The 54,609-nt window shown below is 61.7% G+C and carries 63 protein-coding genes and 3 tRNA genes (1 of these 66 only partly in view); 35 read left to right on the forward strand and 31 right to left on the reverse strand.

Annotated elements, in window-relative coordinates; genetic code table 11:
• Positions 1-333: cupin domain-containing protein (locus tag DXY03_RS05385; protein WP_136987651.1), on the forward strand; the 333-nt coding region annotated here is incomplete at its 5' end.
• A 39-nt stretch (positions 334-372) separates the two neighbouring features.
• Positions 373-1,467, forward strand: coding sequence for a chorismate synthase (gene aroC, locus DXY03_RS05390; RefSeq protein ID WP_115009954.1), 1,095 nt, complete (start codon positions 373-375; stop codon positions 1,465-1,467).
• Positions 1,468-1,486: 19 nt separating this feature from the next.
• On the opposite strand, the gene DXY03_RS05395 is transcribed toward aroC, so the two are convergent.
• The 5 genes from DXY03_RS05395 to DXY03_RS05415 all read right to left on the reverse strand — a co-directional run bounded on the left by DXY03_RS05395 (position 1,487) and on the right by DXY03_RS05415 (position 6,681).
• Complete coding sequence (locus DXY03_RS05395; RefSeq protein WP_115009526.1) at positions 1,487-1,948, reverse strand: hypothetical protein; 462 nt, start codon at positions 1,946-1,948, stop codon at positions 1,487-1,489.
• 62 nt (positions 1,949-2,010) lie between these two features.
• Positions 2,011-2,649: a bifunctional 4-hydroxy-2-oxoglutarate aldolase/2-dehydro-3-deoxy-phosphogluconate aldolase gene (locus DXY03_RS05400; RefSeq protein WP_244272333.1), complete on the reverse strand. Its 639-nt coding sequence runs from the start codon at positions 2,647-2,649 to the stop codon at positions 2,011-2,013.
• 28 nt (positions 2,650-2,677) lie between these two features.
• Positions 2,678-4,528 (reverse strand): ATP-dependent zinc metalloprotease FtsH, encoded by a 1,851-nt coding sequence (ftsH, locus tag DXY03_RS05405; RefSeq protein WP_006851961.1) that lies wholly within the window; start codon positions 4,526-4,528, stop codon positions 2,678-2,680.
• Positions 4,529-4,572: 44 nt separating this feature from the next.
• Positions 4,573-5,745 (reverse strand): sulfate adenylyltransferase, encoded by a 1,173-nt coding sequence (gene sat, locus DXY03_RS05410; RefSeq protein ID WP_115009528.1) that lies wholly within the window; start codon positions 5,743-5,745, stop codon positions 4,573-4,575.
• A gap of 105 nt (positions 5,746-5,850) precedes the next feature.
• Entirely contained in the window at positions 5,851-6,681 is an 831-nt protein-coding gene (locus DXY03_RS05415) for a photosystem II manganese-stabilizing polypeptide (RefSeq protein ID WP_115009529.1), read from the reverse strand.
• A 120-nt stretch (positions 6,682-6,801) separates the two neighbouring features.
• On the opposite strand from DXY03_RS05415, the gene DXY03_RS05420 reads away from it, so the two are divergent.
• A complete protein-coding gene (locus DXY03_RS05420) occupies positions 6,802-7,107 on the forward strand; it encodes a hypothetical protein (RefSeq protein ID WP_006850908.1) in 306 nt (101 codons plus the stop codon).
• Here the strand turns inward: DXY03_RS05420 and coaBC are convergent.
• Both coaBC and DXY03_RS05430 read right to left on the reverse strand, forming a co-directional pair.
• Entirely contained in the window at positions 7,080-8,378 is a 1,299-nt protein-coding gene (coaBC, locus tag DXY03_RS05425; RefSeq protein WP_115009530.1) for a bifunctional phosphopantothenoylcysteine decarboxylase/phosphopantothenate--cysteine ligase CoaBC, read from the reverse strand. The genes DXY03_RS05420 and coaBC overlap by 28 nt on opposite strands.
• Positions 8,368-8,589 carry a DUF2555 domain-containing protein gene (locus tag DXY03_RS05430; RefSeq protein ID WP_115009531.1) on the reverse strand — a complete coding sequence of 74 codons (222 nt, stop codon included), beginning with the start codon at positions 8,587-8,589 and terminating at the stop codon, positions 8,368-8,370. The genes coaBC and DXY03_RS05430 overlap by 11 nt, the downstream gene beginning before the upstream one ends.
• Before the next feature lie 45 nt (positions 8,590-8,634).
• Between DXY03_RS05430 and DXY03_RS05435 the strand changes: the two genes are divergently transcribed.
• The 5 genes from DXY03_RS05435 to DXY03_RS05450 all read left to right on the forward strand — a co-directional run bounded on the left by DXY03_RS05435 (position 8,635) and on the right by DXY03_RS05450 (position 10,207).
• Positions 8,635-8,707: transfer RNA gene (locus tag DXY03_RS05435), tRNA-Ala, on the forward strand.
• Positions 8,708-8,715: 8 nt separating this feature from the next.
• Positions 8,716-8,853: a hypothetical protein gene (locus tag DXY03_RS12480; protein WP_206749726.1), complete on the forward strand. Its 138-nt coding sequence runs from the start codon at positions 8,716-8,718 to the stop codon at positions 8,851-8,853.
• 42 nt (positions 8,854-8,895) lie between these two features.
• Positions 8,896-9,096: a hypothetical protein gene (locus DXY03_RS05440; RefSeq protein WP_011363323.1), complete on the forward strand. Its 201-nt coding sequence runs from the start codon at positions 8,896-8,898 to the stop codon at positions 9,094-9,096.
• A 224-nt stretch (positions 9,097-9,320) separates the two neighbouring features.
• Positions 9,321-9,653 carry a DUF565 domain-containing protein gene (locus DXY03_RS05445; protein WP_244272334.1) on the forward strand — a complete coding sequence of 111 codons (333 nt, stop codon included), beginning with the start codon at positions 9,321-9,323 and terminating at the stop codon, positions 9,651-9,653.
• 71 nt (positions 9,654-9,724) lie between these two features.
• Positions 9,725-10,207 (forward strand): hypothetical protein, encoded by a 483-nt coding sequence (locus DXY03_RS05450; RefSeq protein ID WP_179948701.1) that lies wholly within the window; start codon positions 9,725-9,727, stop codon positions 10,205-10,207.
• Here the strand turns inward: DXY03_RS05450 and DXY03_RS05455 are convergent.
• Together DXY03_RS05455 and DXY03_RS05460 are read right to left on the reverse strand one after the other, a co-directional pair.
• Entirely contained in the window at positions 10,147-11,196 is a 1,050-nt protein-coding gene (locus tag DXY03_RS05455) for an aspartate carbamoyltransferase catalytic subunit (protein WP_115009533.1), read from the reverse strand. The genes DXY03_RS05450 and DXY03_RS05455 overlap by 61 nt on opposite strands.
• Positions 11,193-11,834: a DNA-3-methyladenine glycosylase gene (locus DXY03_RS05460; RefSeq protein WP_115009534.1), complete on the reverse strand. Its 642-nt coding sequence runs from the start codon at positions 11,832-11,834 to the stop codon at positions 11,193-11,195. Before DXY03_RS05460 ends, DXY03_RS05455 begins: the two co-directional genes overlap by 4 nt.
• 28 nt (positions 11,835-11,862) lie before the next feature.
• Between DXY03_RS05460 and DXY03_RS05465 the strand changes: the two genes are divergently transcribed.
• The 4 genes from DXY03_RS05465 to gatC are packed head-to-tail and all read left to right on the forward strand — an operon-like array spanning position 11,863 to position 13,901.
• Complete coding sequence (locus DXY03_RS05465; RefSeq protein WP_170951995.1) at positions 11,863-12,594, forward strand: queuosine precursor transporter; 732 nt, start codon at positions 11,863-11,865, stop codon at positions 12,592-12,594.
• A gap of 41 nt (positions 12,595-12,635) precedes the next feature.
• Positions 12,636-12,779, forward strand: coding sequence for a hypothetical protein (locus tag DXY03_RS12240; protein ID WP_170950905.1), 144 nt, complete (start codon positions 12,636-12,638; stop codon positions 12,777-12,779).
• 43 nt (positions 12,780-12,822) lie between these two features.
• Positions 12,823-13,611 (forward strand): creatininase family protein, encoded by a 789-nt coding sequence (locus DXY03_RS05470; RefSeq protein ID WP_115009535.1) that lies wholly within the window; start codon positions 12,823-12,825, stop codon positions 13,609-13,611.
• Positions 13,608-13,901, forward strand: a complete 294-nt coding sequence (gene gatC, locus DXY03_RS05475) for an Asp-tRNA(Asn)/Glu-tRNA(Gln) amidotransferase subunit GatC (RefSeq protein WP_115009536.1) — start codon at positions 13,608-13,610, stop codon at positions 13,899-13,901. The genes DXY03_RS05470 and gatC overlap by 4 nt, the downstream gene beginning before the upstream one ends.
• 7 nt (positions 13,902-13,908) lie before the next feature.
• Here gatC and crtR read toward each other — a convergent pair whose 3' ends face one another.
• Both crtR and DXY03_RS05485 read right to left on the reverse strand, forming a co-directional pair.
• The gene (gene crtR / locus DXY03_RS05480) at positions 13,909-14,940 is read right to left on the reverse strand and encodes a beta-carotene hydroxylase (RefSeq protein ID WP_115009537.1); all 1,032 of its coding nucleotides are present in this window, start codon (positions 14,938-14,940) and stop codon (positions 13,909-13,911) included.
• Positions 14,941-14,994: 54 nt separating this feature from the next.
• Positions 14,995-15,076, reverse strand: a tRNA-Leu gene (locus tag DXY03_RS05485).
• A gap of 54 nt (positions 15,077-15,130) precedes the next feature.
• Here DXY03_RS05485 and DXY03_RS05490 point away from each other — a divergent pair.
• Together DXY03_RS05490 and ileS are read left to right on the forward strand one after the other, a co-directional pair.
• A complete protein-coding gene (locus DXY03_RS05490; protein ID WP_115009538.1) occupies positions 15,131-15,625 on the forward strand; it encodes a Ycf66 family protein in 495 nt (164 codons plus the stop codon).
• 27 nt (positions 15,626-15,652) lie between these two features.
• Positions 15,653-18,577, forward strand: a complete 2,925-nt coding sequence (gene ileS, locus DXY03_RS05495) for an isoleucine--tRNA ligase (protein WP_115009539.1) — start codon at positions 15,653-15,655, stop codon at positions 18,575-18,577.
• Here the strand turns inward: ileS and DXY03_RS05500 are convergent.
• A complete protein-coding gene (locus DXY03_RS05500) occupies positions 18,562-18,855 on the reverse strand; it encodes a hypothetical protein (protein WP_115009540.1) in 294 nt (97 codons plus the stop codon). The genes ileS and DXY03_RS05500 overlap by 16 nt on opposite strands.
• On the reverse strand, positions 18,855-19,466 hold the full coding sequence (locus DXY03_RS05505) for a DUF3177 family protein (RefSeq protein ID WP_115009541.1): 612 nt from the start codon (positions 19,464-19,466) through the stop codon (positions 18,855-18,857). Before DXY03_RS05505 ends, DXY03_RS05500 begins: the two co-directional genes overlap by 1 nt.
• Positions 19,467-19,535: 69 nt before the next feature.
• On the opposite strand from DXY03_RS05505, the gene DXY03_RS05510 reads away from it, so the two are divergent.
• From DXY03_RS05510 to DXY03_RS05525, 4 genes are read left to right on the forward strand one after another with little or no spacing between them, the layout of a single operon-like run.
• A complete protein-coding gene (locus tag DXY03_RS05510) occupies positions 19,536-20,831 on the forward strand; it encodes an FIST N-terminal domain-containing protein (RefSeq protein WP_115009542.1) in 1,296 nt (431 codons plus the stop codon).
• Positions 20,832-20,855: 24 nt separating this feature from the next.
• Positions 20,856-21,560, forward strand: coding sequence for a tRNA (guanosine(46)-N7)-methyltransferase TrmB (gene trmB / locus DXY03_RS05515; protein ID WP_115009543.1), 705 nt, complete (start codon positions 20,856-20,858; stop codon positions 21,558-21,560).
• Positions 21,561-21,569: 9 nt separating this feature from the next.
• Positions 21,570-22,886, forward strand: a complete 1,317-nt coding sequence (locus DXY03_RS05520; protein WP_115009544.1) for an IctB family putative bicarbonate transporter — start codon at positions 21,570-21,572, stop codon at positions 22,884-22,886.
• Positions 22,883-23,836: a BadF/BadG/BcrA/BcrD ATPase family protein gene (locus DXY03_RS05525; protein WP_115009545.1), complete on the forward strand. Its 954-nt coding sequence runs from the start codon at positions 22,883-22,885 to the stop codon at positions 23,834-23,836. The genes DXY03_RS05520 and DXY03_RS05525 overlap by 4 nt, the downstream gene beginning before the upstream one ends.
• On the opposite strand, the gene glmM is transcribed toward DXY03_RS05525, so the two are convergent.
• Entirely contained in the window at positions 23,823-25,217 is a 1,395-nt protein-coding gene (gene glmM / locus DXY03_RS05530; protein WP_115009546.1) for a phosphoglucosamine mutase, read from the reverse strand. The genes DXY03_RS05525 and glmM overlap by 14 nt on opposite strands.
• Before the next feature lie 153 nt (positions 25,218-25,370).
• On the opposite strand from glmM, the gene DXY03_RS05535 reads away from it, so the two are divergent.
• A complete protein-coding gene (locus DXY03_RS05535) occupies positions 25,371-27,428 on the forward strand; it encodes a lytic transglycosylase domain-containing protein (RefSeq protein WP_115009956.1) in 2,058 nt (685 codons plus the stop codon).
• On the opposite strand, the gene DXY03_RS05540 is transcribed toward DXY03_RS05535, so the two are convergent.
• On the reverse strand, positions 27,333-27,836 hold the full coding sequence (locus tag DXY03_RS05540) for a hypothetical protein (RefSeq protein ID WP_115009547.1): 504 nt from the start codon (positions 27,834-27,836) through the stop codon (positions 27,333-27,335). The genes DXY03_RS05535 and DXY03_RS05540 overlap by 96 nt on opposite strands.
• Before the next feature lie 63 nt (positions 27,837-27,899).
• Here DXY03_RS05540 and DXY03_RS05545 point away from each other — a divergent pair, with 63 nt between their 5' ends.
• Complete coding sequence (locus tag DXY03_RS05545) at positions 27,900-28,475, forward strand: thioredoxin domain-containing protein (RefSeq protein WP_115009548.1); 576 nt, start codon at positions 27,900-27,902, stop codon at positions 28,473-28,475.
• A gap of 44 nt (positions 28,476-28,519) precedes the next feature.
• Positions 28,520-29,242: an FAD-dependent thymidylate synthase gene (thyX, locus tag DXY03_RS05550; protein WP_115009549.1), complete on the forward strand. Its 723-nt coding sequence runs from the start codon at positions 28,520-28,522 to the stop codon at positions 29,240-29,242.
• Between the two features lie 10 nt (positions 29,243-29,252).
• Here the strand turns inward: thyX and dcd are convergent, their stop codons facing one another.
• Positions 29,253-29,846, reverse strand: coding sequence for a dCTP deaminase (gene dcd, locus DXY03_RS05555; protein ID WP_006849961.1), 594 nt, complete (start codon positions 29,844-29,846; stop codon positions 29,253-29,255).
• Positions 29,846-30,445 (reverse strand): cob(I)yrinic acid a,c-diamide adenosyltransferase, encoded by a 600-nt coding sequence (locus DXY03_RS05560; protein WP_114988180.1) that lies wholly within the window; start codon positions 30,443-30,445, stop codon positions 29,846-29,848. The genes dcd and DXY03_RS05560 overlap by 1 nt, the downstream gene beginning before the upstream one ends.
• 145 nt (positions 30,446-30,590) lie before the next feature.
• Between DXY03_RS05560 and rph the strand changes: the two genes are divergently transcribed.
• The 4 genes from rph to DXY03_RS05580 are packed head-to-tail and all read left to right on the forward strand — an operon-like array spanning position 30,591 to position 33,731.
• Positions 30,591-31,334 (forward strand): ribonuclease PH, encoded by a 744-nt coding sequence (rph, locus tag DXY03_RS05565; protein ID WP_115009550.1) that lies wholly within the window; start codon positions 30,591-30,593, stop codon positions 31,332-31,334.
• Between the two features lie 58 nt (positions 31,335-31,392).
• Complete coding sequence (gene ntcA, locus DXY03_RS05570) at positions 31,393-32,109, forward strand: global nitrogen regulator NtcA (protein ID WP_006850810.1); 717 nt, start codon at positions 31,393-31,395, stop codon at positions 32,107-32,109.
• A gap of 27 nt (positions 32,110-32,136) precedes the next feature.
• Entirely contained in the window at positions 32,137-33,288 is a 1,152-nt protein-coding gene (locus DXY03_RS05575; RefSeq protein WP_115009551.1) for a DUF3084 domain-containing protein, read from the forward strand.
• Complete coding sequence (locus tag DXY03_RS05580) at positions 33,285-33,731, forward strand: resolvase (protein WP_115009552.1); 447 nt, start codon at positions 33,285-33,287, stop codon at positions 33,729-33,731. The genes DXY03_RS05575 and DXY03_RS05580 overlap by 4 nt, the downstream gene beginning before the upstream one ends.
• On the opposite strand, the gene DXY03_RS05585 is transcribed toward DXY03_RS05580, so the two are convergent.
• Genes DXY03_RS05585 through psbH form a run of 4 tightly spaced genes read right to left on the reverse strand, consistent with a single transcriptional unit; the run spans position 33,709 to position 35,038 of the window.
• Positions 33,709-33,966 (reverse strand): DUF3146 family protein, encoded by a 258-nt coding sequence (locus tag DXY03_RS05585; RefSeq protein WP_011363294.1) that lies wholly within the window; start codon positions 33,964-33,966, stop codon positions 33,709-33,711. The two genes, DXY03_RS05580 and DXY03_RS05585, sit on opposite strands and share 23 nt — an antisense overlap.
• Entirely contained in the window at positions 33,966-34,583 is a 618-nt protein-coding gene (pth, locus tag DXY03_RS05590; protein ID WP_115009553.1) for an aminoacyl-tRNA hydrolase, read from the reverse strand. The genes DXY03_RS05585 and pth overlap by 1 nt, the downstream gene beginning before the upstream one ends.
• A gap of 14 nt (positions 34,584-34,597) precedes the next feature.
• Positions 34,598-34,828, reverse strand: a complete 231-nt coding sequence (locus tag DXY03_RS05595; protein ID WP_115009554.1) for a TatA/E family twin arginine-targeting protein translocase — start codon at positions 34,826-34,828, stop codon at positions 34,598-34,600.
• 9 nt (positions 34,829-34,837) lie between these two features.
• Positions 34,838-35,038 (reverse strand): photosystem II reaction center phosphoprotein PsbH, encoded by a 201-nt coding sequence (gene psbH / locus DXY03_RS05600; RefSeq protein WP_006849996.1) that lies wholly within the window; start codon positions 35,036-35,038, stop codon positions 34,838-34,840.
• 84 nt (positions 35,039-35,122) lie between these two features.
• Here psbH and psbN point away from each other — a divergent pair, with 84 nt between their 5' ends.
• Complete coding sequence (gene psbN / locus DXY03_RS05605) at positions 35,123-35,263, forward strand: photosystem II reaction center protein PsbN (protein ID WP_011363291.1); 141 nt, start codon at positions 35,123-35,125, stop codon at positions 35,261-35,263.
• Here the strand turns inward: psbN and DXY03_RS05610 are convergent.
• Positions 35,251-38,190, reverse strand: coding sequence for a glycoside hydrolase family 38 C-terminal domain-containing protein (locus DXY03_RS05610; RefSeq protein WP_115009555.1), 2,940 nt, complete (start codon positions 38,188-38,190; stop codon positions 35,251-35,253). The two genes, psbN and DXY03_RS05610, sit on opposite strands and share 13 nt — an antisense overlap.
• Before the next feature lie 64 nt (positions 38,191-38,254).
• Here DXY03_RS05610 and DXY03_RS05615 point away from each other — a divergent pair, with 64 nt between their 5' ends.
• On the forward strand, positions 38,255-38,374 hold the full coding sequence (locus DXY03_RS05615; RefSeq protein ID WP_006042333.1) for a photosystem II reaction center protein I: 120 nt from the start codon (positions 38,255-38,257) through the stop codon (positions 38,372-38,374).
• A 95-nt stretch (positions 38,375-38,469) separates the two neighbouring features.
• Entirely contained in the window at positions 38,470-40,773 is a 2,304-nt protein-coding gene (locus DXY03_RS05620) for a DUF3769 domain-containing protein (RefSeq protein WP_115009957.1), read from the forward strand.
• Here the strand turns inward: DXY03_RS05620 and DXY03_RS05625 are convergent, their stop codons facing one another.
• From DXY03_RS05625 to DXY03_RS05655, 7 genes are all read right to left on the reverse strand, one after another.
• On the reverse strand, positions 40,774-41,205 hold the full coding sequence (locus tag DXY03_RS05625) for a pentapeptide repeat-containing protein (RefSeq protein WP_115009556.1): 432 nt from the start codon (positions 41,203-41,205) through the stop codon (positions 40,774-40,776).
• Positions 41,206-41,269: 64 nt separating this feature from the next.
• A complete protein-coding gene (locus DXY03_RS05630; RefSeq protein ID WP_115009557.1) occupies positions 41,270-41,884 on the reverse strand; it encodes a 3-isopropylmalate dehydratase small subunit in 615 nt (204 codons plus the stop codon).
• A complete protein-coding gene (leuC, locus tag DXY03_RS05635) occupies positions 41,884-43,302 on the reverse strand; it encodes a 3-isopropylmalate dehydratase large subunit (RefSeq protein WP_115009558.1) in 1,419 nt (472 codons plus the stop codon). Before leuC ends, DXY03_RS05630 begins: the two co-directional genes overlap by 1 nt.
• Before the next feature lie 26 nt (positions 43,303-43,328).
• A complete protein-coding gene (locus DXY03_RS05640; protein ID WP_115009958.1) occupies positions 43,329-44,588 on the reverse strand; it encodes a competence/damage-inducible protein A in 1,260 nt (419 codons plus the stop codon).
• Positions 44,581-45,723, reverse strand: a complete 1,143-nt coding sequence (locus DXY03_RS05645) for a glycosyltransferase family 4 protein (RefSeq protein ID WP_115009559.1) — start codon at positions 45,721-45,723, stop codon at positions 44,581-44,583. The genes DXY03_RS05640 and DXY03_RS05645 overlap by 8 nt, the downstream gene beginning before the upstream one ends.
• Positions 45,724-45,838: 115 nt before the next feature.
• On the reverse strand, positions 45,839-47,128 hold the full coding sequence (gene glyA, locus DXY03_RS05650; protein WP_115009560.1) for a serine hydroxymethyltransferase: 1,290 nt from the start codon (positions 47,126-47,128) through the stop codon (positions 45,839-45,841).
• A gap of 96 nt (positions 47,129-47,224) precedes the next feature.
• Positions 47,225-47,298: transfer RNA gene (locus DXY03_RS05655), tRNA-Arg, on the reverse strand.
• 88 nt (positions 47,299-47,386) lie between these two features.
• Between DXY03_RS05655 and DXY03_RS05660 the strand changes: the two genes are divergently transcribed.
• Genes DXY03_RS05660 through DXY03_RS05670 form a run of 3 tightly spaced genes read left to right on the forward strand, consistent with a single transcriptional unit; the run spans position 47,387 to position 48,256 of the window.
• On the forward strand, positions 47,387-47,632 hold the full coding sequence (locus DXY03_RS05660; RefSeq protein WP_115009561.1) for a hypothetical protein: 246 nt from the start codon (positions 47,387-47,389) through the stop codon (positions 47,630-47,632).
• Between the two features lie 42 nt (positions 47,633-47,674).
• On the forward strand, positions 47,675-47,965 hold the full coding sequence (locus DXY03_RS05665) for a DUF3181 family protein (RefSeq protein WP_114988124.1): 291 nt from the start codon (positions 47,675-47,677) through the stop codon (positions 47,963-47,965).
• 27 nt (positions 47,966-47,992) lie between these two features.
• A complete protein-coding gene (locus tag DXY03_RS05670) occupies positions 47,993-48,256 on the forward strand; it encodes a cytochrome-c oxidase (protein WP_114988123.1) in 264 nt (87 codons plus the stop codon).
• Here DXY03_RS05670 and murJ read toward each other — a convergent pair.
• On the reverse strand, positions 48,243-49,850 hold the full coding sequence (murJ, locus tag DXY03_RS05675) for a murein biosynthesis integral membrane protein MurJ (protein ID WP_115009562.1): 1,608 nt from the start codon (positions 49,848-49,850) through the stop codon (positions 48,243-48,245). The two genes, DXY03_RS05670 and murJ, sit on opposite strands and share 14 nt — an antisense overlap.
• Positions 49,851-49,918: 68 nt before the next feature.
• On the opposite strand from murJ, the gene sfsA reads away from it, so the two are divergent.
• The 4 genes from sfsA (at position 49,919) to DXY03_RS05695 (ending at position 54,230) form a co-directional block, all read left to right on the forward strand.
• On the forward strand, positions 49,919-50,683 hold the full coding sequence (sfsA, locus tag DXY03_RS05680) for a DNA/RNA nuclease SfsA (protein ID WP_115009563.1): 765 nt from the start codon (positions 49,919-49,921) through the stop codon (positions 50,681-50,683).
• Positions 50,684-50,787: 104 nt separating this feature from the next.
• The gene (locus DXY03_RS05685) at positions 50,788-52,251 is read left to right on the forward strand and encodes an ammonium transporter (RefSeq protein ID WP_115009564.1); all 1,464 of its coding nucleotides are present in this window, start codon (positions 50,788-50,790) and stop codon (positions 52,249-52,251) included.
• 110 nt (positions 52,252-52,361) lie between these two features.
• The gene (locus DXY03_RS05690; protein WP_115009565.1) at positions 52,362-53,561 is read left to right on the forward strand and encodes a 4-hydroxy-3-methylbut-2-enyl diphosphate reductase; all 1,200 of its coding nucleotides are present in this window, start codon (positions 52,362-52,364) and stop codon (positions 53,559-53,561) included.
• Between the two features lie 60 nt (positions 53,562-53,621).
• On the forward strand, positions 53,622-54,230 hold the full coding sequence (locus DXY03_RS05695) for a DUF1997 domain-containing protein (protein WP_115009566.1): 609 nt from the start codon (positions 53,622-53,624) through the stop codon (positions 54,228-54,230).
• Between the two features lie 7 nt (positions 54,231-54,237).
• Here DXY03_RS05695 and DXY03_RS05700 read toward each other — a convergent pair whose 3' ends face one another.
• Positions 54,238-54,609, reverse strand: the 3' portion of a protein-coding gene (locus DXY03_RS05700) for a DUF4079 domain-containing protein (RefSeq protein WP_114988117.1). 87 nt of this gene lie beyond the right edge of the window; the window shows 372 of its 459 coding nt (coding positions 88-459); the start codon falls outside the window, past its right edge; it ends in the stop codon at positions 54,238-54,240.

Here is a 54,609-nt window from a genome sequence, read left to right on the forward strand (position 1 = left end):
TTGACGGCCATTCTGTTTTTGCTGCCCACCGGTGCCGTCAGTTGCTGGCATCGGGTGATCGGTGGAGACGAAGTCTGGACGCACATTGATGGGGCCACGCTGGAGCTCTTTCAATGCCAGGGCGATGGCACAGGGCTGAAACGTGATGCTTTGCATGCGTCCAACCCCATCCAGGTGGTTCCCGCCAACACCTGGCAGGCGGCGCGGAGTCTTGGTGACTACTCGTTGATGAGCTGTTGTGTCGGGCCGGGATTTGAGTTCTGTGATTTCGAAATGGCCCGGCAGCATCCCACGACAGAACGTCCGAAATTGCCCCATCCGGAGTTGATCTGAACCGATGGCTTCGTAGCCTCACTGCATCGATCAATGGCCATGGGCAGCAGCTTCGGCGACCTCTTCCGGATCAGCACCTTCGGTGAATCCCACGGGGGAGGGGTGGGTGTCATCGTTGAGGGCTGTCCACCACGGCTCAACCTCAGCGTCGAGTCGATTCAGGCCGAACTGGACCGACGCAAGCCAGGCCAAAGCCACATCACCACACCGCGCAAGGAAGCGGACCAGGTGGAAATTCTCAGTGGCCTGCTGGATGGCGAAACCACGCTTGGCACCCCGATTGCCATGGTCGTGCGGAACAAGGACCAACGGCCCGGGGATTACAAGGACATGGCGGTCGCCTTTCGGCCCTCCCATGCCGATGCCACCTACCAGGCGAAGTATGGAATCCAGGCCCGCAGCGGTGGTGGACGTGCATCAGCGCGGGAAACCATCGGCCGTGTCGCTGCAGGTGCGATCGCCAAACAACTGCTGAAACAAGCAGCAGGTACTGAAATCCTCGCCTGGGTGAAGCGGATCCACACCATCGAAGCCTCCGGCATCGACCCACAGCAGGTTCAGCTGAGTGATGTGGAGGCCAACATCGTTCGGTGTCCCGAGCCAACGATCGCCGAGCGGATGATTGAGCGCATCGAAGCCATTGGCCGCGAAGGTGATTCCTGCGGCGGGGTGATCGAATGCGTGGTGCGCCATCCCGCCATTGGTCTGGGCATGCCGGTGTTCGACAAACTCGAAGCCGACCTCGCCAAAGCTGTGATGTCGTTGCCGGCCACCAAAGGATTTGAAATTGGGTCCGGTTTCGATGGAACGCTGTTGAAAGGCAGCGAGCACAACGACGCCTTTGTGCCGAGCGACGATGGTCGACTGAAGACCTCCACCAACAACTCCGGGGGCATCCAGGGAGGGATCAGCAATGGTGAGCCGATTGTGATCCGAGTGGCCTTCAAGCCAACGGCCACGATCCGCAAAGAGCAGCAGACCATCGATTCCGATGGCAAGGCCACCACACTCGCTGGGAAAGGACGGCACGACCCCTGCGTTCTACCGCGGGCCGTACCGATGGTGGAAGCGATGGTGGCACTCGTTCTGGCTGATCACCTACTGAGGCAGCAGGGGCAATGCAGCCTTTGGTGAGCACCACCCTTTCATCAGTTCAGACGGAACTCACCGCTGAGCTGGAGCTCACCGCCGCTGCGGCCGTTTTCGTCTTTGCCGCGCTGCGGGTCCGGGTGCGGCGGGCGGGCTTTTTGCTGGCCTGAGCCTTGGCTGAGGCTGGTTTCTTGGCAGCCAACGTTTTCTTCACCGTCCGGCGTGCACGACCGGCGCTCCCACGGCTGCGATGACTCAACACCAGGGCCCACTCCTCATCACTGAGGGTGGATGGCTTGCTGCCATGGGCGTAGGAAAGCTTGGCCGCCTTTTCAATGTCCTTGATCAGGTTCGTCCAGGACGTGGCAAAACGCTTGTCAGACTGCGATTTTGCTCCGCTCTCCACCAGGGTCTCCACGACTCCAGCAGCCGACACCTTCTTGCGCCGACGATTGAAAATCTCCTTCTGAAGCTGAGCGATCAGGGCATCGGCCTTGTCGCTGAGCTTGATCGTGAGCTGCGACATGACGCAGTTGGATAGCTATCTCATCTGTAGCATTTTGGACGCATGTCGACCAGCCGTTGGCGTCAACGCTGGCTTGTCGATTGACGCAACCAGTCGAGAAGTGCCTGGAAGGCAGGCGCCGATCCGACCACCCTGCGGCCCAGAGCCACGGCGCCATGACCAGCCTCCAGCCATACGGGGAGGTCGCTTACCTCGAGACCACCAGCGGCAATCACGAAGGGCAGGGGGCCAAGGGGCGCCTGCAAGCGGCTCCAGTAACCAGGCCCCAGATTGGCAGCGGGAAACAGCTTGACGACACGACAGCCGAACTGCATGGCCTGCTGAACCTCCGTGGGGCTGAAGACCCCAGGCACCAGCAAAACACCAAGCTCTCTGGCCTGCTCCACGAGCTCAGGGCACCAGCACGGTGCCATGGCGTAGCTGAGATCAAGCCGCGATAGATCGTTGAGCGACTTGGAGACCGTCACCGAAGCCGCCCCCAGATTCAGACCAGGGCAATGGTCTTGCACCCGTTGCATGAACCTCATCCAGCCTGGCTGGTCAACCCAGGCCACTTCGAGATGTCGAAGTCCTGCAGCGTGAAGCTGCTTCACCTGGTCCAACAAACCAGAGCCTGAAGCCGCGAGGTCGTCGGGCTCAGGCCGAATCACCAACAAAAGAGGCTGATGCTGCAGGGATGCCACCAAGAGCTCCTGCCGCACCAGCCAAAGGTTGGAAAACGAATCGAAATCAGACGTATTCGGCGACCCGGACGTCACGTTTAATCAGCAGCTCCTGAAGCTCTTCAGCATCAACAGTCTCCTGCTCAACGAGCATCTCAGCCAATTCATCCAGAACGGCTCGGTTGTCGACCAGAACCTTGGTGGCGCGCTTGTAGGCCACATCGACCAGCTCAGATACCTCTTTATCGATCATGGCGGCGGTTTCCTCGGAGAAGTCACGCTCCGCAGCGATGTCGCGGCCAAGGAACATGCCACCCTGCGCGCGCCCCAAGGCAACAGGACCCAGCTCATCGCTCATGCCGAAGCGGGTGATCATTTGACGCGCAGTGGACGCAACCTGCTGGAGGTCGTTGGATGCACCAGTGGTGACCTCATCTTCACCGTAGACAATCTCTTCAGCCACCCGACCGCCAAGGGCAACAGCCATCTGGTTCTGGAGGTAGGCCCGGGAGTAGAGACCTGATTCCATTCGCTCTTCACTGGGGGTGAAGAAGGTCAGACCGCCAGCATTACCGCGGGGAATGATCGAGATCTTCTGAACCGGGTCATAGTCCGGCATCAGAGCACCCACAAGGGCATGACCAGCCTCGTGATAGGCCACCAGGCGAGCGCGGCGCTCGCTCATCACACGGTCCTTCTTCTCCGGGCCCGCCATCACCCGTTCGATGGCATCGCTGATCTCGTCGTTGCTCACTTCGGTGAGCTCGCGACGGGCCGCAAGGATGGCGGCTTCGTTGAGAAGGTTGGCGAGATCGGCACCGGTGTAACCAGGCGTCCGGCGGGCAACCTTGTCGAGATCGACGTCCTTGGCGAGGGTCTTGCCGCGAGCGTGAACGCCAAGAATTTGTAGACGTCCGGAATAGTCAGGCCGATCAACGGTGACCTGACGATCGAAACGTCCGGGGCGCATCAGAGCGGCATCGAGCACGTCCGGGCGGTTGGTGGCCGCCACAATGATGATCCCGGTGTTGCCCTCGAAACCATCCATCTCCGTCAGGAGCTGGTTCAGCGTTTGCTCACGCTCGTCGTTACCACCGCCGAGGCCTGCACCCCGCTGGCGGCCAACGGCATCGATCTCGTCGATGAAGACGATGCAGGGAGCGTTTTTCTTGGCTTGCTCGAAGAGGTCGCGAACGCGGCTGGCACCAACACCAACAAACATCTCAACGAACTCAGAACCAGAGATCGAGAAGAAGGGAACACCTGCTTCACCGGCCACAGCCTTGGCGAGAAGGGTCTTACCGGTGCCAGGAGGCCCCACAAGCAGAACACCCTTGGGGATCTTGGCGCCGACGGCCGTGAAGCGATCGGGGTTCTTGAGGAAGTCGACCACCTCGGTCAGCTCAAGCTTCGCCCCTTCAATGCCGGCCACATCGGTGAAGGTCACCTGGGTGGAGGGCTCCATCTGAACCCGCGCTTTGCTCTTGCCGAACTGCATGGCTGGGTTGCCGCCACCTCCACCCTGGGCGCGCCGGAAGAGGAAGAACAGACCACCAAGCAGCAGCAGAGGGAAGATCAGACTTCCAGCAGCCTGCTGCCAGCCAGGGGTCTGACGGGAGGGCTGCACGGCGATATCAACGCTGTGTTCGGTCAGCAAACCGAGCAGCTCACGATCGGGGGCCAGGTTTACCTGGGCACGACGGCCGTCGTTTTCAACGACCTGGGCGGTGCCTTGATCAGGAGAAATCAGCACACGGCTGATTTGATCATCCTTCACCGCCTCAACGAACTCGCTGTAGCGGATGGTGTTCACCTGGGGCTGGCTACCACCGCCGCCACCAAAGAACGCTGGTGCAATCACAACGATCGCCAGAACCAAGAGGGCTCCGAGACCGATATTTCGCCAACGCTTGTTCACAGGTCGCCTCGTAGATGAAGGAATGTTAAACGGGTTCTCAGTCTTCAGGCGGCGCGGAGCACCTCAACCACGCTCTTGAAGGCGAACCACTCGGGGATCTCCTCACCACCGCGCAGCATCTTGCGGAACTGGGTGCCGCTGAGCTTCTTCACGTGCAGGCCACGCGCTTCAGCATGCTCGGCGGTCACATAGCCCTCTTCCTGGGTGTAAACGAGGTTCAGGGAGGGAACGGTTTCCATCGTGAGCTCGGGGGCACACTCCTTCGCGAAGTTCTGAGCGTCGTAAGGGCCATAGAAATCGTCACCGGTGAGAGACGATTTGCAGCCGGCCATATCCCGGCCAATGATGAAGTGGGTGCATCCGTAGTTGCGGCGGATGATCATGTGCTGCAGCGCTTCACGCGGACCGGCCATGTGCATGGCGTAGGGCAGGTAGGCCCAGCGAATGCTGTCGTTGTTCACTTCGGCCGCCAGACGTTCATAGGTCTGGAAGCGAACGGCACCAGGGATGTCGTCCTGCTGAGTGGGACCGCAGGTGGGATGAACGAGCACCACAGCGTTGTCACTGACGTTCTGTGCATGCAGGGCACGGGTGAACAGTTCGTAGTGCGCGCGGTGAATGGGGTTACGGCACTGGAACGCCACCACGTCCTCACCTTCGGGCAGGCCTGCACGCACCTCAGCAGGGGTCTTGCAGGGGAACACCCGCTCGGGCAGAGCAAGACCCTGGAGGCTTCCACCCAGATAGAAGCGCTTGCGCTCCATCGTGATCATCCGAACCGCAGGGTGCTCGATGGAGGTGGTGCCGTAGCAGCCCTTGGCTTCAGCCACTTTGTTGGGTTCCCACTTGTCCTCCACCTCGAGGACGGCCAGGTCCTGACCCTTGTAGGTGAGCAGCAGCTTGTCGCCCACCACCACGTCATCGCGGTCGGTGTCCATCACGATCGGCAGACCGAACAGCTGGCCAGCAGCCAGACGATGCCCACTGACCACGGCGTCGTAGTCCTCCTGGTGCATGAAGCCACGCAGGGGAGAGAAGCCACCAACACACAGCAGCTCCACATCACAGGCGTTGCGATCGGAACACTCGATCGTTTTGGTCGCCGTGGCTTTCACAGCGGCACGATCCGCCTCGGCCACCATCAGATCAACCAGCGTTCCGCCGTAGGGAGCAATCACACCGGATCGCTGGGCAGGAGCTGAAGCACTGGCGGTCATGGCTGCATGGAAAGATCGGGCGATTCTCCCAGATCGCCAGAGGATTGCAATGGGCCACAAAAAAGGGGGCCTAAGCCCCCTTACAACCTGTTGTGATGACTTCGATCAAGCCTCTTCAAGACGGCCGTAGAGATCGCCAGTGATCTTGATGTCGACCACTTCACGACCACCCATGTCGGAGTCGGAGGGCTGGATGGCGCTGAACACACCAGCGAATTCTCCAGTTTCAGGATCAACCTTGGTGATGGAGAGGCTCATGGTTCCCACACCATCGATGTAGCGCTTGTTGTTGTCCTTCTCGAGCTGTTCGTCATCACCACCAAGTGCCACAAGACCCTGGGCGTACTGAACACCAGTCGTCAGAGCCCGACCCTTGGGATCAATGAAGTTGCTGGTGCGGTAGCTGGGGGTGCGATAAGTGCCTTCAAAGTCGGTGCTGGTGGTCAGAGCCGAGCCCTCAGCAGTGGCATTGAGGGACTTGCTGGAGAACGTGAAGGGGAACTCTTCGCCACCGGGCACCAGAACGGTGATCGGCTGGAAGTCGATGCCACCTTTCTCCTGGAATTGCAGGCCGGCTTCCGTCACCTTCAGATCGCCAAAAACTGAATCGAGGCTGGAGGTGTACCGGGTGAGGATCTTGCCCTCAACAAACTCAGCTTGCTGACGAATGTTCTTGGGCTCCTCCTTGGCATAGACCTGCACGGGGTGCATGCAGATCTCACGCAGCTCGTAGCTGCCACCGGCCGTCAGAGGAATCGAGCCCCGGGCTGAATCCCCGATCGTGGGGCAATCGTTGGCTTTGCCGGTGTTGTGGATGTCGTCGTAGGTGACGTTGGATCCACCACGCTGAACTGCATCACTGTCGCCACTGCAGGCCGTGGTGAAGAACGCGAGGCAGAGCGCCAGCACGACGGCCAGCAGAGGACGAATGCGCATGGAAGGAGCCGATCGGCTGAACGCTAATGGGGACGGAATGCCGTCAGATCTGGATCTTACAGGGCGAAAAATGACGTCAGGGCTAGCCTTTTGCAGCTCTCAACAACTTGTCGAAAGCGCGTGACATCCAACGATCCCGATTCGACCCAGGCACGGATGGCTCCGGCACTGGCCGCCCTGGGCGAGCTGGCAGAGGAGTTGAGGGGAAATCCCGAAGCACTGCTCACCCTGCTGCGTGAGCTTGAGGCCCTGCATCGCGACGTTCAGGACGGTCCGTTTCGTCAAAGCCTTCCAGAAAACCGCCAGAAATTGTTCACACTTCTGCAGGGAATGGAGAAAAACGGAGGCTGGCCCTACATCCCTCGTCTTCAACTGCGCACCTTCATCGACCTGCTCGGTCAGGACTCCATCGACGCCGCGGCCTGATCCCGAGCCTCAACCAGAGCATCTAGCAATTGATGGGCCAGAGAGAGCTTTGCCGTCACAGGCAGCTCTCGCCTCCAGCCATCTCCAAGCAACCAGCCTCCATTGGGTTGGTCCCCGAAACCCTGACCATCGCGGTCCACGGGATTCACCATCATCAGATCGCAGCCCTTCGCCAGCCGCTTGCTTTCAGCCCGCTCCAGCAAATGGGCATCGCTGCCTGTGAGCGCTGAGAAACCGAGAACCAACTGTCCGGGACGGCGTTGGCGGGTCAGGTTCGACAGCAAATCAGGCACTTCAGCCCAACCGGAAACAAGTGCCTGCTGAAGATCCTGCTTGGCCAGCTTGCTTGGGGGAGCGGCATCACGCCGCAGGTCAGCGACGGCAGCAGCCATGACGAGCACATCGGATCCGGGCTGAGCCAACTGCAGAGCTGAACCGAGTTCGGCGGCACTCTCCACCGCAGTGCACTTCAGGCCTTCAAGCCAGGCGTCGGGGAGATCCAATGGACCATGCACCAGATGAACGGTGGCACCCCGGAGGCGTGCCGCCTGCGCCAGCAACACACCCATGCGGCCGCTGCTGCGGTTGCTCAGGAAACGGGCCGGATCAATGGACTCTTGCGTCGGTCCAGCCGAAACAAGAACAGTCATCCCCGAGCAATCAAGGGTCACGTCAGGAATTCCCGAACCGCGGCTGAACACAGACGCAGCCGCCAACTCAATCAACAGCGGATCGGCCATGCGCCCATCGCCGACGCGATCACAGGCCAAGAGACCGGACGCCGGCACGAGAGGGATCACCCCAGGGAAGGATTGAACCTGCTGCCAGTTGCGTTGCACCGCAGGGTGACGCCACATGGCCGTGTTCATCGCCGGAGCCGCGATAACAGGAGCTTCCATGGCCAGCAGAACACTGGCGAGCAGACCCTCGGCTGAACCCTGGCTCCAGCGGGACAGGCTGCTGGCACTCAGGGGCGCAACGATGGCCAACTCCGCCCACTCCGCCAACTCGATGTGCAACGGCCTGGATGAGGCGGAGTCCCACTGGTCGGCCTCGAGGTAGCAGCGATGGCGACTAAGGCTGGCGAGCGCCACGGGACTCACCAAGGCAGCACCACTGGTGGTCACAAGACAGCGCACCTCAGCGCCGGCCTTAATCAGCGCGCTGACGAGCAAGGGCGTCTTAACAGCAGCAATGCTGCCGCTGACGGCCACAAGCACACGCCGCCCGAACAGTGGCGACGACAGTGGCGACGCCTGCTCAGTCTTCATCAAAAGGCTCTTGGTCCACCAAATGGTGGTACGGAAGGATCAGTTCGGGCCGGTGAATGGCTAGCGCCCGAAGCAGGTGCCAATCCGAAAGGCTGTCGAAAGGAGAGGGGTAATCGTCCTCTTCAAGCCGGCGGGCGAGTTCGGCCGTCGAGGCCTCGTCAAAAGATTCGAGCCGTTCCTGCGTAAGCATCGAGCCGTCCTCAGACCCCATCCATGGCAGTTTGACGCAGGCCGTGCCGGCTAGCGTTGGCTGACCGGGGAATTAGCTCAGTTGGTAGAGCGCTGCGATCGCACCGCAGAGGTCAGGGGTTCGAATCCCCTATTCTCCACTGAGTTTTTGCAGCGTCGCCTGCCATTTATTGGCCTGTTTGTCTTGGTGGCGTTCAGCACCGTGGCACGACCTTCAGCCCTGCTCACCTTCACACTCCTGGCTGCAGCCGGTGCGATAAGTCGCGCCCCATCACGCCGCAGCTGACCCCCCATGAGGTAAAAGGGGTGTTGAACTCCCCCGTAGCCGATGTCGCAATCGAAGCGCGAGCAGGTCGTGAGCCACCTGCGCTACATCCGCCAAGAGCTGCGCGAGATGCACCAAGGAGTCATGGAAGACGGCCTTCTTCCCGAAGCGGGCGAAGTTCGGGGTGTGATGGCACAAATGGAAGCTCTGCTGGAGCTTCTCGAAGGCAAGGCGTCGAGAAAAGCGAAGGCTGAGTCCAAATAACTTTCAACGCAAGCCGTTGTCAAAGCCTTCAGCTCTGGCTTTGCTGCGCCAATCCCCATCACCTGGCCCGGGCTTGTCCCGGGTTTTTTTATTGAAATCTCCTATCCGTAGTGTCTGATGCCTGCAGGTTGCCTACGGGTGGTGTAAACAGGGGCTGGCAGGGGCATGGCCGGGTGATGGGGATCACTGGTTTAGACCCTGCCTCTTCCCCTGAAACCAGTGCCGTGCGACGGCTTCAATCCACCCGGCTGCAAACCAACGTTGGAGCAGCATTTCAAAGGCTGGATCGATGGGCGCGCAATCCTTGGCGGCGGTTTTCCTTGCTGGCCCTTGCCGGACTCATCGGCTTTTTGATCGGTAGCGCCATCACATCAGTGGCAGGCGTTCTCGGGCAGATGGACCCCGTGGCTGCGCTTGTGGTGGTTCTTGGCACTGAACTCACGATCCGGCGCCGACGCGGCTCCGAACCATCACTGAAGCTGCCCCAACAGCTCCTGGACCTTGGTCGTATTGGCTTTCTCTACGGCCTCTTTCTCGAAGGGTTCAAGCTGATCTGAAGCAGAACCGTTCAAAACAGCCAACCAAGATTGCGATTCGAGCCCTTCGGAATGAATCCGTTGGAATGCACATGGCGAGCAACCATTACTTCCTGGAGCTTGAACCGCCAGCGGAGCAGCTGCGTCATGCACCGGATGTGGTCATCGGCGGCGGCGGCTTTGCAAGGGTCCACGCCAGTGCATTCGCCGACCTGCATGGCTTCAGATTTTCCGGACGCCTGGGCCTGCTGCTGTGGGCCATCGTTCACCTGGCCTTGATCCCCAACCGAGAGAACCGAATCACCTTGAGCATCAAATGGCTGTACGCCCTGGCGACCCGGCAACGGGCCTCGATTCTGCTAACCGGAATGCCCAGCCAGCATCTGGCGCTTGATGCTGAGGATGCCCACTTCCCGATGGCCAGCGGCAAAGGTCCCTCCATCGCAGAACCCGATGCCGCCCTCAAGGCAGCGATGGATTACTACGCCGATCAGCTCAGTAGCCTCCCCCAAACTCAGGAGCTGCTCGACACCAAGGAGGCCTCAGTTGCGGATTCGGAAGCTGCCATCAAATAGAGCAAGGCCATCCGGGTGGGCACGCCATTCCTGACCTGCTCTTCCACAAGGCTGACGCGCGGGTCATCCAGAAGCGAGCCACTCAATTCGACGCCGCGATTGACCGGGCCGGGGTGCAGTACGGGAACGTTCTCTCCGCAGAGCTGCATGCGCTCATGGCTCAGCCCGAAGTCCCGGTGATAGCGCTCCAAGCTGGTGAGCAACTGCTGGCCCATCCGTTCCTTCTGAAGCCGCAGGGTCATCACGGCATCGGCGCCCGGCAGCGCATGCTCCAGGCGCCGCACCACGCTGACCTTGCCCCGTTGCGGCACCGGATCCTTCAGCAGACCTGGGGGCGGAGCATCCACGAAAGCCGAAAAATCCTCGGGAACAAGGCTGGGAGGACCGCACAACACCACATCCGCGCCACAGGCCGTCAAAGCCCAGAGATTGGAACGGGCCACCCGCGAGTGAAGGATGTCTCCAACAATCACAATCCGGCGTCCTTGCAGCGCTTCCGGCATGGGGTACTGGGGTGAGAAATGCCGGGCAAGAGTGAGCAGATCCAGCAGTCCCTGACTGGGATGACTGTGAAGTCCATCACCCCCATTGAGCACCACGGTGCGCTCACCCATCTGCTGCAGATCCAGCGCCAGTTGCTGCGGTACACCGGTGGAACGGTGGCGCACCACCAGAACGTCGGCCCCCATGGCCACGTAGGTGCGCGCTGTGTCGAGAACGCTTTCCCCTTTGCTGAGTGAGCTGCTGGAGGGTGAAAAGCTCATCACATCGGCCGACAGACGCTTGGCCGCCAACTCAAAACTGCTGCGGGTTCGGGTGCTGGGCTCGAAGAACAGCGTTGCCACCAGACGGCCCTGCAAGGCGGGCAGTTTGCGAGCACCAGTGACGGGCAGCGAACGAAACCGCTGGGCCAGCTCAAGCACCGCAGCAAAGTCTTCCCGCGAAAACGAGGCGAGATCCAGCACGTGTCGATGCGGCCAGCCACTCATGACGACGACTCCAGCGATGGCGCCCAGCACTGTGCCTTGGCTGGCATGCGATCACCCCGAGCTCGCCTGCTGACACTGCGACTGCTCCGCAGGTACCAGCGCCATGGTGTTGCAGCGCCCTGAGAGATGCCGATCCGGGTGGTTGTCACAAGATCCTGGCTGGCAAATGTGTCTGACCTTGGGGCCATCCACACGTCATGTTCGCCCGTCACCGGACGGCTGTCATCACAGCGATCAAGCCCAAAACGACGTGCCAGCAGGCCGGGCCCTGCCGCAATCCGCTCCGATTCATCGGGAAGTGCCACGGCACGGAGCAACACGCCATTGGCCCAATCGGCCCGATCGGTGACCACGTTCACGCAGTGGTGGATGCCATAGCTGACATACACGTAAAAACGCCCTGGCTCACCGAACAGGGTTTCGTTCTGCGGTGAACGGCGGCGGTAACCGTGACAGGCGGGGTCGTCCTGGGAATACGCCTCCGTTTCCACAATCACGCCCCAGAGCAGGCTTCCATCAGCCTGGCGTTTCACAAGCCGGCAGCCCACCAAATCGGGGCCCACGATCTGAGCCGGACGGGCAAAAAAATTGAGCGGAAGCGAAACGAAATCGATGACAGGCTGCCGGCTGGCGGCCACGCTTGTTTCAGCTTGAACGTTGCAGGCTGTGGACAGCAACCTCCAGGCACGGCGTGATGGGGTGTTTCTGGTGCTGGCGGGTTTGTTCCTCGGAACCCTCGGCATGCTCAACATCCTGGGCCTGACGCGCTTCCTGCAACTGGGCAGCATCGGTGGCTGGCCGATCGTGGTGGCCGTTGGCGCACTGCCCTACCCGGTCACGTTCCTCTGCACTGATCTGATCAGCGAACTCTGGGGAGAACAGAAAGCCAATCAAGTGGTGTGGGTCGGGTTGCTGCTCAACGGCTGGGTGCTGCTGATCCTCTGGCTGGGGGGCGTGCTGCCGAGCATGAGCGGCAGCGATGACAGCACCTTTCGCACCATTCAGCAGCTCAGTTTCGGTTCAGTTGGCGCCTCGATGGTGGCTTACCTCACGGCGCAGTTCGTGGACGTGCGGCTGTTCCATTTCTGGAAACAGCTCACCAAAGGCAAGGCGCTCTGGCTGCGCAACAACGGCTCCACCCTGGTGAGCCAGTTGGTGGACACCAGTGCGGTGGTGCTGATCAGCCATTACGGCGCCCATGTGCTGCCTGTGCAGCCGGAACGGTCCGTGCTGCCCCAGCTGATCAGCTTCATTGGCAGCGGGTACCTGTTCAAGGTGCTGGCGGCGTTGACCGACACGCTTCCCTTCATCTGGCTCACGGGATGGCTGAGGGAGTGGCTGGACATGCCTGAGGAAGGAGGCGAAGTCACAACAGAAGCCCCGTCATCGATGCATTAGCGGCGCATCCACACCAAACTGAGGCCAGTTCAGGCCCGGTGATGGACGCAGCCACCTCCAGCTTCAACCTCGGAACTGTGCTTCTCGCAAGCATCGTGCTGTTTCCATTGGCCTGCCTGTTCTTCGGAACCCGCGGCGGCTACTACAACACCGATCAGTACGACGGCAACGGCACCGCCCACTGATCGGCTGGAGTTGAGCGATCATCAGGGCATTGGTTCTGTCTGAATGACCGCTGCAACTCCCGGTCCTGTCAACAGCACGGACGCCATTCGCCTCGCCCTGCGCAGTTGGCCTGAGGTGGAGAGCTACCTCCAGGGCTGCAAGGGGGTGATCATTCCCCTGGGATCCACCGAGCAGCACGGTCCCACGGGCGCCATCGGCACCGACGCCCTCACAGCAGAGGCAGTGGCCCTGGAGGTGGGGCGTCGCACCGGCGTTTTGGTCACCCCAGCCCAGGCCTTCGGCATGGCGGAACACCACCTTGGTTTCGCGGGAACGATGAGCCTGCAGCCGGCAACGCTTCTGGCCGTACTGCACGACCTGGTGTTGTCCCTGGGCCGCCATGGCTTCGAACGGGTGTTCGTGATCAATGGCCACGGCGGCAACATTGCAACGGCCAAAGCCGCCTTTGCCCAGGCCCACGGCACCGCCGCCACCCGCAATCTCCCCGTTGCCCCTCAGCTGCGTTGTCGGCTGGCCAACTGGTTCATGGCCGGCCCCGTGATGCGCCAGGCGCGCGATCTGTATGGCGACAAGGAGGGCCATCACGCCACGCCCAGCGAAATCGCTGTCACCCTTGCTGTAGAGCCCAGCCTGCAGAGCAAGCAGCGACCGCTGCCCGACCCCGCGCCAGCAGGCCCCATCCATGGGCCGGACGACTTCCGGCGCCGTCACCCCGATGGACGCATGGGGTCCCACCCCTCCTTGGCCACCGCCCAGCACGGTGAGGCCTTGCTCGAGACAGCCGCCACCGCGTTGAGCGAGGATCTGCGCACGTTCCTCGGCGAGTCATGAGCCAGATTTCCAGCGACGACGTCCGCAAGGTGGCCCAGCTCGCCCGCCTTGATCTGCCCGAGGACAAGATTGCGACCTACACCGGTCAGCTCGAGTCGATCCTCGAGTACGTGGGGCAGCTCCAGCAGGTGGACACCGAAGGCGTTCCGGAAACCACCCGGGCCGTGGAGGTGACCAACGTCACCCGGGCCGATGGCGTGCAGCCGACCCCTGTTCGGGAGGACATTCTCAACCAGGCACCCCAGAGAGAGGGTGACTTCTTCCGGGTTCCGAAAATCCTGGCCGACTGAACCCGAATCAGCGGGACACCCAACGCTTGGGCTCGGTTTTGATCGCGATGCGATCAACAAAACCGAGCCAGTGGCGACGCAGCCCCCGACCGGGCATGAAACGGGCTGCGCGCCTCATCTTTCCGCTGCGGGGCTTGTGGCTGCGCACTCCCACAAGGATGTCGTAGAGGAAGTTGTAACCATCCCGGCGGGTCTCAAAAATGCCCAACCGTTGGGGAGATCCCTTGGAGTCGAGCAGAGGCTTGGTGGCCTCATAGGCCGGTTTGTATTCAAACCAGGGAATGGATGGCCAGAGGTGATGAACCAGGTGATAGTTCTGCCCCATGATCAGCCAGTTCATCAGCCTGCCTGGGTAGATCCGGGCGTTCGTCCAGCGGTTGCGGGAGGTGAACGGCCGATGCGGGAGGTAGTCGAAGAACAAACCCAGTGTCACGCCCACCATCAGGGCAGGGGCAAACCAGCAGTTGAAGATGAACGGCAGGAAGTCAAAGCGTGCCGCCGCCAGCACGATCACCACAAAAATGCTGCGCTCCAGCCCCCACTGCATCAACTCCCAGCGGCGCCAGAGGCGACGCTGAAAGAAAAACCACTCGTGATAGAAAAATCTCGGGGCGATCAGCCAGAGCGGCCCGAACGTGCTGACGATGTGGTCCGGGTCGTTCTTCGGGTCATTCACATGGGCGTGATGCTCAAGATGCACCCGTGTGAACACGGGAAAGCTGAACCCGAGCAACAGCGCCGAGCCATGGCCCATGGCCTGGTTAATCCATCGATTGGGATGGGCTGCGTTGTGGCAGGCGTCATGGATCACCGTCCCTTCCAGATGCAGCGCCAGAAAGCCCGTGCAAAGCAGCACCGGCAGGGGCAAGGCCGCCACAAACCAGCCCCAGATGGTCAGAGCCGCCAGGGCATAACCGCCTAAAAAGAGCCCGACGGTGGGGTTCCAGAAGGCCGGCGGGTCAACGAATTCGCGTGGAACCGAGCGGTAGCCCACTCCGACCGGACGAGGCTGCTGTTGTTGAGCAGTGCTCTGATGCATCCGGAGGTCAGGCAACAAGTCTGTAACGATCCCGAACCACGGTAGGGAAAGGAATGCCCACCGGGGGACTTGAACCCCCACGACCTGAGCCACTGGTACCTAAAACCAGCGCGTCTACCAATTCCGCCAGGTGGGCAACGCCCCGACTTTAGAGATCGCACCAGAATGGGAGCAGACCGCCACACCTCGGATGCTTGCGACCCTCAGCGGCGATCTCTGCCTCCTGCTCGGCCTGGCACTCCTGTTGCTTCCCCTTCTGGCCGTTGAACTCAGTCGTCCCCGCGATGGTGTTTGGGGCGCTGTGGTCTTGCTGCTGGGTCTCGTTCTGGTCACCAGCACGGACCGTCTGCGGGGAGCGCCGATGCTGGCGGTTCTCTGCGCCGGCCTGTTGATCGCACGCTTGGGATCCGAGGTCGGACAGGCCCGCTGGAACAGCCTCAGCGAAACCGAGCAGCAGCGGTTCACCTCGCTCGATCATTGGCGCACCAGCCTTCAACAACTGTTGATCACCACGGGCCGGGTGGGCGAAGGCATCAGCGGCATCGCCAAACAACTCAAACCGGCCGGCAAATCAGGTGTTACGGGCAAAAAATGGGTACGTCCCGAGTCCCCCGAAACCACTGACGCAAGCGACACGGCGTCAGACGAAGCCGCCAAGGTCACATCTCCAGAGGGCGAAGACTGATAATCCCGAGGCCAGAGCAGGGACCCCGTGAGCAAGGAGACGCGCGACGCCGCCGCTGAGGAACGCCCCTCCTACAAACACACCCTCAACCTGCTGCAGACGGGATTCGGCATGCGCGCCAATGCCGTCCAACGCGAACCTGAACTGCAGGGCTTCTGGAAAGACCACGGCATCGACGGCGAGCTGGGCCTGAACAACAGCGGCCCAACCTTCACCCTCCATGACGGCCCGCCCTACGCCAACGGTGCTCTGCACATGGGGCATGCCCTCAACAAGGTGCTGAAGGACGTCATCAACAAATATCAGGTGTTGAACGGGCGGCGAGTGCGCTACGTACCGGGCTGGGACTGCCACGGTCTGCCGATCGAGCTCAAGGTGCTGCAGTCGATGGATCAGGAGCAGCGCAAGGCGCTGACACCGATCAAGCTGCGCAAAAAGGCTGCCGCCTACGCCCGCAAACAGGTGGATGGCCAGATGAAAGGCTTCCAGCGCTGGGGCATCTGGGCGGACTGGGAGCAGCCGTATCTGACTCTGCAAAAGGAGTACGAATCGGCTCAAATTCGGGTGTTTGGCGAGATGGTGCTCAAGGGGCACATCTACCGGGGTCTGAAACCGGTGCACTGGAGCCCGAGTTCACGCACCGCTTTGGCCGAAGCGGAACTGGAGTACCCCGACGGCCACACCAGTCCCAGCGTCTACGCCGCCTTCCCAGCCGTGGAGCTTCCAGCGGCGCTGCGGGGTGCACTCAAGGCCGAGGGCTTGGACCTGCCCACGGAGACGGACGCCCTTGGGAAGGCCCTGCAGGTGGCGATCTGGACCACCACCCCCTGGACGCTGCCGGCCAACCTGGCGGTGTCTGTGAATGAAAGGCTCGAATACGCCCTGACCGACGACGGCGAAGGCCGACTGCTGCTGGTGGCTGCCGATCTGATCGAGACGCTGAGCGGCACCCTGGCGCGCCCACTGAGCCGGCGCGCCACCGTCAAAGGTGCTCTGCTCGCTGGGCTGACCTACCGCCACCCGCTGCTGGATCGCACCAGTCCAGTGGTGATCGGGGGCGATTACATCACCACCGAATCAGGCACAGGCCTCGTGCACACCGCACCTGGTCACGGCGTCGACGACTTCCACACCGGCCAGAAGAACGGCCTGCCGGTGCTCTGCCCTGTGGACGAAGCCGGCAACCTCACCGACGAGGCCGGGCCGTTCGCGGGCCTGAATGTGCTCAAGGATGCCAACCCCAAGATCATTGAGGCGCTGGAGTCCGCTGGGGCCCTGCTCAAGCAGGAGGCCTATTGCCACCGCTACCCCTACGACTGGCGCACCAAGAAACCCACCATCTTCCGGGCCACGGAACAGTGGTTTGCCTCCGTGGAAGGGTTCCGTCAACAGGCCCTGGATGCGATCGCCGCCGTGGAGTGGACCCCTGCTTCCGGTCGCAACCGGATCGAATCGATGGTCAAGGAGCGGGGCGACTGGTGCATCTCCCGTCAGCGCACCTGGGGGGTGCCGATTCCCGTCTTTTATCACCGCAGCAACGGCGAGGTGCTGCTGAATGCCGACACCCTGGAGCACATCCAGGTCTTGATCGCCGAGCACGGTGCCGACGTCTGGTGGGAAAAAGACGAAGCGGATCTGCTGCCGCCCTCCTACGCCGACCAGGCCGACCAGTGGCGCAAGGGCACCGACACCATGGACGTGTGGTTCGACTCCGGCTCAAGCTGGGCTGCCGTCGCCAGCCAGCGGGACAACCTGAGCTATCCCGCCGATCTGTACCTGGAAGGGTCCGACCAGCACCGCGGCTGGTTCCAGAGTTCACTGCTCACCTCTGTTGCCGTGAATGGCCACGCTCCCTACAAGCGGGTGCTCACCCATGGCTTCGCCTTGGATGAGAAGGGCCGCAAGATGAGTAAATCCCTCGGCAATGTGGTCGACCCGATGGTGATCATCGAGGGGGGCAAAAACCAGAAACAGGAACCGCCCTATGGCGCCGATGTGCTGCGGCTCTGGGTGAGCTCGGTGGATTACTCCGCCGATGTGCCGATCGGAGCCGGGATTCTGCGCCAGCTGGCCGATGTGTATCGCAAGGTGCGCAACACCAGCCGTTATCTGCTGGGCAACCTGCACGATTTCAATCCGGCAACCGACGCGACCCCGATTGCGGAACTGCCGTTGCTGGACCGCTGGATGCTGCAGCGCACGGCCGAGGTGATGGACGACATCACAGAAGCCTTCGAAAGCTTTGAGTTCTTCCGCTTCTTCCAGCTGCTGCAGAACTTCTGCGTCACCGATCTGTCGAACTTCTACCTCGACATCGCCAAGGACAGGCTCTACGTGAGTGCCCCCGCCGACCAGCGCCGGCGCAGCTGCCAGACCGTGATGGCCCTGATCATCGAACGGCTGGCCGGACTGATCGCTCCTGTCTTGTGCCACATGGCCGAAGACATCTGGCAGAACCTTCCTTACCCCGTGGAGGAGACATCGGTCTTCCACCGCGGATGGCCGACGGTTCCAGTCGAGTGGCGTGATGCTGCTCTCAGCGCTCCGGTTCAAGAGCTGCGGGAGCTCCGCGCCGCCGTCAACAAAGTGCTTGAAGATTGCCGCGGCCGTCAGGAACTTGGCGCATCGCTTGAGGCAGCCGTGCGGATTGACGCCCGCCATCCGGAACTCCAGGCCGCTCTCTCCTGGCTGAGTGAGACGGGGGATCCCGAGGTGGACGGTCTCCGGGACTGGCTGCTGGTCTCACAACTGCAGATTGGCGGCGAGCCCTGGGCCGAAGTGCTGGCCAGCCAGGACGACGAGCTCGCATCGATCGAGGTGAGCCGAGCGCGGGGAACCAAATGCGAGCGCTGCTGGCACTACGAGGGGGATGTGGGTCAGCACCCGGAAAATCCCCATATCTGTGGGCGCTGTGTTGGGGTTCTGGAACGCCGGACTCACCAGTTGGCCTGAGCCAGGAGATCGTTCGGCGGCATCGGTCCAGCCAGGACAACCTCTTGACCTGGCGACAAGGGCCCCTGCAGCAGCTCAGCCTGATCGAGGCTGGTTCCCTCAGGGAGAACGGAGGCATCAGGGTCAAAGGCGGTTGGATGGGTGGTGCTGCTGCTGAACCCACGGAAGATCAGCAACTCAAACGGCTCATCTATGACCTGACCCCGTAAGCGGACAACTCGCTGGGGCTGAACACGCGTTCGCTCTTCCAATGCCTGAACCAGCGCCTGGTCAGTCATCAAAAATCCCCCGCCACGCGACCGTAACGGGGCAAACGCACCAACAGCCACTGCAGCAAACCAGCCAGATAAGCCACCAGGGCGACGTACCCCACAAAGGCAGCAACGGCCTCGGTCCACAAACCACCGAACAGAAAATTGAACACCGTGGCCGCAAGACCATGGATGCCCTGAGGAGCTTCCAGCCAGGTAAGGCATGCCGGGGACTCCAGCTGTTGCATGCAGCCCAAACCCGTCACGCTCATACCCAGGCTGAGGAGAGCAAACCCACTGAATGCCCAACGCCAAACCTTCACGGCAAGGGGCAGCGGACGCCAGGACGGCTGGTCGGCCAGCTCTTCATTGATGTCGACCCAGAACCACAGGCTGATCACCATCAACACCGGTGCGACAACCGCCATGGCGTAGCCCAAGGGGCGCTGATCCGTCAGCAGTAACAGGCTGATCGCCATCAGGCTGGCCACCTTCCAGTAGATGCCGAGCAGCCGGAGCACCAACGGCTCGCGACGCCAGGCCGACCAGATCAACAGGACCAGAGGCACACCAACGGCAAAGGTGGCGGCCAGGCGATAGGTCAGCCACACCAGAGCGCGGTACGTGAGCTCGTTCACTGGGGACTGTCACAGTGCCGCCATTATCAACGTCCCGAGCTGAGCCCCAGGGTTGATAAGGTCCGCTTCATGGCACCGTTCGCACCGTTCAGCTGGTTCCGCTCCGGGGGCACTGAAGCCAGTTGCCGGTCAGGACTGTCTGGGAAAGCGTCTCTGGACGAAGCCGTTCGGGAGGTGGTCGAGCAACTGGGTCGATCCAGGGGCGAAGCCGATCTCGCCCTCGTCTTCACGTCCACGGGTTACGCCACCGACCTGCCGCGGCTGCTGCCGATGCTGCGCGCCCAGATCAGCGCAAAGCATTGGATCGGATGCACCGGTGGCGGCGTGGTGGGCACCCGCGGCGACGGCAGCGCCGCGGAACTGGAGCAGACACCTGCTTTGAGCGTGACGCTGCTCTCCCTGCCGGGGGCATCGATCGCCACTCAACACCTGAGCACCGAGGAGCTGCCTGATCTGGATGGAGCCGCCAAGCAATGGCAAGACTGGGTTGGGATCACCCCCGAGGCTGCCCGCAGCCAGATCCTGCTGATCGACCCCACCAGCAGTGGAATCAATGACCTGATCAGCGGGCTTGACTACGCCTATCCGGGTGCCGAAAAGATTGGCGGCATCGCCGCACCCCATAACAGCCCGCACGGATCGTTGCTGCTGGATGACCAGGTCGTCACCGGCGCAGTGGTGTGTTCCATCGGGGGGAGCTGGCGGCTCGAAACCGTTGTGGCTCAGGGCTGCCGCCCCATCGGCCCGGTCTTCTCAATCGAGCAGGTGCAGCGCAACGTGTTGCTGGAACTCAGTGATGGCAGCACCAAGGCCAGCCCCATCAATTGCCTGCAACGGGTTCTGGCCGACCTCAGCGAACGGGAGCGCGAACTTGTGCGTCACTCGTTGTTCCTCGGTGTGGAACGCAGCAGCCTGCGGCTGAACGCCAACGGAGCAGCCTCAGAAGCGAGTGCCTTCCTGATCCGCAACCTGATCGGAGTCGATCCCAACAATGGCGCCGTGGCCGTTGCTGAGCGGGTGCGCGCCGGCCAAAACGTGCAATTTCACCTGCGCGAAGCCACGGCCTCTCAGGACGAAGCCGTTGCCCTGCTCAAAGCAGCGACAACTGATTCTGGCGACACGGTCCACTTCGGACTGCTCATGGCCTGCCTGGGACGGGGCCAGGGGCTGTTTGGTCGAGCCGATGGCGACATCAGCCTGGCGCGTCAACTGATGCCAGACCTGCCTGTGGCGGGAGCGTTCTGCAACGGTGAGATCGGACCCGTCGGCGGGACAACACATCTGCATGGCTACACCGCCTGTTGGGGCTTGCTGCGCCAGGACCCCGACAGCTCCTCCGGCAGTGGCTCTGACAATCTCGATTGAACCGGATCGCACCGCTTCAGAACCTTGCGTCAGCACGTCAATCCCCTGAGCAGCTTCTTCCAGTTGCCGCTTGAATTACCACCAGCCGAGCAGCTGTTTCGCGTTCCTGATCAGCCGATCCACCTGGATATCGGCTGCGCCCGTGGCCGGTGCCTGCTGGGCTTGGCCGAGCGTGATCCCCACTGGAACTATCTCGGCGTTGAAATCCGCCGACCGATGGTGACGTCTGCCGATCAAGAAGCGCTCGCCTCGGAGCACGGCAATGTTCGGATCCTGTTCTGCAACGCCAACATCAGCCTGGAAGGCTGGATGAAGGCCCTGAAGCAGGACCGACTGCAGCGGGTCTCGATCCAATTCCCCGATCCCTGGTTCAAACGCAGGCACCACAAGCGCCGGGTCCTGCAGCCGGCGCTTCTTCTCGCCATCGCAACAGCCCTGCAGCCCGGCCGTGAGCTGTTTCTGCAGAGCGATGTTCTGGACGTGATTGAGCCGATGGTGGCTCTCACCGAACTCAGCGACTGTTTCGACCGCCCCGCCGAGGACCAACGTCCCTGGCGCGCCAGCAACCCGCTTTCGGTTCCCACGGAACGGGAGCGCTACGTGCTTGAGCAAAACCTCCCCGTCTACCGGGTGCTCTATCGCCGGAACCAGAATCCACTTCCTTCCGTGTCAGATCTGGAACAGAGCTGGAAGGAGATCGATAATCCGGCGGAAGTACTCACCACCTGAAGCCCCACGATGGCCTCTGCGGATGCAACCCAGACGGCAAGCAGTGGGGCCCTGTTGGTGCGCTGGCAGGGGGTGATCACTCCGGATCAGGCGGTGCTGAAACGCCTTGAAGGGCTGACGGGACTCCTGCTGCTGGCCTTGTTCACGGGTTTTCCTTTCTTTACACGCACAGGCCTGGCCCTGGTGATTGCAGCCTGCGGCGTTCTTTGGCTGCTCTGGTGCCTCTGCAGTCCGCCACCTCAGCGCATCGGAACCATCTCGCGCTGGCTGATGCTTTTTCTGGCCATTGCGATTGTGGCCACGGGGTGTTCTCCAGTTCCAATCGCCGCCAGCAAAGGCCTGATCAAACTGCTCAGCTACCTGGGCGTTTATGCCTTGCTCTGCAAGCTGCTGCTGAGCAACAGCCGATGGTGGAACCGGCTGATCGCCGGACTGCTGAGTGGCGGGCTGTTCAGCAGCGTTCTGGCTTTGCGACAGCTGTATGCCTCCAGCGAGGAACTGGCGGGCTGGGCCGATCCGAATTCCATCAGTGCCGGCACCGTTCGGATCTATGGCCCCCTGGGAAACCCCAACCTCCTGGCGGGTTACCTGCTGCCGCTGGTTCCCTTCGCAGCGATCGCACTGGTGCGCTGGCGTGGGGTAGGAGCCCAGCTGTTTGCCGGAACCACATTGGTGTTGGCAGCAACAGCCACGCTGTTCACCTACAGCCGCGGCGGCTGGCTGGGAATGGTTGCTGCCGGTGCCGTGCTGCTGTTGTTGCTGCTGCTGCTCTGGACACGCCACTGGCCTCCGCTCTGGAGACGTCTTGTGCCTCTGGCCGTGCTGCTGGTTGGAGCCGCTTGCCTTGTGGTGGCGGCCACCCAGATCGATCCGATCCGCACGCGCATCACCAGCCTGCTGGCGGGACGGGGGGATAGTTCCAACAACTTCCGCATCAACGTCTGGATGGCGGCCATCCAGATGGTGCAAGACCGTCCCTGGTTGGGCATCGGCCCTGGCAATACAGCGTTCAACAGCATCTATCCCCTGTATCAGCAACCGAAGTTCAACGCCCTCAGTGCCTACTCCGTTCCCTTGGAAATCCTGGTGGAAACCGGCATTCCCGGGCTGCTGGCCTGCCTGGGATTGCTGGCCAGCAGCCTTAGGCAGGGCCTCAAGCAGCTCAATGCCGATGCTCCAAGCGCCTTGGCATCCATCGCCAGCCTCGCTGCCATCGCTGGCCTGCTGATGCAGGGCAGCACCGACACAATTTTCTTCCGCCCCGAAGTGCAGCTGATCGGCTGGTTTGCTCTGGCCAGCCTGGTGAGTCGACCCAGGGAATCATGAGACTGCTCGCTGGATTCGATGCCGGACAGTCGCACACCCGCTGCCGCCTCAGCGTGGTTCAAAACGGCGTGCACCAGCCTGTTGGAGAAGGCGAGGGCCCCGGAGTCAGCCACCTTGATGCCCCCCAGGGTGAACGTCGTTTCCTCGAGGCGATCAGCACCAGTGCGCAGCAGGCCCTGAAAAATCACCCCGATGGCGTGATCCAGGCGGCCGTTGTGGGAGCCAGCGGCATCGAACACGGAACAGCGTTGCAACAGCGTGCTGAACATTTGGTGGGGCAAGCCCTGGCCATCGGTGATGACTCAGGATTGACCAAGGTGCTGGTCACTGGAGACGAACGCACCGCCTTGCGAGGTGCGTTCCCTGAAGGCGCAGGAATCCTGGCGATCAGCGGCACCGGAATGATCGTGCTAGGCCGAGACGAGAACGGCCATGAACACCGCTGTGGCGGCTGGGGATGGCTGCTCGATGGAGCCGGCTCGGCCTTTGATCTGGGCCACCAGGGATTGCAGCTGACCCTGCGCATGGCCGATGGACGCCTGCCCGACCATCCGCTGCGCCTGCAGATCTGGAATCAGATGGGCTGCGACAGCCACGCCGCAGTGAAAGCCCGGGTGGTGCAGCAGGACTTCGGCACGGCTGACTTTGCAGCCTTGGCTCCACTGGTGGTGGGAGCCGCAGCCAAGAACTGCCCTGGCGCGAAGGAGATCGTTCAGGGATCGGCAGCAGCCCTCTCCCGCTGCATCAGCACCGTGGCCCAGCAGCTTTCCCTGCGGTCCCCCCTGGTGGTCTGCCATGGAGGAGCCGTCACCCATCTCCAGGGGTTCCGCACAGCCGTGCAACAGGCCATCCATCAGTCGATTCCCGAAGCCCGATGGGGCAAGGCCAAGGGCGATGCCTGTGATGGCGCCCTCTTGATGGCCGAGGGCTTAAGCCTCAGGCCGCGTTGAGATGTTCCTTGGCAACGGCGGCCAGATGCCCCGTCCAATGCTCCACAGCGTCCGACTGCTCGGCTTCCACCATCACCCGCAAGACGGGCTCTGTACCACTGGCCCGGACCAAAATGCGACCGGTCTCGCCCATCGACTGCTCCGCTGAAGCAATGGCGTCGGTGAGAGCAGTGCAAGCGCTCCAGTTCTTACGGCGCAAACGGTCCGTCACCCGCACATTGACCAATTTCTGCGGGTAGGCCTGGAAACTGCGGTCCAACCAATCGCTCAGGCTGATGCCCTGGGCATGGCACAGGGTGGCCAACTGAACGGCGGTCAGAACACCATCGCCACACAGCCCATGGGAGGCGGAAAGGATGTGGCCGGATTGTTCGCCACCGAGGCCCGCGCCACTGGCCACCATCGCGGCATGGACGTGCTGATCTCCCACCGGCGTGCGATCCAGGGTGCCGCCCCGCTGCTGCCAGGCACGCTCGAAGCCAAGGTTCGACATCACAGTGGCCACCAACCGCTGATCGGGTAGCGCCTGCTGCTCCTGCAGCACGGATCCCCAGAGAAACAGCACGTGGTCGCCGTCGATAATCCGGCCTCGGCCGTCCACCGCCAGCATCCGATCGGCATCACCATCAAAGGCAAAACCCATCGCCGCGCCGCGCTCGATCACAGCCCGTTGCAGCGGTCCCAGATGGGTTGACCCGCAAGCCACGTTGATGCGGGAGCCATCGGGTTCCCCATGGAGCACGGTGAGATCAGCCCCCAGTGCACGGAAGGCATCGGCACCGCAAGCCGTCGCGGATCCCCAGCAGAGGTCCAAAACGATGGGAACGCCATCCAGTCGCCGGTCAGCCACCGATTGCTGCAACACCTCTCTGTAGCCATCCAGGAGATCGGCGCTGGATCGCGCCACACCGCAGCGGAATGTTGCTTGCTCAGCCATGGGCGTCTGTCCCTGCAGACCGGCTTCCACCTGGGCTTGACGGGAGGCGCTGAGTTTGGCGCCATCGGCCCCGAACACTTTGATGCCGTTGTCTGCAGGGGGGTTATGGCTGGCGGAGACCATCAGGCCGCCGGCGGCTCCCAGCTGGCGGATCAACAACGGAACCGCCGGCGTCGGACAGAGCCCAAGGGTCCACACATCGCGACCAGCGGCCGTCAAGCCCGCCGTCAGGGCAGCAACCACCATGCTGCCGCTGGTCCGGGAGTCCATCCCGATCAGAACAGGACCTTCCGCCTGCAGAACCCGACCGACCCAATAGCCCACCTGAAGACATAGAGCGGGGGTGAGAACCGTGCCGGCAAGCCCACGGATTCCATCGGTTCCAAACCCTGGCGCAGCGTCACCGAGAGCGGGGCCGATCGGGGAGCACGCCTCTTGAACCATGGGTCTCAATCGTGGACAGCACCATAGGAAGCACCTCTGAGGCTGATTCCCAGGGACGTGACAGGTGCAGCTCTGCCCTCCACGGCCCAAAGGCGATCAAAGGCTCGCCAACTCTGTTTGAAGCATCAGAATGAAACGAGTTCAAGGTTGGGTGTGCAGGCAGGGCCGCGAATCGGAACGCTGCTGCTGCTTTCAGTTGCTGGTTTCAGTGGGTTAGCTGCATGGGGCGGGCAGCTGCTTCTCAACAAGCAGCATCAGCGCCTCACGCCTGAAGTCTCGCAGGCAAGGCTCTGGCAGCACTACCGCTGGGCCATCGATCCGCAGACCCGTCGAGAGGCCGCCCTATTGATGGTGGCCAGGGATGGGTCACCGCAACTGCTCCATGGCCAAGGCTGGGGGCGCGATCCGATGGCGGCCGTGGTGCTCGAACGGGCAGCCCTCACCGCTGCCGCCCAGGGCAAGCCATCGGACGCTGCTGAGACCTGGCAGCGCCTGTTGGATCGCTTTCCCGAAGCACCCGGCTCCGCTTGGGCTCGATTGGCGCTTGGCAACAACAATCCCGTTCTTCATCAGCAGCTGCTCCAACAGCAACCCGCACACCCCGCAGCACTGACCCTGGCGGCTCGGGATGGCTCCGAAGCACTAGCAAGCCATCAAGGCGCCTTGCACCTGGCCCGTTGGAATGCGCGCCGAGCCGGCGCCCTTGGGCTGATGCGTGACGCCTGCGAGGCCACGGGGGCGCAGGCACCTCAACCCGACCAACGCCAAACCTTGGCGCAAGCACTGGCAAAACAAGGCCATGCCGACACCGCAGTGACCTGTCTTCAGGAGCTTGAGGCCTCCCCTGAGACCAAGCTGGCCATCGGTCGTTCCCTGCTGCTGCATGGCGACCCTGATGCAGGTACAGCCCGGCTGCTGACCCTGGCGCAGAACCACCCAAACCACCCCGCCAGCCTTGAAGCAGCACGGATCTTGAGTGAACCGCTCGATGCCCAGCCTGGGGTTCTGGATGCGCTTCCGACTGCCCTTGAGGAGCGCTCAGCCGCTGTTGCAGCAGCTCGCGTGCGACTCGCCGGCGGCGATGGGGCGGATGCCGCCCTGAGCCGCTGGCCCAACGACCCCGACATCTGGCAACTGCAATGGGACATCGCCCGCGAGGCATTTCTGGCTGGAGATTGGGATCGTGCCCGCGCCCTGCTGGAACGCCCCGATGAGGATGGCCCCCTGCCTCCACCGTTGGAGACGCGGCGGCTGTTCTGGTTGGGGCTTAGCCACAAGCAACTCGGCGAAACGACAAAGGCAGAACGCAGCTGGCGCCGCCTGATCGGGGCCTTCCCCGGGGGCTACTACCGCTGGCGCGCTATGGAGCACCTGGGTGTGGCCGAACCCCTGGCGTTGCGATCCCCAGACCCGCAGCAGGAGCCGCCAGCCTGGCAACCGCTCAACAGCCATCACCGGCTGGTGAACGAGCTTTGGCGCCTGGGCCAGGTGCACGCCGCCTGGGAGGCCTGGCAGGCCCAGGCAGACCCTGCAGTCCCGCCGCCACCTGAAGAACGTCTCGCCGAAGGCAGGCTGCGCCTTGCCATCGGGGACACCTGGATGGGACTGGAGCAGCTCTGGTGGCTCAGCCTCCGCTGGCGTAATCCGAGCTGCCATCAACGGACTCTCCTGCATCGCAGCCAATTCCCTCGCCTCTTCGAAGCTGAGATACAGACAGCGGCAGAGCAAGCAGGCGTTCAGGCCAATCTGCTGCGAGCGATCGCCAAACAGGAATCACGCTTTGCACCTGGGGTCGTCTCCCCTGCTGGGGCCGTAGGCGTGATGCAATTGATGCCCTCCACAGCCACAGAGATGGCTGACGCACCAACCAGCACGCTGATGCTGAAGGATCCCGCCGACAACTTCGAACTGGGCGCGCGCTACCTCAACCACTTGCTGGAGCAATGGGAAAGCGACCCCTTTCGCAGCATTGCCAGCTACAACGCCGGGCCAGGTGCTGTGGCCTCTTGGGCACAACCCACGGATCAAGACGACGATGCGCTCTGGGTGGAACGCATTCCCTACCCGGAAACACGCTTTTACACCAAGAAAGTGCTGGACAATCTGCTCGGCTACCTAGGCGGCAATCAATCGTTCTGCAACGAGACTGGCGCTGGGATGGGGCAGAAGCGTGCCGGCGACGATGCCAGCGATCACGACCACACTCATTAGAAACAGGCAGATCCCGGCGGCGGGCAGAACACCGATGCGGATTAGATCGAGCCTGGCCAACAGCATGGCTGAGGCCAGGATCAACACGTCGGTCAGCACATTGAGCTTCAGCAGGTAGATGCCACCGGTGATCACCACCAGCAGCGTGACCACCAACGTCATCACCCGGCTCGACGCCATCAGCAACGACACCTGGCGCAAAAGCAGATCGGGCATGGTGCAGAAGACGACAACCACCTGGGTCTGCAGCAGAACGAAACCCCAGAACCAGGCCGCACTCACGCCATAGAGAGACGTGAAGGAGGGCTGAACAATCTGCCAATGGTTGCCGAGCACAACCGCAACGAGAAACAGCACCGTCAGCAACGGCGCCCGAACCGGAAGGCTCAGCAGTCGCAGAATTGGCATGGCGTCAAGGTAGCGGCGGGCTTTCGAAGGAGCTGCCAGAGTGATCGCTGTGGTTGACGTGCGATGACAGGCACCCCGGAGTCTTCGCCCCTGGGCACAGCGCAGCGATGGGTGCTGGTGCTGATTGCGGTGGCTCTGGCCATGGGCCTGGTTGTCCTACGCGGAGGCATTCAGAGCGAAAGTCCGATGGAGCAGCTGGCGAGACGATCCCTCGACCCACAAACAGCGTTAACCAACGGACGCCCAACGCTGATCGAGTTCTACGCCGATTGGTGCCAGGTCTGCAGAGAGATGGCACCTTCAATGCTGGCTTTGGAGAAGCAATCGCGCGATCGACTCGATGTTGTTCTGGTCAACGTCGACAACCCCCGTTGGCAAGATCTGGTTGATCGCTACGACGTCAACGGCATTCCCCAGTTGAACCTGTTCAACGCTGAGGGGGAAGCCAAGGGGCGATCCCTCGGCTTGCGCAGCGCTGAGGAACTCCAGCTGCTCACCACAGCACTGCTTGAAAATCAGCCGTTGCCGGCCTTGCCTGGCGTCGGCAACATCAGCCAGCTGCTGAAGCCCCCCTCCGCGAACAACGCGATGGCAGGGGCCTCGAGCCCCGCCAACGCGGGGCCCCGCAGCCATGGTTGACACGCCTCGCCATGATCACCACAACTCGTCACTCTGACGCTCCCATGGACCGCTTTCGGGTCGATCTGATCGCAGCTACGCCGAACCCGCAGCAATGCGTGTACGCCGCCATGCATCAGGACTACAGCGAAGGATTCGTGGCCGGAGATCGTGCCAACTGGCCCGATGAGCAGCGGGCTGGAGAGATCTGTGTGAAACGCCTGCTGTCTGGAGAGCGCGGCCACTACGGCCCGATGGAGCATGCACAGATCGTGCTGAACGTGGGCTGGTTCCCGCACTCGGTGATGCAGCAGGCCCGCACCCACCGGGTTGGGGTGAGCTTCGATGTGCAGTCGATGCGCTACACCGGTGAACGCATCTGCCGTGCAGCGGATGGAGCCCTGGACCTGGAAGAGGTGTTCTATCTGAGGCCCATCGGCGAGTACAGCGATCGGCAGGGCAAGAAATACACCTACACCGAAGCACTACGCCAACAGGATCTTGATCTCTGCCGTAGCGCCGCCGAGCGCTACAGGGATCTGCTCAGGGCGGGCTTCGCCGAGGAGCACGCCCGCGGCATCCTTCCCTTCGACTACCGCCAGCATTTTGTGGTGAGCTTCAGCCTGCGGGCATTCCTGCACTTCATGGACCTGCGGGCCAAGCTCGATGCACAGCTGGAGATTCGCCAGCTCTGTGATCTGATGTGGCCCCACATGGTGGAGTGGGCCCCTGAATTTGCAGCCTGGTACGAGAAGAGCAGGCTGCACCGGGCGCGTTTGGCCCCCTAATCAGAGAGAACTAAACCTTGGCCAGCGTCACCCGTTCCGGTTGGTGCTGGTACTTGCCTTGTCGATCGCTGTAGGTGGTCGAGCAGGGATCACCCTCAAAAAACAACAGCTGACAGATGCCCTCATCGGCATAGATGCGGCAGTCAGCACCAGAACTGTTACTGAATTCAAGGGTGAGGTGACCCTCCCAGCTCGCTTCTGCCGGGGTGGTGTTCACGATGATTCCAAGGCGGGCATAGGTGCTCTTGCCCAAACAGATCACGGTGATGTTGGGGGGAACCCTCAACTTCTCCAGGGCCACACCGAGGCCATAGGAATGGGCCGGGAGAATGAAATATCGCCCATCTTCATCCTCATGAAGGGGAGTGGGTTCGAGGTTGGCCGGGTTGAACCTCTTGGGGTTCATCACCGTGCCTGGAACATGCCGGAAGATCAGAAATTCCTGGGGAGAAAGGCGTAGGTCATAGCCGTAGGAGGAGCAACCAAAACTCAGCACTGGCCGCAGCTTCTGCTCCGGCTCCAGGTGACGGACCAAACCGCTCTGGAATGGCTCGATCATTCCCTGCCCGGCCTGTTCAGTGATCCAGCGATCGCACTTGAGCATCAGAAACCTCGGCGCAACTCCGTGACTTGATCTGCCATCTCCACCACACCGGCGGGGATGGCAGGTCCAGTGATGATCACATCCATCGAAGCGGGCCGCTGCTCAAGGGCTGCAATCACGTCCGCCTCATCCAGGTATCCGAAGGCCACGGCAAGGCCGAGTTCATCCAACACCAGCTGATCGAGATCTCCCTGGATCAGATGCTGACGGCAGATGGACCAAACCTCAGCCACCGCCTCCGCACCACCGGGATGCCCCGGCGAGGAGAGGCAGAGGGGCACTTCCGGCCGCAGCCAGACGAGGCCTCCGCAGAGCTGCACCCGGCCGGCCGGTCCCTGCTGCACGCCCCCTTTGAGGAACTGACTGATCAGAACACGACTGCCCAAGCCGGCAGCTCGCATGGCCTGGCTGAGAACACTGGCGAAACTGCCTCGATAAGGCGCCGTATGCACTTGCAGCTGCCCTTCGGGAGCCACCAGATGTAGGGGTGGCGGATCAGAGACGGCAGGCAAGGGCCTCAGGCCCGCCCGTTGCAAGGCCTGCTGATCCCGATCCAGGGAATTTTGGAAGGATTGGGGGTCGGCGAGGCTTGTGGTCATCACGGAAGCATCTGTCCGGGCGACCCCGGCAAGACCTTGAATGTAGCGGCGAGATCACATTCCACAAGGGGATTGACACCACCCATGGTGTTTGGACAGTGCGAGAACCAACCGCCTGCGAGGCTTGACGAACTGCACACCACCGATGAGCCAATCCCCTGAACAACGCACTGATGGCCGTCGCCCGCAGCAGTTGCGACCGTTCTCGGTGACCTGGAATCCCATGGGGTTTGCCTTGAGCTCCCTTGTGGTTCACACCGGCCGAACCGCTGTTCTCTGCAGCGTTTGCTTAGAGGACAAAGTTCCCCGCTGGCGCAAGGGAGAAGGATTGGGATGGCTCAGCGCCGAATACCGGTTGCTGCCCGGATCCACCCCACAGCGACAATCACGGGAGCTGATGAAACTCTCGGGCCGCACTCAGGAAATTCAGCGGCTGATCGGCCGAAGCCTGCGCGCCGTGATCGACATGAAGCGTCTAGGAGAGCGCACCTTGCTGATCGACTGCGACGTGATCCAAGCGGACGCCGGCACCCGGACGGCCTCGATCACCGGGGCTTGGCTCGCCCTGGACCAAGCCTGCCGATCCCTGGTGGACCAGGGAGTGCTGGAGCAATCACCCCTGATCGATCAGGTGGCGGCTGTATCCGTGGGCTTGGTTGATGGCCAGGCCTTGCTGGATCTGGACTACAGCGAAGACAGCCGAGCCGAGGTGGACCTGAACGTTGTGCAGTCCGGCGATGGCCGTCTGCTGGAAATCCAGGGAACTGCGGAGGGTGCGCCCTTCAGTCGCAGGCAACTCAATGAGCTGCTGGATTTAGCAGAGCCGGGATTGACATCCCTGATGCAGGCGCAACGCCAGGCCTTCAAGGAGCACAGCAGCGTTACGTAATAACCGCTACATGGCGGCCACCGCCGGCTCCGTAACTTCGCCACACAAGGGGGATGTCATGACCAGTAGCCGAGGTTTCAGCCGATACGCCCCGCAGATGGTGGCTCCAGCTCCCAGCGCAGAGCCCGCCAACCGTTCTCTGCTGGAGATCATCCGGGATCTCGATGGCGCCAGCAGTGAACTGGTGGATCGCAACAAGACCATCTTCTTCCCCGGAGATCCCGCAGAACGGGTGTATCTGATCCGCCGGGGAGCCGTTCGTCTGTCCCGCGTCTACGAATCGGGAGAAGAGATCACCGTGGCCCTGCTCCGCGAGAACAGCCTCTTCGGGGTGCTGTCACTGCTGACAGGTCAACGGTCCGACCGGTTCTATCACGCTGTGGCCTTTACCCGGGTCGAAATGGTGACTGCACCAGCGACCTCCGTGAAGGCCGCCATCGAAGCAGACACCAGCGTTGGCCTGCGCTTGCTTCAGGGTCTCTCCAGCCGGATTCTGCAGACCGAGACGATGATTGAAACCCTCACCCATCGGGACATGTCATCCCGACTGGTGAGCTTCCTGCTGGTGCTTTGCAGGGACTTCGGCGTGGCAGATGAGCTGGGCATCACCATCGACCTGCGCCTGTCCCATCAGGCCATCGCTGAAGCAATTGGCTCAACACGCGTGACAATCACGCGTCTGCTGGGAGACTTGCGTCAATCCGGTTTGGTTCAGATTGACCGCAAGAAAATCACGGTTCTGGATCCGATCGCGCTGGCCAAACGCTTCAGCTAGGCCTGCCATCGCCCGACTTGTGCAGCCATGAGCGGCTGGGCACTGATTCTGGTTCTGTTGGTGCTCGGGGGCGTGCTGTCGACCCTGGGCGACCGTTTGGGCAGCCGCGTCGGCAAAGCGCGACTGAGTTTGTTCAGCATGCGCCCACGGCGCACCGCCGTTTTGATCACGGTGTTGACCGGCAGCCTGATCAGCGCACTCTCACTTGGCCTGATGCTTCTGGTGAGCCGGCAGTTGCGGGTTGGCCTGTTTGAACTGGATGCCCTGCAGGAGAAACTCCAAGACAGCCGTCAGCAGCTGGAGGCAGCCGAGCGGGAACGAGACAAGACCCAAACAGAAACCAAACGGATCGCCATTGAGCTCGAGCAATCGCAGCAACGGGCCAACACCCTGCGCCTCGAACTCGCTCCTCTTCAAAAGGAGCTGGCCCAACTCAAAGCCGAACGTGAACGCCTCAGCCAGGACATCGCCTCCCGCGATGCGGACATCCAGCGCACGGAAGCCGAACTCAACAGCGTTCGCAGCCGCATCCGAGCCGGTGAGCAGGAACTCAAAGAACTGGAACGCAATCTGGTCGCCTTGAGGCGTGGATCTGTGGTGATCAGCAGCGGACAGACCTTGGCAAGAGCAACGGTTCGACTCGATGCTCCGGACCAGGCCAAACAGGCTGTCGACAGGCTGTTGCAGGAGGCCAATCTCAACGCCTACGGGAAAGTGCGACCTGGCGAAGCACCCGAACGGCAGTTGATCCGCGTTCCGCGCAGCGATGTGGAACGCCTGCAAAGGATCATCCGCAAACCGGAGATCTGGGTGATCTCGCTGCGCTCAGCCACCAACGTGCTGCGGGGCGAAACAGCGGTGTACGCCTTCCCCGAGGTGCGTCCAAACCGGCCGGTGACGCAACGCGGTGACGTGCTGGCCACCACCACACTGCAACCGGATGAACGCACTCCAGAGGGCATTCGCACACGATTGAACCTTCTCCTGGCCTCGGCCTATGCCGAAGTGCAGCGGCGGGGATCCCTGACCGAAGGCCTTCAGTTCGATGGATCAGCCCTCTCCCAACTGGCCCAGACCCTTATGGAAGGACCCAGCCAAAGCGTGGTCTTGGACGTGATTTCCGCAGGGGTCAGCGACAGTGCCGATCCTGTCGTCGTCACCATTCAGGCCTCCCCATGAAACGGGTGGCCGTCCTCGATCCAGGCCGCTGCAAATGTGGTCTTGTGCTGGCCGATCTTCAGCTCGGCCTCGTGCGCGAAGGGCATGTGCTGGCCCCGGAGGCCGTCGAACCCTGGCTGGAGCAGTGGAATCAAGACCAAGCTCTCGACCGCATCCTGATCGGCGATGGCACGGGAAGCAGAACCTGGATCCAGCGACTGGAACGGCTGGGCCATCTCACCGTGGTTCAGGAGCAGGGAACAACCCTGAGGGCAAGACAGCGTTACTGGGCGCTATGGCCGGCTCGAGGTTGGCGACGGATGCTGCCGGCAGGACTGCGCATTCCACCGGTGGATCTGGATGCTGTTGCAGCTTTGGTGATGCTTGAGGAGCACCTGCAATGCCGCCTGAAATGGCCTGAGCCTGATCCCACGTTCTCGCTCAGAACCTGGCCCGGACCATGAAGGTGTAATCACCCCCCGGTTCCAGCCTGTAATCAGAACGCACAAGAAACCGCCGCAGGGCATCCTCGATCAGGGCACGTCCCAGGGATGGCTCCACTACCAGTTCACCGCGATCAAAGGCCCAGGAAAACTGCCACTCAAACCCTCCAGCAGAAACTTCACCCTCCACGCACTTGGCTTGAAAACACTGGCGGAGCACCCGCAAATGAGCCGTTGTCGCCGGAAGTGCCGGCATCAGTCGACCGACTCCAGGTCATAACGGAACCCGTTGATCCAGGTTCCAGCGCGCTCAAAGCTCTGGCGCTGAAGACGTTGAATCCCATCCAGAACAGCATCGAGAACAGCGCCGACACAGGGTTGCTCCGCCTTGCTGAACGGACCAAGAACATGGGACACCGTTCGGGCGCGGCGTTCGGCAGGGTTCTCAGCCGGCGCACCAATGCCGATCCGCAGCCTGGGGAACCCCTGGGTACCGAGATGCTGAATGGTGCTGCGCAAACCGTTGTGCCCGCCGGCACTGCCCTGGGCCCGCAACCGCAAACGACCCAGCGGAAGGTCCATGTCGTCCACCAGCACCAACAATTGGTGAGGCTCCAGGCCGAACCAATCGAGAGCCGCACGAATGGCACGACCGCTGTCATTCATATAGGTCTGAGGCATCAGTAAGCGCAGCCGCTGCTCACCAACCCCTGTATCGGCTGCAAGACCATGCAACTTGGCCTGCTGACGAAAACTGAACCCAGAGCGCTTACCCAAAAGCTCGAGGGCCATGAAGCCGATGTTGTGACGGGTGCCGACGTATTTCGCACCCGGATTTCCCAACCCCACCACCAGCTTGAGATCAGTGGCCATACCGCTAGAACGACTCAGTCGCTGGGGGGAAGTTCTTCAACCGGCTTCGAAGCCTCACCGGAAATCTCCGGTTCAGCCATGGCTTTGTTGATCTCGCGTTCGAATTCCTTGGACGCGGATTGGAAGCCCTTCAGGGTTTTACCGAGAGTCCGACCAAGCTCGGGCAGTCGTTTCGGCCCGAAAACCAACAAGGCAACGGCGCCGATAACCGCCATTTCGGGGAGACCGACGCCGAAGATGTTCATGGGTGCAGATCAGCCGAGGCCGTTCCAGTTCACGTTGATGCCCTCGAGGATGAGGGACTTGTTGTACAGCTGAAGAATCACCAACAGGAACACCAGGAACAGCACCATGAAGATGCCCATCACAGGAGTGGTGCCCCATCCGGGTACCACCTTGCCGTACTCGGAGTTCAGTGGGCGGAGAAGGTCTCCCAGACGGGTGCGTTGTGCCATGGCGACGCCGGGTCTCGGGTGGTTTGAAGTCTCGATACTGTAGGGGCCGACTCCGGTTAGGGGTTGATCCTGTCGAGAGATGTGATGGAAACGTCGTCCCCAGCCCTGTCCGTCGCCATTGGCGTGCTCGCCGTTTTGTTCGGACTCACCGGATTTGGCGTGTATCAGGCCTTTGGCCCTCCATCAAAAGCACTCGACGACCCGTTCGACGATCACGAGGACTGATCCACCACCAGGGAGACGAGTTCCCCTGGGGTGATCACCACGGCAGAAGCGGCAATTGAGTCGGCTTCCCTGCGGACCCTCCACCCCGCTCCGGGGGTCCAGCGACAGCGCGCTGATCCCGAATTGAGCAGCTTCAGCACGCAACCATCGGCATGGCGCTCCAACCCCACTGGCGTGAGTGAACGCGGCAGCGATGGAAACCATTGATGCTGCTCCGCCGGCAAGTCCGCACACCACCCGGGCTCACGAAAGGCAATGGCCGCCTGCGACACACCGGCATCGCTCCATGAGCCGGCGAACGGCATGAGGGCCAAGCGCTGGCGATGCCACCCCTGATCAGCGCTGGGGTCTGGCCAGGTCGGGCCCCGCAGCAGCGAGATGCCAAGTCGGTCTGAAGACCAATCCACACCCTGGGGGCCGTCCAGCAACACAGCCATCCCGCCTCCGGGAGCCGCCGACTGCGAGGCGAACCAGGAGATCACAGGCACTTCCCAACGGGCTTGTTCCCGAGCCGTCATCGGTGCAGCCGGCCGTTCGATCACCCCTCCACTGGTGTCGGCAGCGATGCGGACGGCGGGGGTCGCCAGCGGCAGCTCAAGACGCAGCAACTCATGGGTCTGGCGCCAGTCGATACCGCAGATCAGCTCCAGCCAGGGCGTGTCGGCCTTCAGCCGTAGGTCCAGACGCATGCAACTGGCACCGAGCTGGCGCCGCAGCACCAGATGCGCCACCAGGGAGCCCTGGTCGAGCCACTCCAGGGAATCCGTACAGAGCACACCCAGGGGCTGAGATCGGTAGTCCGCCGCAAGATCCCAGGCATCCCAGAATTCGCCCCGGTCCCGATAGCGCTCCAACTGCAGGGAAGACGACAACTGATCCCGTCCATCGCGATCCCGCAAAGCCAGCAGTCCGGCCGCGGAGACATCGAGCTCGATCAGACCATTGCCCACACGCCAAGCACCCGCCCCCAGCGGCGTAATGACCACAGCCTGACGGGGCTCCGCAGCGCAGGACTTCAAGCCTGGTTCACGCCGGAGCGGCACCGAACAAATCCCGTGCTGACGCGGTAGCTGCACCCACGTACCACCAGCAGCGGCGTTTTGCTGCGGCAATGAAACGGCGTCCGCCGACCACGATCCCGCAGGAAGGCGAACAAGAGGCGACCAGGACGCCAAGGGCTGCAGACCCCACCAACTCCACACCGCTGCTGTGTCCTCCGGACGCGGCAGCCTTGCCAGCCGCCGGTCGCGTTCCTGGCGAGCCTGGCGCCGGGCCGAGCGCCAAACCGGTTCCGCCTGGTCAAACACCTCCGGGATCGAGGTTCCCGGAAGAATGTCGTGAAACTGCTGGAACAACAGCGGGCGCCAATCGCTGCTGCCGCTGTCGCGACCTGCGATCGCCAACAGGGCTGAGACTGCATCAGCCTCCCGCAACAGCCGCTCGAGCGTTCGGTTGTGGCGCTTCTGATCCGGACGGCTGGTGGCGCAACCGCGGTGCAACTCCAGGAAAAGCTCATCTCGCCACACAGGCCAGGCCTGATCACCCTGCTCCAGCTCGGCCAAGAACTCCCGCACCGTGCCGGCTCGGGTGGGCAAGGCGGCCGCTTGCCCTTCCCAGAGCTCGATCTGCTCCAGCAACTCCTCGGTAGGACCACCACCGTGATCACCAACGCCTGGAATCCAGAGCGCCGCCTCCAGCCCCGTGGTCTGATGCCAGGCCCGCTGCTCGTCCAGCATCTCCACGGGATCGGCGCGGCGTCCGATCGGCGGCAGCATCAGGCTGTGCAGTTCCGAACGTCCTCGTGCGCGCCAGCGGAACAACCGGTGGGGGAAAGGGTTGTCAGCATTCCAGGCCAGCTTGTGGGTGCAGAACCAGCGCACACCGGTGGCTGACGCCACGGCAGGCAGACCAGCAGCAAAGCCAAAGCTGTCCGGCAACCAGGCCAACTCATGGGTCCACTCCGGGAAACGGCGGCGGCTGTCGTCCTGACCGAGAGCGAACTGATTCCACAACGACGCCGTGCTGACCAGCACACAGTCGGTCTCCACCCAGGGGCCATTGATCGGTTCCCAGCGGCCGGCCCGGCTGGCCGCCTGAATCTCCGCAAATAGAGCAGGCCGATGTTGCTCCATCCAGGCGTATAGGGCCGGCGTGGAATGGGCAAAGTGCAGCTCAGGCCAGCGACGCATAAGAGCTAACGCTGATCGGAAAGTGCGTTCAGCGGCCTGCCAAGTGTCAGCGACAGGCCAAAGCCAAGCGAGATCGAGATGAGCATGACCCAGCCAATGCAACGACCCTCGCGGAGGATCTGCCTGGTGCAGGTGCGTTGCAATAGCAGCCTGCGCCTCAACTCCGCTGGGATCCAGATCAGCCCAATGGGACGGCAGGTCTCCAGCCGCTGCCAGATGCAGCTCCAAAGCCGCAGGCAACAGCGTGCCCTCAGGGTCGAGGCCTGCAGTCTGCGGCTCCAGGTCGAGATAGCTACTGATCAGAGCTCCGTCGTCATGCAAGGGGCTGCAGAGCTCCAGCACAAAATGCAATGCAGCTCCCTGGCGACATCGCTGGGGCAAAGGCCAACGACAGGCGGTATCGAACAGATCCCCCTCATGAACAAGCACGCCATCCACCCAGAGACGCATCTGTTCGGCCCACCAGCTCAGCACCAGCCGGGCACGGCAGAAATCGCTATCACTCCAGACATCTGGCCAGCTCAATCGCTGCTCAAGACGCAACCACTGGCGTCCCCTGGGCCAGATCAGCAGACCACGCTTGGCCCAGTCCGGCCGGTGCGTTGATCCCCAGCTTTCATCGAGAAAAAAACCAGCCCCGGCGGCGCCTAAACGACGCCACCCGGCACGCAGATCACGACGTGAGCGACTGCGAAACGTTTCAATCCACTCCGATCGACCGACTTGATCGGGGTCCATTCCCCTGCTGACGTTGTCATGCCCCATAGGATGATGTCCTTGTCACAGACGCCGGTCGGTCTCCATGCTCGCCCTCAAGATCTCCGTTTACTCGGTCGTCTTCTTTTTCCTCGGCATCTTCGTGTTCGGGTTTCTTGCGAGCGATCCAAGCCGCACCCCCAGTCGCAAAGACCTGGAAGATTGATTCACCCTCCCGATCAGACCGCGCAACACACTGGTCTGATGGGACTGTGATTTCTGAAATGAGCTGGCAAGCTCATGTGCTGCCGCAGTATTGCCTTGGCGGCCTACCGCCTCTTATCTGTACTGACTGGGACCCTGTTCTCGGGTTCTCTCTTCATATTTCCTGTTTCAGCCGAATTTGCTGAAGAGAGTTCCTCGTTTATTGCTGAAACTCCAACGCACCTCAACGTTCGAGCTGACCGCCAATACACCGACTTCAAATCCAACGCATCAATAGCCGAAGGCAACGTCTCTGTTCAGCTCGGAAACGCTGAACTTCGTGCTGATCGCATTGAATTCGACGCTGCCTACCGCACTCTCTATGCCCGCGGAGCCGTTCGTTTCAAGCGTGGTAGTCAATATTTTCAAGCATCGAGCTTCCGCTACAACCTCGTTCAAGAGGAGGGTTACCTCAGCGATGTCTATGGAGTTATTGACCTAACGGAGTCCCTGCGCAATCCGCTAACAACCTCCCAAGCGGCAAGCCCAACGCCTGAGTCGCCAACACCAGCAAAGCTTGAAGACATGCCTCCTGTGGCCTGTCCACCACTACTCCCCCCACTCGCTGCCAACTGGTTTGGAAAGGACACAGCCGAGTCGGAGAGCGCCTCGATGCGTCCACTCCCGGAGTGTGAAGATACGGATGGGGAGCCGAGCGTGCAGCCCTTCTCGCTCTCTAACCGTCTTGAATCGATTGCCTTAGGCGATGGAAATGATCCACAGCCCCATGGCTCGAGCCATGAAACACCTGCGCAGGACTCAATACCCCCGGTCAATCAACAGGCTTTGCGAAAAGAGGCGATAGCCGAGATAGACCAACGGATCTCGAACATCGCTTTAAAAGGCAACTTCACTATCGAACAACGCGGAGGGATCCCTAACCAACGCTCGAGTTCCGCAGTTAGGGATGAAAACCTCTTCGGTGTGGTGAGACCTGCTCAACTAAATAGCCTTGGGAATTCACAACTATTCACTGGCGAGATCACCCGCTTGAGAGTGCAAGCCTCCAGCGTTGTGATCATGAAGGATGGCTGGAAAGCAGAGCGTATGGGGTTCAGCAATGACCCCTACACTCCGGCACAGACAATAATTGCAGCAGAAGGCGTTATCGCCCAAGAGCAAAGCAATGGTGAGTTGCTGATCTCGGCACGACGTAACCGCCTAATCGTCGAAGAGCGTTTGAACGTGCCGATGCCCCAAGAACGCCGCTTTCGAGAAAAGAGTAGTTGGACCTTCGGCATTGACAACCAAGATCGCGACGGCTTTTTCATCGGACGCAAACTCCAGCCAATTGAAGTAGCTCGCGATTTCACCCTGACCCTGGAGCCCCAATTCATGGTGCAACGCGCCATCGATGACCAAACCTCGCAAGTCAGCGAGCTGTTCGGCCTTGAAGCTGAACTCAATGGCCAGCTCTGGGGTTGGGACACCACTTGGGAAGCCGACATCAGCACGTTTAACCCTCAAGCCCTCGCCGACGGCAGCCGCTACTGGGGCAACCTCGAAAACGACTTTGAACTGCCATGGCTCGGCGACATCACTGCCCGCTTGTTTGGCGCTTATCGCTATCGAACCTGGAATGGCTCCCTGGGCGAAACCGATATATACACAGCACTGGGTGGATACATCGAACAAAGGGAGACCTTCGACTTGGGCAAATTAAGTAACTCCTATATATGGCGACTTGGTCTAGGCAACTACCGGGCAGAGAGGTTTAGCAGTGCAAGCCTCGTTGACAGCCTGCGTGCCAACTTCTACGGCTCCATCAACAGCAGCTATCCAATCTGGCGTGGGAAAGCAGCGCCCCTGACCCCGGAGAAGGCATACCTCTACTCGCCGGTAGCGATCGTCCCGGGTCTCACATTTAATACCAACGTAAACACACTCCTGGCGGCCTATGGCGATGGCACCCGTCAAAACACGATCAGATTTTCAGGAGGCCCCTCTCTCACCCTGGGGACATTCAGTAAACCGTTTCTTGACTACACCCGGCTTTCAATTAGCGGTGGTGTCACCCTCAAACAGGGCGCCAGCCCCTTTAATTTCGATCAAGCCGTTGACTTAAGCACCCTTGGAGTTGGCATCACCCAACAGATCGCCGGACCTCTGCTTCTAAATGCTGGTTTTGGCATCAATGTGGATGCCGGTTCGGAGTTTTACGGTGATGTAATTAACTCCAACATCGAATTGAGCTGGCAACGTCGCAGCTACGACGTGGGGATTTACTTCAATCCCTATGAGGGAATTGGTGGGGTTCGCTTCCGGCTGTACGACTTTGACTTCAAGGGCACAGGCGTGCCGTTTATGCCCTACACCCCTCCAAAACTGATTGAGACGAGCGATTCGAATCGACCCTTCTGATTAATCACCGCCCCCGATAATGAGATTGCTGCCAAACAATGAAGCACCGGCGTAGCGCATACCAGAGGTCCGTACATTCGGTGCATAAGCGTTGATCACCTGGGCTTCCCGCAGATCAGCATTGCGCAGGTCCACCCCAGACAGCTCAGCATTGGTGAGGTTTGCGCCCCTCAAATCAGCACCCTCCAGCAATGCTCCCGTCAGATCAGCACCTTCAAGATTCGCTTCTCTGAGATCGGCCCCGCGCAGATCACTGCCCCGAAAGTCAGCGCCGATGAGATGGGCCTGACGGAAGTCAGCCTGGCGCAGATCACAACGAGGACAGCTGCGGTCCCATGGGTCGTAGGGCTCAACCGCAAGAGGCACAGCCCCAGCAGGAGCCACACTGGCGAAAACCAGGAGCGGCAACAACCGCGAAAGCAAATGGGCCATTGAGATCCAACCTCCGAATACAACCTCCTGTCTCTTTCATAGACACAGGAGTCGCGCTTGGCTGTTACTTGGCGGCGAACTGGTTGATATAGGGCAGTGTTTGCATCAATTCGGCAACCTGAGGGCCATGGTCCAGGAGCTGGGACGTTGCATCCCAACGACCGCTGCGAAGCATGTCCAAAGGACCTAGATCGATCGACACAGGCCAACTGGAGTCGGCTGAGGTCAGTTGCAAAGCGGCAAGATCGAGGCTCCAGGAGCGCCCCGGATCGCCATCCACCTGGGCCTGAATCGCCTTGATCTGCTCTGGAGCGGCCGTTGCACAGGGAATGCCAAGGGCGAGGCAGTTGCCGTAGAAGATCTCGGCAAAACTCACCCCAACCACCGCGCGAATTCCCCAGCGCATCAACGCCTGAGGGGCATGCTCACGACTGGAACCGCAGCCGAAATTGCCGTTCACCACCAGGATCGAGGCCCCCTGATAACGGGCCTGATCAAAGGGATGCTCACCGGAGAGTTCAAGGCGATCGTCGGCAAACACCTGGTCACCCAGCGCCTCGAAACTGACACATTTGAGGAACCGTGCCGGAATGATCCGATCCGTGTCGATGTCTTCACCGGGGACGGCGATGGCCGTTCCACTCACCTGTTGAATCGGACCAGTCGGGAAGAGAGCCATCACGATGCGGACGGAGAAATCAAAGTACGGACATCGGTCACACGACCGTTAATGGCAGCTGCCGCCACCATGGCAGGACTCATCAACAAGGTCCGGCCACTGGCCGATCCCTGCCGACCCTTGAAATTGCGGTTGCTGGAGCTGGCGCTGATCTGACGCCCCTCCAGCCGATCCGGATTCATCGCCAGACACATCGAGCAGCCGGGCTCCCGCCACTCAAAACCTGCGGCACGAAACACCGCATCCAACCCTTCAGCTTCAGCAGCCTTCGCCACCTGCTCCGAACCGGGCACAACAAATGCCTTGATGCCTTCAGCCACCTGCCGCCCACGGGCAACATCTGCCGCAGCACGCAGATCGCTGAGACGACCATTGGTGCAACTGCCGATGAAACAGACATCCACAGGGATCCCTGCAATCGCCGTTCCCGGCTGAAGATCCATGTAGCGGTAAGCCTCCTCAGCAATCGGACGCTCGCCTGGATCCAGCTGATCAAGGCTTGGCACCGTTTCATCGATGCCCAGTCCCTGGCCCGGGGTAATGCCCCAGGTCACCGTGGGTGGAATCGCAGCGGCATCAAACACCACCTCATCGTCGACCGTTGCGTTGGCATCCGTGGCCAGGGAGCTCCACCAGGCGACAGCACGATTCCAGGCCTCACCCTCGGGGGCATGGGGACGACCTTTCAGATAGTCAAAGGTGACCTGATCGGGATTGACGTAACCGCATCGGGCTCCCCCCTCGATCGCCATGTTGCAGAGGGTCATCCGCTCTTCCATCGACAACGCCTCGATGGCAGGGCCGGCGAACTCGTAGGCATAGCCAACGCCGCCCTTCACCCCCAGGTGGCGAATCACATGCAGGATCAAGTCCTTCGCTGACACGCCCTCGGCGAGAAAGCCATTCACCTGAATCCGGCGCACCTTGAGCTTGTTCATGGCCAGGCTCTGGCTGGCCAACACATCGCGCACCTGGCTGGTGCCGATCCCAAAGGCGATCGCCCCGAAGGCGCCATGGGTGGAGGTGTGGGAATCACCGCAGGCCACCGTCATGCCCGGCTGGGTCAGGCCCAGCTCCGGGGCAATCACGTGAACGATGCCCTGCCGGCCGCTGCCGATGTTGTTGAGAGGGATGCCGTACTCCTGGCAGTTCCGCTCCAAGGTGCTGAGCATCTCCTCCGCCAACGGATCGGCGAACGGCCGTTGCTGAGACATGGTCGGAACGATGTGGTCCACCGTGGCCACCGTGCGCTCAGGACAGCGCACCGAAAGCCCCTTGTCCTTCAACGCCGCGAAGGCCTGAGGACTGGTGACCTCATGGATCAGATGCAGACCAACAAACAGTTGGGTGGATCCGCCGGGGAGCTCCGCCACCCGATGCAGGTCCCACACCTTGTCGTAGAGGGTGCCGGAACTCAACAGTTCAGCCGCAATAACCGTCGACCCTAAACCTGAGCGAGCAAGCGAAGACGCAGACGGTCCAAACCGCGGATCACGCTCATCCTCTGAATGGCCTCCCGACCCCGCCGCTCACCGAAATGCTGCACCCAGGCCTCACAGCCATCGGTACCAGCCAAGGCCAGATGCACCAAGCCCACCGGCTTCTCAGCACTGCCACCGCCAGGGCCGGCGATACCGCTCACAGCAATCGCCCAATCGCAATTGAGTTTCTCCCGGGCTGCCCGCGCCATCGCCTCGACCACAGGCTGTGAAACAGCCCCATGGGCAGTAAGCAGATCTGGCGAAACCCCAAGCACAGCCTGTTTCACCGCATTGCTGTAAGCGATGACGCCCCCCTGGAAAACCAGCGAAGAACCTGGAACAGACGTCAGGGCTGCCGCCAATCCACCACCGGTGCAGGACTCCGCTACCGCCAGCGTCTGGTGCCGTTGCTTGAGCAGGGCGATCACCACCGACGCCAGGCTGTCCGCATCGACGCCGTAGCAGTGATTGCCCGTGCGACGACGCAGCTCAGCCTCCAGCGGCACCAACAGCTGAGCGGCGGTATCGGCACTGGACGCACAGGCCGTGAGCCGCAATTTCACATCGCCGAGGGAGGCATAAGGAGCCACCGTTGGGTTGGTCGACTCCAATAAATCGGCAACGCGCTCAGCCAGCTCGGATTCGCCAATGCCGCTGAAGCGGAGCTGACGGCTCACAAATACACCGGAAGCCCCACCATTGGCTTGAAGCCACGGGGCGGCCGTTTCCATCCACATGGCCCGCATTTCCGCAGGCACCCCCGGGAAGGTGAGAATCGTGAAATCAGGCCGGGGAGACCAGATCATTCCCGGTGCCGACCCCATTGGATTGGGAAGAACTTCCGCGCCACGGGGCAGATAAGCCTGGCTGCGGTTGCTGGAAGCAACCGGCCGGCCACCTGCCGATAGCTTCTGCTGGATCTCCAGCCAGAGTTCGGGCCGCTCCTCCAAGGGAGTGTCGAAAGCAGCGGCCAGGGCCTCGGTGGTGAGGTCATCGGGGGTTGGGCCCAAACCTCCAGTCGTCACCAGAACCCTGCAGCGCTGCGATGACTCGCGTACGGCAGAGATCAAACGCTCTTTGTTGTCGCCAACGACGGTTTGGCGGTAATGCGGCAGCCCCAGACCCGCCAACTGTTCGGCAATCCATCGGGCATTGCCGTTAAGGATGTCTCCCAACAACAGCTCTGTGCCCACGCACAGGATTTCAACACCCGATTCAGCCACGCGGTTCGCCAAGGGCCGCAGGATCAACAGGGGTGGAACAGGGGTTGGTGTTCAACAGAGCTCGCTCATGTTGCAGCTGGCGACGGCTGATCACCACCGTGGCCACCAGGATGGCCGTGGCCAAAGCCAGCCAGAGGAAGCGCATCTCGGCATTGGCCACCACCAGGGCCAGGGCAGCAAGCCACTGGGTGAAGACGTAGATCAACAGCACCGTGCGCCGATGACTGAACCCGGCGCGCAACAGGCGGTGGTGGAGGTGACGCCGATCGGGATAGAAGGGGGAACGGCCTTCCCTCAGGCGGCCCATGATCACGGCCGACATGTCGGCCAGGGGCAACGAAAGAATCAGCAACGGCAGAAGCAGGCTCACCGTCGTGAGCCCCTTGGCGGGTCCCACGATGCTCACGGCAGCGAGGGTGAAGCCGAGGAAGTAAGAGCCCCCATCCCCCATGAAGATGCGAGCGGGGTTGAAGTTGTGCCTCAGGAAACCGAGGCAGCACCCTGCTAACGCTGCGGCAAGGAATCCGGCAGCCACCTGATGCAGCGAAAAGCTGACGGAAACCAGCCCAACAGCGGCAATGCCAGCCACTCCCGCAGCAAGACCATCAAGGCCATCCAGCCAGTTGATGGCGTTGGTGATCCCTACCAGCCAAACAACAGTGGCCAGTAGGCTGAGGCTGTCAGGCAGAGCAATCGGACCGGCTGAAGCGGTGAACCAGGGGAGATCGATCGCCCCAATCCGAACGCCCTGGCTCCAGACGGCACAAGCCACGGCAACCTGTAGAGCCAGCCGCGGCCAGGGCGAGAGAGCGAAGAGGTCGTCGGCAAGGCCAATCAGAAAAAAACAGAGCGAACCAGCCAGGGTGCCCCAGATCAGCTGATCCTTGGCCGGCGCCAGCAGGCCGAAACCGCCGACGGACCAGACCATCGCCAAGGCCAAGGCAAAACCCAGCACCATGGCAATGCCCCCCAATCTCACCATTGGGGTGATGTGCTGCTTGCGCTCATCCGGTTGGTCGGTCCACCCGAAGCGAAGCCCCATCCGGCGCACTTGGGGCACCAGCACCATGGTGGTCACCGCAGCCAGAAGAAAGCTGACCGAGGCGACCGCAATAGGGCTGGCCAAGAGGTTCACGCAGGCTCCGGGAAAGAGACGATCCCCCGGTCAGAAGGAGTCACCCCAATCCTAGGGAACTTGCAACCGTTCAACCAGGCAACGCCCCGGCCCATTCGAGAGCCAAGGCCAAGCCTCAGGCCAGAACCGGCTGCTTGCTGTCGGCGTAGAGGGGAAAGCGCTCACAGAGGGCGGCAACCCGATTGAGGCAACGCTGGCGAATCGCATCATCCTCAGGATTGAGAAGGCGATCAGCAATCACATCAGCGACCTCTCGGAAGGCCTGCGCGTCAAAACCACGGGTGGTGAGGGCAGCTGTTCCCAGCCGCAGGCCGCTGGTGACGAAGGGCGATTCGGGGTCGAAGGGAACGGTGTTCTTGTTCGCAGTGATGTGCACATCACTCACCAACAGATCAGCCACCTTTCCAGTCATGCCGATGCCACGCAGATCCAGAAGCACCACATGGTTGTCGGTGCCGCCGCTGACGACATCGATGCCGCGGGCAATCAGCTGTTCAGCGAGGGCTGCCGCATTGGCAACCACCTGCTGGCTGTAGGCCTTGAACGAAGGCTGCAGCGCTTCCCCGAAGGCCACAGCCTTGGCAGCGATCACGTGCTCCAGAGGGCCACCCTGGCTGCCAGGGAACACGGCCTTATCGAACTTTTTGGCGAACTCGGCGTCGCGGCAGAGAATCAGGCCACCGCGGGGGCCGCGCAGGGTCTTGTGAGTGGTGGTGGTCACAACATCGCAGTGCGGCACTGGACTGGGATGCACACCAGCGGCTACGAGGCCGGCGATGTGAGCCATATCGGCCAGCAGATAAGCGCCCACCTCATCAGCGATGGCACGGAAGGCGGCGAAGTCGATGGTGCGTGGATACGCTGAATAGCCGCAAACAATCAGCTTCGGTTTGTGCTCCAAAGCCAGCTGGCGGATCGCCTCCATATCAAGGCGTTGGGTCTCCTTGTCGACGCCGTACTGAACAACGTTGAACCACTTGCCGCTGACGTTGACCGGGGAACCATGGGTGAGGTGACCGCCATGGGACAGGTCCAGCCCCATGATCGTGTCGCCGGGTTGAAGCAGGGCCAGAAAGACTGCGAAGTTGGCCTGGGCCCCACTGTGGGGCTGGACATTGGCCCAGTCGGCACCAAACAACTGCTTAGCGCGCTCGATGGCCAGCTCCTCGATGGCATCAACGTGCTCACAACCGCCGTAATACCGCTTGCTGGGCAGCCCCTCGGCGTACTTGTTTGTGAGCACGGAACCCTGGGCCTGCATCACCGCAAGGGAGGCAAAGTTCTCTGATGCGATCAGTTCCAGGTGGGTTTCCTGACGCTGCCGTTCTTGATCAATGAACGCGGCGATATCCGGATCCGACTGAGCCAGATCAGCGTCGATGGCGCGTCCAGAAACCTGGCCCATGAAATGTCAGTAAAAATTTGTCCAAGCGTAAGAAACCGTAGCGATCAGCCCGACCGATCAACCAAAAAAAAAACTGCCCACATGGGGCAGTTGAAACGCGCCTGGAGAGATTCGAACTCCCGACCCTCTGATCCGTAGTCAGATGCTCTAATCCGCTGAGCTACAAGCGCTTGGGCCAAACCATCAGACCCCATTGAGGGTCCGCTCGTCAACTGGGTGCGGGCCGCGTCAGGATTCAGGTGTTTCTGAGCCCAAGCAATGCCGATCCGCTGGTATGGCCCCGCTAACCCTGAGGATCCGACCTACCGGCATTTCGAACGCATCGTGAACCTGTGCCTGCATGGCGGCGTGTTCGCCGCGGTGAACAGCGGCGGCTGGTTTCTGCAGGAGATGCGCCACCCCTTCCCCGAAGGGAGCCTGACCTGGGTCACCAGCCTCTGGGCAAGCCTGTGGCTGGGCCAATTGATCTGGGTGATTGTTCAGCGCCCCAAGCCGGAGGAATAAAGCCAGCATGGATGCAATCCCCACCTCGATCCTTCCGGGCTGATGTCCCTCTCCGCCAGCGACCTGCAGGACCTTCAGAGTGCTTTGGCTGACCGCCTCTACGTGCAGATCAGCGGCTGGCATCTTTACCTCGGCGATGCCGACCTGGCTTCAGCCCTGGCGATCGAATGCAGTGCCCGCGTCAATCAAGGTGCTGAGGTGGCGGCCCGGCAGGCCCTCGACGCCGTCAAGGTGCCTCTGGCAGGAGGCGCCAGTCAGCTCCCGCTCTCCAAGCTGATCCCCCCCGCCCAGCTGAGGGATCTTGAAGAGATCCTCGAGCCGTACTGCAGATAAGGTTGCAGTCCATCCGCAGCGGTTGGTGTGCTGATCATTGAAGTCACCAACTCCAGGGATTTGGTGCGCCAACGCATCGGCCGCCTTGGTGAACGGCTGATCGGTCGGGTCGTGGACGCGGAGGCTCAGGTTGAAAAAGCCCTGATCCAGGAACTGGAAACCGCCTTTAAAGAATTTGGGATCGAGGCACGAATCGTGTCTGTTCAGGGCCCGCAACTCGTGGGTCGCGAGCAACTGGAACTTCCGATTCAGGTGCGTGAAGAGCTGGATGTTCGTCTCAGCGAGCCCTGAACCGGCCCAGCACCAACTGCGTGACCTCACGCACCTCCGGCACCTTGAGTTGTGCACCGATTAAGGCAAACAAGGCCAAACCCAGCAGGCCAGGGGCAGACACCTGCAGCACTAGGCCCAGCAACCCTGCCGGCCAAGGCACAACGGTCACCAGGATTCCCGCACCCCCCGCTGCCAGAACTCCGGCGATGGCGAGCCGCATCAGGTCCATTCCCCAGCGCCGCAGCGGCAGGCCTCCAACCTGTTGCTGCAGACCCACCAACAGGGCGAGGCAGGTGAGCAGGTTGATGGCAACCGTGGCGAGCACCAACCCTGGCGCACCGAAATTGAACGGCGACTGATTCCCCCAAGGGGTCGGACCACCCACCAGCAGCCAGTCAAAAACCACGTTCAGACCGATCCCCGCCAGCGAGAGCCGAAAAGGCGTCGTTCCATCGCCAAGGGCATAAAAGACGCGCACCAGCACATCCCGGCCGAGGTAAGCCGGCATGCCGAGGCCATAGGCCATCAACAAGCCCGTCACCAGCTGTGCGGCTGGTGCATCGAAAGCACCACGCTCGTACACCAGGGCGACGATGGGGCCACCCAAAGCAATGAACAGTCCCCCCAGGGGGATCATCGATGCCGCAGACAGCATCAACCCCTGTCGGATCCGATCGATCAGCTGCGGACGATCCTCAGGAGCCATGAGCCTGGAAAAAGTGGGCAGCAAGGGCACCAGCAGTGCATTCGAGATCAGGCCCAGAGGGGTTTGCACCAGCAAATTGGCGTACCCCAGACCCGCCGCCGCACCGAGGATGCCGGAGGCGAAAAACAGATCCGTGAACACATTGATCTGAAGCATTCCGGACGACAACGTCGCCGGCCCCATCACACGCCACACCTCCCGCACTCCCGGGTGCCGCCAGTCCCAGACCAGTTGGAAACGGGCCAACCCCTGCTGGATCAACGCCGGCAGCTGGATCAACCACTGCAGCAAGGCCCCCACCAACGTGGCCAAGGCCAGCACCACACCACCTGTCATGGCGGCGGACGGCAAGGCGATATCAGCGCCGAGCTGCCACCAGAGCAGTCCCACCCCCAGGATCAAGGCCCCGCTGGACATCAGCGGTGAAATCGCAGGGATCCAGAATTCGTCGGCGGCGTTGAGGGACCCGAAGCCGAGCCCGATCAGCCCCGCCAGCAGCGCCATCGGCGCCATCACCTGCAGCTGGGCCCGTGCGATGGCGTGAAGCTCGGGGGCAAGGCTAGGGCCCACAAGGGTGATCAGAGGATCCGCCGCAAGCACCAGAACGATGGTGACCAGGAGCAACAGAGCACTGACGCTGGTGTTGAGCGCCGCAAGGATGTGCGCCCCTTCAGCCCGGGGGCGCCGGCTCAGCACGCTCACCATGGCGCTGTGGAAGGGGCCATTGATCCCCCCGAGCAGGATCAGCAGAAATCCAGGCAGCACATAGGCGTAGTTGTAGGCGTCATAGGCCGCGCCAACCCCGAAGGCCGCTGCGATCACCAGCTGCCGAATCAGGCCACCCACCTTGCTCAGCAAGGTGCCGAGGGTCACCACCAGTGCGATCCCCTTCAATGAACGCGCCATTCGGCCCCCAGCATTGGGCGCATTGTGGAGGCACCACACGAGACCATGGGCCAATCTCGGCTGCTGCCATGACTGGCCTTCCCTCTCCGGGCGATGCCCTGCTGCGCTTTGAACCCCTGACGGAGGGCGTGCTGCTGAAGCGCTACAAACGCTTCCTGGCCGATGTGGAGCTGAGCAGCGGTGAGACCGTCACCGCCCATTGCGCCAACACCGGCCCGATGACAGGAGTCTTGATCCCTGGCCAACGGGTGCGTCTGCGCTACGCCCCCTCCCCCAAACGCAAGCTGGCCTGGACCTGGGAGCAAGCCGAGGTGCCAGGCGCCGATGGCCAACCTTGCTGGGTGGGCATCAACACGGCACTGCCCAACCGACTGATTCGCGCCACGGTCGAAGCGGGGTGCCTGGAGGCCCAGCTCGGGGCCATTGAAGGGATCCGCGCTGAAGTGGCCTACGGCACGAACAAACGCAGCCGGATCGACCTCCTGCTGACGCCATCCGCGCAGAACCCTGATCAACGTCCGATCTACCTGGAGGTGAAGAACACCACCTGGACCGACGGCAGCACGGCCCTGTTCCCCGACACGGTGACCGAAAGGGGGCAGAAGCATCTGATTGAGCTGATGGGGGTGCTTCCTGACGCGCGGGCGGTGCTGGTGCCCTGCCTTAGCCGGCCGGACGTGACTGCCTTTGCTCCCGGTGACAGCGCCGATCCGCGCTATGGAGAGCTGTTTCGCCAGGCCACCAACAGCGGTGTGGAAGTGCTGCCGTGCTGCTTCAGCTTCAGCGCCGATGCGGTGCACTGGCAGGGGACACGCCTAGTCCACCTAGATTGATTTTGGTAGCAGATCGAACAAGGAAGTGCGCCATCGCAGGGCACGGTGGGTTTGTTCATCTGGGAACATTTCCAGATGCCTCACGCAGCTCTGCACCCTCGTTCATGACAACTGCATTCCACGCGCCACCGCAAAGGCGGCGCAAAACCCTGCAGGAGGCCAGCCTCCTGGAAGGCCCGATGCTGCTCCTGAAGAGCATCCGAGGCTTCAGCTCCAACCGCGCCATGACCTGGCTCGCCTGTGCGCCCCTGGCGCTCATGGGCCTTGGCATCTTCACGCTGTCGGCCAAAGCCGAAGAGCTTCCTGAGCTCTCCGCCGCTTTCCTGGCCAACAACCTCTGGCTTCTGGTCGCCACCATCCTGGTGATCTTCATGAATGCCGGCTTCGCCATGGTCGAAGCAGGCATGTGCCGGCAAAAGAATGCCGTCAATATCCTCTCCAAGAACCTGTTTGTGTTCGCCCTCGCGGTGACCGCCTACTGGTTCGTGGGCTACTCCTTGATGTACGGCGACTCCGTCATCGACGGCTGGCTGTATTTCGGGGGCCTCTTCTTCGACCCGACCGTCACTGCTGAGACCATCAGCGAAGCCGGCCTGGTTCCCACCGTTGATTTCCTGTTCCAGGCGGCCTTCGCCGGAACCGCAGCCACGATCGTTTCCGGTCTTGTGGCTGAGCGGATCAAGTTCGGCGAATTCGTGATTTTCGCCCTGGTGCTCACCGCAGTCATCTACCCGATTGCCGGTAGCTGGCAGTGGAACGGTGGTTGGCTCAGCGAAATGGGCTTCATCGATTTCGCTGGTTCCTCGATCGTTCACTCCGTTGGCGCCTGGGCCGGCCTCGTCGGCGCCATGCTGCTCGGACCCCGCATCGGCAAGTACGTCGACGGCAAGGTTCAGGCCATCCCTGGCCACAACATGTCCATCGCCACCCTTGGCGCCCTGATCCTCTGGATCGGCTGGTACGGCTTCAACCCCGGTTCCCAGCTGGCCATGGACCAGTGGGTTCCCTACGTGGCCGTCACCACCACCCTCGGTGCTGCCGGTGGTGCCATCGGCGCCACGGTGATCTCCACGATCACCTCCAAGAAGCCTGACCTCACCATGATCATCAACGGCATCCTGGCCGGCCTGGTGAGCGTGACTGCCGGTTGCGGCAACCTCACCCTGACGGGTTCCTGGGTGGCTGGTCTGGTGGGCGGCATCATCGTCGTCTTCTCCGTGGCCGCTCTCGATGCCGCAGGCATTGACGACCCCGTCGGCGCCTTCTCCGTGCACGGTGTGTGCGGCGTGTGGGGCACGATCGTGATCGGTCTCTGGGGCTACGACGTCCAGGGCGACGGCTCCGGCCTCGGCCTGCTGGTCGGCGGCGGCATCGACCAGCTCGGCGTCCAGGCTCTGGGTGCTGCTGCCTATGCCATCTGGACCGTGGTCACCTGCTTCATCGCCTGGCAGATCATCGGCTCCCTCTTCGGCGGCATCCGCGTCACCGAACAGGAAGAGTCCGAAGGTCTGGACATTGGCGAACACGGCATGGAGGCCTACGCCGGTTTCTCCACCACCAACAACTGATTCCGCGTCGGATCAGCTGCTGTTCTCAAGCCCGGCCGACTGGCCGGGCTTTTTTACTGCCTGAAGCGCTGCTTCAGGCCACATAGAGTTGCCCCACTCCAGCGCCCTCCATGGACACCCACGCCTTCAAGCGCTCCCTCCACCATTCCGAGCGTTACAACCGGCGAGGCTTCGGGCGCGCCGAGGAAGTGGCGGAGAGCCTTGAGCAGGCCTACCAGAGCGGCCTGATCGGCACGATCCGGGACAACGGCTACCGACTGGAACACGGCCGGCTCAACGTCCGGTTGGCGGAAGCCTTCGGCTTCTGCTGGGGTGTTGAACGGGCTGTGGCGATGGCCTACGAGACCCGCAAGCACTACCCCAGCGAGCGTCTCTGGATCACGAACGAGATCATTCACAACCCTTCCGTGAATGATCACCTCAGGGAAATGGATGTGCAGTTCATCCCTGTTGAACAGGGAGTGAAGGACTTCTCAGGTGTCACCTCCGGTGATGTGGTGATCCTGCCGGCCTTTGGTGCCACCGTTCAGGAAATGCAGCTGCTGAATGAACGGGGTTGCCACATCGTTGACACGACCTGTCCCTGGGTCTCCAAGGTTTGGAACACCGTGGAGAAACACAAGAAGCACACCTTCACCTCGATCATTCACGGCAAGGTGAAGCACGAGGAGACACTGGCCACAAGCTCATTTGCCGGCACCTATCTGGTGGTGCTCGATCTGGAGGAAGCCCAGTACGTCGCCGATTACATCCTCGGCAACGGGGACCGAGAGGACTTCATTCAACGGTTTGCCAAAGCCTGCTCTCCAGGGTTCGATCCCGATCGGGACCTCGAACGTCTGGGCGTGGCCAACCAGACCACGATGCTGAAGAGCGAAACGGAAGAGATCGGACGCCTGTTCGAACGCACAATGTTGAGCAAATACGGTCCCACCCAACTCAACGACCACTTCCTGGCCTTCAACACCATTTGCGACGCCACCCAGGAGCGTCAGGACGCCATGTTCTCCCTGGTGGATGAATCCCTGGACCTGATGGTGGTGATCGGTGGTTTCAACTCCTCCAACACCACCCACCTGCAGGAGATTGCCGTCAGCCGTGGGATTCGCTCGTTCCACATCGACACGCCCGAGCGCATCGACGTCGGCACCAATTCGATCGAGCACAAACCACTGGCTGCCGACCTCTGTCGTGAGGATGATTTCCTGCCTGAAGGCCCCGTGCGGGTGGGAATCACCTCCGGTGCCTCAACCCCGGATCGGGCGGTGGAAGAGGTGATCGAAAAACTGATGCAATTGAGCGAAAACTGAAGCGCAGAGAGCTTTACATTGGTTCATCTTTAATCGCCCTCCGCCGGCAGCTCCCCATCCGTGACGGTCTTGTCGCCCACCGAAACCGACAATCAGCTTCACGGTGCCGACCCGCAGGTGCGCTGCTACAGCAGCCACTTCGAGGATTCGATGCAGATGCTGGCGCCCCAAGCGGTGGTAGCTCGGTACCTGGATGACCATCAGAGCTGGTTTGAACGGTGCGCCAGCCCGATGCAGGTCGAGGCCATCGATCGGCAGTCCTACAGCCTGACCCTGGGGCGGTTCGGCAACTTCGGCTTCGAGGTGGAGCCCACGATCGCTCTGCGACTGCTGCCACAGCAGGAAGGGATCTACCGCATCGAAACCGTTCGAACCGTGCCGCAGTCGCTTGCTCTGCGCCATCACTACGACGTCGACTTCCGCGCGGGGATGCGCCTGATCCCCGAACAGGAGCACACCTCCGTCCAGTGGGACCTGGATCTCAAGGTCTGGATCCGTCTGCCCAAGGTGATCACCATGCTCCCGGATCAGTTGGTCCAGAGCAGTGGTGATCATCTGCTCAAGCAGATTGTCCGTCAGATTTCACGACGGCTCACCTGGAAGGTCCAGGAAGATTTCCATGCCGCCCATGGCCTGAGCTGCCCACCGCGTCAGCGGGCAGCCTTCTGAACGACCTTCAGCGGTTGGTCCAGATCTTGTTGACGATCTCCATGCCGCTGACGGCCTGCCAGAGGAACAACGTGAGCATGCCCATGTTTAGGCCCACATGAGCCTTGCGCGCAATCACATTGCCCCGCTGCATCAGGGGTGAGAGCGAGGCGGCAACGGCGATCATCCCGGTCATGGCCAGACCCACCAGCAGGTGCGGACCAACAAACAACTTGCCGTTGTTCAGATAGGTGACCGCCATACCACCCAAGGTCCCGAGGGTCATCACGGCCAGCAGGATGCTGCCCCAGAGGTAATGGCGCTGGGCGAACTTTTTCGGCACCAGTTCTTTTCGCTGTTCTGGGGTACCGGTGCGCGTTTTCTTGGCCTTGATCCCCAG

This window comes from Synechococcus sp. N5, from assembly GCF_900473925.1.
Classification (GTDB): Bacteria; Cyanobacteriota; Cyanobacteriia; order PCC-6307; family Cyanobiaceae; genus Parasynechococcus.

Coding starts and splice junctions, on each gene's coding strand:
- aroC (WP_115009954.1), top strand. CDS start 373: ATGGGCAGCAGCTTCGGCGACCTCTTCCGGATCAGCACCTTCGGTGAA.
- DXY03_RS05395 (WP_115009526.1), bottom strand. CDS start 1,948: ATGTCGCAGCTCACGATCAAGCTCAGCGACAAGGCCGATGCCCTGATC.
- sat (WP_115009528.1), bottom strand. CDS start 5,745: ATGACCGCCAGTGCTTCAGCTCCTGCCCAGCGATCCGGTGTGATTGCT.
- DXY03_RS05415 (WP_115009529.1), bottom strand. CDS start 6,681: ATGCGCATTCGTCCTCTGCTGGCCGTCGTGCTGGCGCTCTGCCTCGCG.
- coaBC (WP_115009530.1), bottom strand. CDS start 8,378: ATGAAGACTGAGCAGGCGTCGCCACTGTCGTCGCCACTGTTCGGGCGG.
- DXY03_RS05430 (WP_115009531.1), bottom strand. CDS start 8,589: ATGGGGTCTGAGGACGGCTCGATGCTTACGCAGGAACGGCTCGAATCT.
- DXY03_RS05440 (WP_011363323.1), top strand. CDS start 8,896: ATGTCGCAATCGAAGCGCGAGCAGGTCGTGAGCCACCTGCGCTACATC.
- DXY03_RS05450 (WP_179948701.1), top strand. CDS start 9,725: ATGGCGAGCAACCATTACTTCCTGGAGCTTGAACCGCCAGCGGAGCAG.
- DXY03_RS05455 (WP_115009533.1), bottom strand. CDS start 11,196: ATGAGTGGCTGGCCGCATCGACACGTGCTGGATCTCGCCTCGTTTTCG.
- DXY03_RS12240 (WP_170950905.1), top strand. CDS start 12,636: ATGGACGCAGCCACCTCCAGCTTCAACCTCGGAACTGTGCTTCTCGCA.
- DXY03_RS05470 (WP_115009535.1), top strand. CDS start 12,823: ATGACCGCTGCAACTCCCGGTCCTGTCAACAGCACGGACGCCATTCGC.
- gatC (WP_115009536.1), top strand. CDS start 13,608: ATGAGCCAGATTTCCAGCGACGACGTCCGCAAGGTGGCCCAGCTCGCC.
- crtR (WP_115009537.1), bottom strand. CDS start 14,940: ATGCATCAGAGCACTGCTCAACAACAGCAGCCTCGTCCGGTCGGAGTG.
- DXY03_RS05490 (WP_115009538.1), top strand. CDS start 15,131: ATGCTTGCGACCCTCAGCGGCGATCTCTGCCTCCTGCTCGGCCTGGCA.
- DXY03_RS05500 (WP_115009540.1), bottom strand. CDS start 18,855: ATGACTGACCAGGCGCTGGTTCAGGCATTGGAAGAGCGAACGCGTGTT.
- DXY03_RS05510 (WP_115009542.1), top strand. CDS start 19,536: ATGGCACCGTTCGCACCGTTCAGCTGGTTCCGCTCCGGGGGCACTGAA.
- DXY03_RS05520 (WP_115009544.1), top strand. CDS start 21,570: ATGGCCTCTGCGGATGCAACCCAGACGGCAAGCAGTGGGGCCCTGTTG.
- DXY03_RS05525 (WP_115009545.1), top strand. CDS start 22,883: ATGAGACTGCTCGCTGGATTCGATGCCGGACAGTCGCACACCCGCTGC.
- glmM (WP_115009546.1), bottom strand. CDS start 25,217: ATGGTTCAAGAGGCGTGCTCCCCGATCGGCCCCGCTCTCGGTGACGCT.
- DXY03_RS05540 (WP_115009547.1), bottom strand. CDS start 27,836: ATGCCAATTCTGCGACTGCTGAGCCTTCCGGTTCGGGCGCCGTTGCTG.
- DXY03_RS05545 (WP_115009548.1), top strand. CDS start 27,900: ATGACAGGCACCCCGGAGTCTTCGCCCCTGGGCACAGCGCAGCGATGG.
- thyX (WP_115009549.1), top strand. CDS start 28,520: ATGGACCGCTTTCGGGTCGATCTGATCGCAGCTACGCCGAACCCGCAG.
- dcd (WP_006849961.1), bottom strand. CDS start 29,846: ATGCTCAAGTGCGATCGCTGGATCACTGAACAGGCCGGGCAGGGAATG.
- DXY03_RS05560 (WP_114988180.1), bottom strand. CDS start 30,445: ATGACCACAAGCCTCGCCGACCCCCAATCCTTCCAAAATTCCCTGGAT.
- rph (WP_115009550.1), top strand. CDS start 30,591: ATGAGCCAATCCCCTGAACAACGCACTGATGGCCGTCGCCCGCAGCAG.
- ntcA (WP_006850810.1), top strand. CDS start 31,393: ATGACCAGTAGCCGAGGTTTCAGCCGATACGCCCCGCAGATGGTGGCT.
- DXY03_RS05575 (WP_115009551.1), top strand. CDS start 32,137: ATGAGCGGCTGGGCACTGATTCTGGTTCTGTTGGTGCTCGGGGGCGTG.
- DXY03_RS05580 (WP_115009552.1), top strand. CDS start 33,285: ATGAAACGGGTGGCCGTCCTCGATCCAGGCCGCTGCAAATGTGGTCTT.
- DXY03_RS05585 (WP_011363294.1), bottom strand. CDS start 33,966: ATGCCGGCACTTCCGGCGACAACGGCTCATTTGCGGGTGCTCCGCCAG.
- pth (WP_115009553.1), bottom strand. CDS start 34,583: ATGGCCACTGATCTCAAGCTGGTGGTGGGGTTGGGAAATCCGGGTGCG.
- DXY03_RS05595 (WP_115009554.1), bottom strand. CDS start 34,828: ATGAACATCTTCGGCGTCGGTCTCCCCGAAATGGCGGTTATCGGCGCC.
- psbH (WP_006849996.1), bottom strand. CDS start 35,038: ATGGCACAACGCACCCGTCTGGGAGACCTTCTCCGCCCACTGAACTCC.
- psbN (WP_011363291.1), top strand. CDS start 35,123: ATGGAAACGTCGTCCCCAGCCCTGTCCGTCGCCATTGGCGTGCTCGCC.
- DXY03_RS05610 (WP_115009555.1), bottom strand. CDS start 38,190: ATGGACCCCGATCAAGTCGGTCGATCGGAGTGGATTGAAACGTTTCGC.
- DXY03_RS05615 (WP_006042333.1), top strand. CDS start 38,255: ATGCTCGCCCTCAAGATCTCCGTTTACTCGGTCGTCTTCTTTTTCCTC.
- DXY03_RS05625 (WP_115009556.1), bottom strand. CDS start 41,205: ATGGCCCATTTGCTTTCGCGGTTGTTGCCGCTCCTGGTTTTCGCCAGT.
- DXY03_RS05630 (WP_115009557.1), bottom strand. CDS start 41,884: ATGGCTCTCTTCCCGACTGGTCCGATTCAACAGGTGAGTGGAACGGCC.
- glyA (WP_115009560.1), bottom strand. CDS start 47,128: ATGGGCCAGGTTTCTGGACGCGCCATCGACGCTGATCTGGCTCAGTCG.
- DXY03_RS05660 (WP_115009561.1), top strand. CDS start 47,387: ATGCCGATCCGCTGGTATGGCCCCGCTAACCCTGAGGATCCGACCTAC.
- DXY03_RS05665 (WP_114988124.1), top strand. CDS start 47,675: ATGTCCCTCTCCGCCAGCGACCTGCAGGACCTTCAGAGTGCTTTGGCT.
- murJ (WP_115009562.1), bottom strand. CDS start 49,850: ATGGCGCGTTCATTGAAGGGGATCGCACTGGTGGTGACCCTCGGCACC.
- sfsA (WP_115009563.1), top strand. CDS start 49,919: ATGACTGGCCTTCCCTCTCCGGGCGATGCCCTGCTGCGCTTTGAACCC.
- DXY03_RS05685 (WP_115009564.1), top strand. CDS start 50,788: ATGACAACTGCATTCCACGCGCCACCGCAAAGGCGGCGCAAAACCCTG.
- DXY03_RS05690 (WP_115009565.1), top strand. CDS start 52,362: ATGGACACCCACGCCTTCAAGCGCTCCCTCCACCATTCCGAGCGTTAC.